Below are 57,671 nucleotides of genomic sequence, written 5' to 3'. Positions count from 1 at the left end.
GACGAGGGCACGCTGTACGTCGCCAAGCTGACCGGCGACTCCCCGGCCGAGGAGTTCGACGGCTCGGGCAAGCTCCCCTCCGACGGTGAGTTCGACGGCAGCGGTGTCTGGATCCCGCTCGCCACGGGCACCACCTCGCACGTGCCCGGCATGACCGCCGACGAGGTGTACGTCTTCACGCGCCTCGCCGGTGACAAGGTCGGCGCCACGAAGATGGACCGCCCCGAGGACGTCGAACCGTCGCCGCGCACCGGCCGGGTCTACGTCGCCCTCACCAACAACACCGACCGTGGCAAGGCGGGCAAGCCCGGCGCCGACGAGGCCAACCCCCGCAACGCCAACAAGCACGGGCAGATCCTGGAGCTCGCGGAGAACTGGGACGACGCGGCGGGCGACGGTTTCGCCTGGCGGCTGTTCCTCGTCGCGGGGGACCCGAACGACCCGGCGACGTACTTCGCCGGATTCCCCAAGGAGAAGGTCAGCCCCATCTCCTGCCCGGACAACGTGGCCTTCGACGACCACGGCAACCTGTGGATCTCCACGGACGGCGCCCAGCTCGGTTCGCACGACGGCCTGTTCGGAGTCGCGACGCAGGGCGAACGGCGGGGCGAGCTCAAGCAGTTCCTGACCGTGCCGTCCGGTGCGGAGACCTGCGGTCCGGTGATCCAGGACCGCAGGGTCCTGGTGGCCGTGCAGCACCCCGGTGAGATCGACGGTGCGTCGGTCGAGAAGCCGGCGAGCACCTGGCCCGACGGACCGGGCAAGATCGTCCGCCCGTCCGTCGTCGCCGTCTGGCGCAAGGACGGCAGCGACATCGGCGTTTGATCCGGAACCCCGGAGCCCTGGAACCCCGGAGCCCTGGAGCCCCGGAGCCCTGATGTCCCGGGCGCCCGGAGATGTCCGACCTCGGGCCCGCACCCTTCGGTGCGGGCCCGAGGCGTGCGGTCCACCGGGTGGGTCCACCGGGGACGGCCCGGGGACGGCCCGGGGACGAGCGTGAAAGTCGTACCCGCCCGGGCGCCTCACCGGACTACAGTCGGGTGCATGGTTTCCGGAGAGGCGCCGCAGGCTGAGGGAAGCGTCCGGGTCGATGTCTGGATCTGGTCGGTCCGGCTGACCAAGACCCGGTCACAGGCGGCTGCCGCCTGCCGGGCAGGACATGTGCGGGTCAACGGCGAGCGGGCCAAGCCCGCCCAGGCCCTGCGCACCGGCGACGAGGTGCGGCTCAGGCACGAGAGCCGGGACCGGATCGTGGTCGTCTCGCAGATCGTGAAGAAGCGCGTCGGGCCGCCGGTCGCGGTGGAGTGCTTCGTCGACAACAGCCCGCCCCCGCCGCCCCGCGAGGCCGCGCTCCAGGTGCCGGTCCGCGACCGCGGCACCGGCCGCCCGACCAAGCGGGACCGCCGCGAGATGGAACGGCTCCAGAGCAAGGGCCCGGACCTCCCCTGAGGCAACCCACTCCGGAAGCGACCCTCCCCTGAGGTGACCCGGCCGGCGCGGGTCCCTCAGCTCTCGTAGCCCTCCACCTCGTCGGCGGGCCGGACCTTCGCCGACGCCGGGTCCTCGCCGAATTCGCTGAGCGCGCGCCGCTGCCGCAACAGGTCCCAGCACTGGTCGAGCTGGACCTCCACCTCCCGGAGCCGGGACCGCTCCTCGGCGGAGAGGCCCAGGTCCGCGGTCGAGCGGGCGCGCAGGGCGCGCTCCTCGGAGACCAGTCCGTCGATGTTCTCGAAGATGTCCTGCTCACCCATGGCGTTCCCTGCTCCCGGTCTCAGATGACGAAGACGGTCTTGCCGCGCGCCCCGCCCGCACGGTTCTGGGCGAGTGCCTGCGGGGCCTTCTCCAGCGGGAGCTCGGTGTCGACGGGTACGCCGAGCTCCCCTCGCGCGGCCCCCGCCGCCAGCGCGTCCAGCAGTTCGCCGGTCGGTGCGAGGCGGAAGTCGACCCAGGCGACACCGGCCGGGGCGGCGACCCCACGGGTGGTGACGGCGACGCCCCCGTCCCGCACCAGGGCGGTGTGCGCGGCGAATTCTGCGGGGTCGGTGGAGACAAGGTCGACGAGCGCGTCCACGCCCTCCGGATACAGCCCCGCCACCGCCGATTCCAGCGCGCCCGGGTCGAAGGCCGTGTCCACGGTGACCGCGGCGCCGAGCGCCCCCATCCGCCGCTTCTCGTCGCCCCGCACCGCCGCGACGACCCCGATGGAACGGGCCGCCGCGAGCTGGGTCAGGAAGCTTCCGACCCCGCCCGCGGCACCGATGACGAGCAGGCTCCGGCCGCCGCGGACCGCCGTGCTGCCCAGGATCTGTGCCGCGGTCGTCCCCGCGGACGGGAGCGCCGCCGCGGTCCTGAGCGGCAGATCGCCGGGAACCAGGGCGATCGGGGAGTCCTGCGCTACGCACACGTATTCGCTGTAGGTGCCGCAGCGTCCCACCGGTGGTGCCGTCACCCGGCCGAACACGGGGTCGCCGACGCGGAAGCGGTTGTCGCCGCTGCCGATCATGTCCACCCGGCCCGCGAAGTCGGTTCCGACGATCAGCGGGAAGGTGTGCGGGGCCGCGCCGTCCAGGGCGCCGTCCGCGGTCTGCCAGTCGAGCGGGTTGAGGGAGGCGAATTCGACCTTCACCCGGACCTCGCCCGCGGCCGGATCGGGTTTCGGCACCTCGACGAGACAGGGCTCCGCACAGAACACGCTGACAGCGATGGCTCGCATACGGCAGGCCTCTCAGTCGCCCCCTGCTCTCACGCATCCCACTGTCGCCCGGCCCACGCGCCCGCGCATGTCGGGCTCACGCTCCGTGCAGGGCCAGCGAGACGAGCAGCGCGCGGTGGTCGGTCCCGCGCAGATCGAGGAAGCGGGCGGACCGTACGGAGAAGTCGTCGCTGACCAGGACGTGGTCGATCTGGGTGCGCAGGGGAGTGGTGCGGTCGGCGGGCCAGGAGTGTGTACGGGACAGCCCGGCGATCCGGGCGCTGTCGTGGAGCGCGCCCGCGTCGAGCACGGCACGGAAGGCGGCGTGGTCCTGGGACGCGTTGAAGTCGCCCGCGAGCAGGACGGGCCGCCCCTTCGCCCCGGCCGCGAAGTCCCGGATCCGGCCGAGTTCCGCCCGCCAGCCGTCGACCCTGCCGGGCACCGGCGGCAGCGGGTGGGCGAGCTGCAGCCGGATGTCCTTCCCGGCGACGGTGGCCACCGCACCCGGCATCGCCATCACCCCGGCGACGGGCTCCGCGGGACGCAGCGGATGCCGGCTGAGCAGGGCCGACCCGAGCGAACCGTCGAGCCGGACGACCTCGCGGTACGGATACGAGGCCCGCGGGATCCGGGCGTCCAGGGCGGCCGCGCAGAGCAGATCGCACTCCTGCACGAAGACGATGTCGGGCCGTTCGCGCCGGACGGTCGCGATCAGCGCGTCGGTGGCGTCGCCGAACTCCACATTGGAGGTGAGGACGCGCAGCTCGGCCAGGACCGGCCCGTGCGCGCCCGTCGTGGCGGGGCCGTACGGCCGGCAGAACCAGCCGGTGGCCGCGAGCACCACGACCGCCCACACCATGCCCGTACGCCACCGGGCCGGACCCGCGAGCAGGAGGGCCGCCGCACCGGGGAGAAGGAGCCAGGGCAGGAAGGCGAGGGCCTGCGGGAAGGGGGTGGGGCCGTCGGCGTCCAGGGCGCGGAAGCCGAGGACCGACGTGACGCCGGCCAGCAGGACCGCGGCGCCCCACCGGGCCGCTCCGCGCGGCCGGACACCGGCTCCCCCGGGCGTCGCCACGCCGCTGATCACCGCCACGGGCCGCTCCCCCTCCTGCAGCCGACAGCCGACAGCCGACAGCCGACCGTCAACCCCTGCTGACTACCGCCTACCGCCCCATGGTCCTCCGTGCCGTCAGGATCCGTCCCGCGATCCCGCCGATCAGCAGGATCGCTCCCACCAGGAGCACGATCCACACCGTCGTCCGCAGCGAGGCGGTCAGCGCGTCGTACACCGCCGCGGCCCCGTCCCGGTCGCTGCCCGACACCTGGTCCAGCACTCGCGAGCGGCCCACCGCGACCAGGGTCCGCAGCACGATCGCGCCGAGCACGAGCCCGCCCCCGGCCGCCGCGGCGGCCCCGAGACCGGCCCTCGCGCCGCCCCGTACGAGCGCGAGGCCCAGCACCAGGACGAGGAGCACCACCGTGCCGACGGCCGGCCAGACACCGCAGTACCGCAGCCACCTGAGCGAACCCCGCAGTTCCTCCGCACGATCGGCGGTGAGCACGGTGATCGAGGTGTCCTGGACCGGGATCAGGTCGGCGAAGGGCACACCGTCGCTGACCAGGTCCTGTTTGGCCTCCTTGATCACCGGGGTCAGTTCGATGGTCACGGCCTGTCCGCCGTCGTCGTGCAGGGCGTCGGTCACGGCCTCGTGCGCCGCCCGGTTCGCGGAGTCCCAGGCCCGCTGGAAGCCCTCGGTGGTGGTGAACGACCGCGCGGCCTCACGCACGAACTGCGCGACGGTCTCCTGGAGCGGGCCGACGTCGATGTTCCTCATCGCCTCGTCGGTGATCACCGAGGCGACGGTGTCCTGCACGTCGGGGTCGGAGGCCAGCGGCGAGACGGCCGCGAGATAGCGGTCGGCGTCGTCGAGCTCGAGGTCGACCCAGGCGGAGAGCGCGCCCACCGGCACCAGCACGGTGAGCAGCACGATCAGTACCGCCTGGAGAGCCGCTGAGAGAGAGGTCCGCACAGCCCCAGACAATCCCGTACTGCGGGGCGGCGCCCCGGACCGTACTCCATTCGAGTTGCCGCGCGGCGCGGCCGGGTGTGCTCTGGAGGAACGGACCGATGCACGGGGGCGAGGGAAGGAGCTGTCCGACATGGCCACACACGCGACGATGCCGGTGCGCCGGCGGAGCGGCCGGACCCGCACACCGGCACGGCAGGGACACGGCACGACGGCGTGGGCGCTGCCTCTCGCACTGGGCGTGATCCTCGGCTTCTGGGCCTTCTTCATCAGCCGGGACGGAGGCGCCACCACCGGCGGGCAGATCTGGCTCGGCGTCGTCTCCGGGGTGGTCTTCGCCGCCCTCTGCTTCCTGCTGGGCCGAACGCAACGCGCCCTGCCGCGTGAACTGCGGGCGGCGGCCTACGGCGCGCTGGCCGGGGGCGCGGTCGGCTACCTGCACAGCCTGAACGGAAACAGCGTGCTGATGTCGAGCGTGATCGGCCTGGCGGTCGGTGCGGGGACACTCGTCTGCGCGTTCTACGTCTTCTACACGCACGAGGACTGAGCGCGGCAACCATGGGCACCGAACGTGCCGTGCGGACCGAGGAGGTGGTGCAGGTCCTCGGTGGCAACCGTGCGACGGCACGCCGTCGACCTCGCCGTGCCGACCGGAACCGTCTACGGGGTCCCCGGCCCCAACGGCGCCGGCAGGACCACCACCGTACGGATGCCGGCACCGGCCATGGACATGCGACGAGAGATCAACGGAGTCTCCGTGTCCGAGCCTTGGGCCGTCACCGGCTGAGGGATGAAGACCAGAGGCCTATGGGCGCCCACGGGATCCGGAAAATGAGGGGGGCTCAGTCGTGGACGACGGTGACCGGGCAGGTGGCGTGCTGGGTGACATGGAGGCTGACCGAGCCGAGCAGGGTCGCCTTGAAGCCGCTGTAGCCACGCGCGCCGACGACCAGCAGGTTCGCGCCCCTGGAGCGCTCCAGCAGGGTCTGGGCGGGATTGCCGATCACGACGATCCTCTCGACCGATGCCGCGCCCTCGGCGCCGAGGGCCTCCTCCAGCGCCTCGTCGAGGGCCACGGTCGCCACCGCCTGCGGGTCGAAGTCCTCCGGCATGCCCGGCATCATGGACGCCCAGCTGGTCGCGGGGTACTCCCAGCTGTTGACCGCCTCGACGGTGTCCCCGGTCAGCTCGGCCTGGCGTACGGCCCAGCGCAGCGCCTTGATCGACGCGTCCGATCCGTCGACGCCCACGACGATCCTGCCCATGTCTGCCTCCAGGTCTACGAACATTCACCGCATACAGGTAGTAACTGTAGTCAAGACGGGCATCGGGGGCCGCATGGGTGGCCCCCGATGGCGCGGTCAGCCGATCCGCAGATCCGCGAGCTGCTGGGCGAACGGCACGACCGCGTCCTCACCGTCGTCGAGCGTGAGCGCCCGGGTCGCCCCGGAGGCGGTCCGCCCCGTGACGGCGGAGGCGAGCTCGCCGCCCGCGCGCCGGATCCGGGACGGGAGCCCTTCGGTGTACTCGTCGCCGGACGAGCCCCAGTCCTCCGACGCCGCGTACACGGAGGTCGGCAGGACGACCGCCCGCAGGTAGGCGAAGAGCGGACGCATGGCGTGCTCCAGGACCAGCGAGTGCCGGGACGTGCCGCCGGTCGCCGCGATGACGACGGGCTTGCCGGTCAGGGCGGTGTTGTCGACCAGGTCGAAGAACGACTTGAACAAGCCGCTGTACGAGGCCGTGAAGACGGGCGACACGGCGATCAGCCCGTCCGCCCCGGTCACGGCGTCGATCGCTTCCTTCAGGGCGGCCGGCGGGAAGCCGGTGACCAGGTGCTTCGCGATGTCGACGGCCAGGTCGCGCAGCTCGACGACCCGCACCTCGACCCGGCGGTCCTGGTCGGCGGTCAGCCGCTCGCGGGTGGCCTCCGCGAGCCGGTCGGCCAGCAGCCGGGTGGACGAGGGGCTGCTGAGACCGGCCGCGACGGCCACGATCTTCAGGGGGGTGGTGGCGAACACGGTCCTCAGACCTCCTTCGGGTCGGCCGCGGCACGGGCGGCGGTGACCGCGGGGTGGACGGGGGCGTCCGGCACACCGGCCGGGCGCAGGGCGGCGAACTCCCTGCGCAGCACGGGGACGACCTCCTCGCCGAGGATGTCCAGCTGCTCCAGGACCGTCTTGAGCGGCAGTCCCGCGTGGTCCATCAGGAAGAGCTGGCGCTGGTAGTCGCCGACGGCGTCCCGGAAGGACAGCGTCCGCTCGATGACCTCCTGCGGGGAGCCGACCGTCAGCGGGGTCTCCCGGGTGAAGTCCTCCAGGGAGGGGCCGTGACCGTAGACCGGGGCGTTGTCGAAGTACGGACGGAACTCCCGTACCGCGTCCTGGGAGTTCTTCCGCATGAACACCTGGCCGCCGAGGCCGACGATGGCCTGCTCGGCCGTGCCGTGGCCGTAGTGGGCGTAGCGGCGACGGTAGAGCGCGACCATCTTCCGGGTGTGCTCCATGGGCCAGAAGATGTTGTTGTGGAAGAAGCCGTCGCCGTAGTACGCGGCCTGCTCGGCGATCTCCGGGGAGCGGATGGAGCCGTGCCAGACGAACGGCGGGACGCCGTCCAGCGGGCGCGGGGTCGCGGTGAAGGACTGCAGCGGCGTGCGGAACTTCCCCTCCCAGTCCACGACGTCCTCGCGCCACAGCTTGTGCAGCAGGGCGTAGTTCTCGACCGCGAGCGGGATGCCCTCACGGATGTCCTTGCCGAACCACGGGTAGACGGGCCCGGTGTTGCCGCGGCCCATCATCAGGTCGACACGGCCGTCCGCGAGGTGCTGCAGCGTGGCGTAGTCCTCGGCGATCTTCACCGGGTCGTTGGTGGTGATCAGGGTGGTGGACGTGGAGAGGATCAGCTTCTCGGTGCGGGCGGCGATGTAGCCGAGCGTGGTCGTCGGCGACGACGGGACGAACGGCGGGTTGTGGTGCTCGCCGGTCGCGAAGACGTCCAGGCCCACCTCCTCGGCCTTGAGCGCGATCGCGAGCGTCGCCTTGATCCGCTCGTTCTCGCTCGGCGTCGTACCCGTCGTGGGGTCGGTGGTGACGTCCCCGACCGTGAAGATCCCGAACTGCATGGCGCCCGCCTCCTGAAGTGAGAATGGTTGAACGTTGAACTATGTGAACACACCCTACAACGGGAGACCTCCGTCCCCTATTCCCGGGGCTGCGGAGCCGTGGCTGCGTACGCTGGAGGCGGAGCCCGGCGCGGGCGGCAGGGGCGAGAGGGCGGGGCGCATGGCCGAGAGTGAACACTGGAAGGAGCGCGGCGTCGCCCTGCGCGTCTTCGTCTACGTCTTCGCGACGCACCTCTTCGCCGGATTCGTCATGCTGCTGTTCTACGTGGGCGGTCACGCGGACAGGTGAGCGAGCGGGCAGGCGGACGGGCGGGAGGGGTCAGGTCGCCGCCGGGGCCCTGTCCCGCCGGACCTCCTCCAGGTACTCCGCCACCGCGTCCCGGTTCCGCTCCAGGCAGCGGATGCGGTCCGTCATGCGGCTCAGCTCCCGCTCCAGGGTCCCGAGCATCTCGGGGGTCGCGTCGGGGAAGTGGATCGCCCGCGGTCTGTCCAGGCAGGGCAGGATCTGCTTGATGATCCGGGTCGGCAGGCCGGCGTCCAGCAGTCCGCGGATCTGCAGCACGCGGTCCACGGAGGACTCGTCGTAATCGCGGTAGCCGTTCGCGGACCGCCGCGACACGATCAGCCGCTGCTCCTCGTAGTACCGCAGCAGTCGGCGGGACGTGGCCGTGCGGTCCGCCCGTGCTGGCGGTCACCCTGGTCTTCGTCCTGGCCCACACGATCCTCTACACGTACATCGCCGCGTTCCTCGAACACGCGGGGATGGGCGGGTCCGTCGACGTCGTGCTGCTGGTCTTCGGCGCGGCCTCGCTCGTCAGCACCTGGGTGGTGGGCCTGTTCATCAACCGCAGGCCGCGCGCCCTCATGATCGCCGGCACCCTGCTGGTCGCGGTGGCCGCGGCGCTCCTCGCCGTGCTGTCCGACAGGCCACTGTTCGTCCACGCGGCCGTGCTGCTGTGGGGCCTGGGCTGGGGCGGCGTACCGACGCTCCTGCAGACCGCGGCCGGGGAGGCGGGCGGTGAGTCGGCCGACGCGGCGCAGGCCGTGCTCGTCACCCTGTGGAACGTCGCCATGGCCGCGGGCGGAGTGGCCGGCGGGATCCTCCTGGACCTGCTGGGCACCGGATCCTTCCCCTGGAGCGTACTGATCCTGCTGCTGCTGCCCGTCCTGGCCGTGGTGGTCTCGGCCCGCACCCACGGCTTCCCCGCGCACCCCGGAAATCCCTGACCCGACAACCCACGCCTTGTATCCTCACCCCATGACCTCCGTACCGTGCCGGAACTGGTGGCGCTCCTCCTAGGAGCGGCCACCCTCATCAGCACGGAGCCAGGGCCGTTCGACATGGACGGCCCTTCTCGCTGCCCCGGCGCCCCCACGGCGCGGGCCGTCCTCCACGCACACACCACCGCGAGGAGACCCCGTGACCACCACCACCGACCTGCCCGTCAGCCTCGCCCGGTCGCGCAGCGCCGAGCTGGAGCGGCAACTGTCCCAGGACCCCGGACGCTTCCGGGTCCTGACCGGGGACCGGCCCACCGGCGCCCTGCACCTCGGCCACTACTTCGGCACCCTCCACAACCGGGTGCGCCTCCAGGACCTCGGCGTCGACGTCTTCGTCCTCATCGCCGACTACCAGGTCCTCACCGACCGGGACGTCGCCGAGCGCCTCACCGAGTACGTGGAGGGGCTGCTGCTGGACTATCTGGCCATCGGGATCGATCCCGCGCGCACGACGGTCTTCAACCACAGCGCCGTACCCGCCCTCAACCAGCTCCTGCTGCCGTTCCTGTCCCTGGTGTCGGTCGCCGAGCTGGGCCGCAACCCCACCGTCAAGGACGAGATCGCCCACTCCCGGCAGTCCGCCGTCAGCGGGCTCATGTACACCTACCCGGTGCACCAGGCCGCCGACATCCTCTTCTGCAAGGGCAACCTCGTGCCCGTCGGACAGGACCAGCTGCCCCACCTGGAGGTCACCCGCACCGTAGCCCGGCGCTTCAACGAGCGGTACGGCACCGTCTTCCCGGAACCCGACGCCCTGCTCTCCGCGACCCCCCTGCTGCTCGGTACCGACGGCACCAAGATGAGCAAGAGCCGGAACAACTCCGTCGCCCTCGGCGCGAGCGAGGACGAGACCGCCCGGCTGATCAAGGGCGCGACCACCGACGCCGACCGGCGCATCACCTACGACCCCGGCACCAGGCCCGGGGTGTCCGGCCTGGTGCTGCTGGCCGCGCTCTGTCTGGGCCGGGACCCGCACGACGTGGCCGCGGGGATCGGCGACGGCGGCGCCGCCGTCCTGAAGCGGACGGTGACGGACGCCGTCAACGCGACGATGGCCCCGATCCGGGCCCGGCGTGCCGCGTACGCGCAGGACATGGGGTACGTACGGGACGTCCTGCGCACGGGGAACGAGCGGGCGAACGCGCTCGCCGAGGAGACGCTGGACGAGGTGCGGCAGGCGATGGGCATGTTCCGCTGAGGGGCCCCGACCCGAACGAGAGGCCCTAGCGGCGGGCCTCCGTGCGCTGCCGGCGCAGCAGCTCCGCGAGGCCGCGCCGGGTCGCGGCGATCACCACCCGGTCCTCCCGCCGCAGCACGTAGCCCGGATGCAGGTCCCAGACCAGGCCGGACGGCCGGTCCGCCGCCCCGGGGCCGAACGGGTCGTACGGCGGGACGGCGGCCAGGTCCGGGTGGCGGTCGGCCGGCGGTGTGGCGTCCAGGGCGAGGACCCGCCAGGAGCCGGGCCGGAAGGCCTGTTCCACGGTATGACCCTCCAGCTGCGGGTGACCGCCCACCTCCAGGGCGGCGAACAGCATCACCTTGCGCTCGACCGGTACCGCGCCGAGGATCTGGCGCCCCATCATGGCCACCGCGAACGACGGGGCGGCCAGATGGGACACCGACCGGGAGCGGGTCAGGGCCTGCGGGTGGGCGGTGCGCAGGGTGCGGTAGACGGCGGTGGCGAACTCGTCGTCGTACAGGCGCAGCGCCACCCGCAGGTCCGGCTTCACCGAGCGGGCGTACAGGGCCGCTTCGAGGTTCGTCGTGTCGACGCTGGTCAGGGCGAGCAGGGCGTGGGCCCGGCGGATCTTCGCGGCCTCCAGGACGCCTTCCTGGGTGACGTCCCCGATGACCGTCGGTACGTGCATGCTGCGAGCCAGCGGGATACCGCGGGCCTCCGGGTCCTCCTCGACGACGACCACGGGGATGTCCATCTCGCGCAGCCGCACCAGCACCCTCGTACCGATCTTGCCGAGGCCCAGGAGCACCACGTGGCCGGACAGGCCCCGGGGCGGGCGGCGCAGCGCGGACGCGGTGCGCAGCGAACCGAAGGCCTCCAGGACGGCGGCCACGAGCAGGGGGAGGAGCAGGAGCCCGGCCGTTCCGGACAGGAGCTGGATGATCCGGCGGGACGCCGGTTCGGTGTCTTCGGCGGGGTCGCCCATCGCGAGCAGGTCGAGCAGCGTGAGGTAGGCGGCGTGCAGCGGGCTGTCGCCGGTCGTCACGACCGAGGCGACCGCCAGGGCCACGACGGCCGCCGCGACGCCCAGCGCCGACCAGCGGAGCCTGCGCGAGAAGATGTGGCCCAGCGGCGCGCCCCTGCCGCCCATCCGGGTCGGGGTGCGGTCGGGTCCCGCCTGGCTGATGGCCTCCAGCACCACCGTGCCCCGGCCGGTCGCCGCGGCCACCGTCGCCCGGTCGGGCAGCAGCTGGGGCCCTTCGTCACCGCTGCTGTCGGAGCCTTCGGTGCCCGCCGGGTCGTGGGTGGTGGAGGAGAGCAGGGCCAGGGTGCACAGGCCGGGGTCGGCGAGCTCGCCCTGCCGGGGCGGGGTGCGTTCGGCGGCGCGCAGGAGCAGGCCCTCGGCCTGGATGACCTTGCTGCTGCCGGTGACGGCGGTGGCGGCGAGGGCCGGGGCGGCGGTGTCGGCGTCGGACAGGACGGTCGTGGAGGTGTCCAGGGCGGCCGGGTCGAGGCCGGGCATGGCGACGGCGGCGGCCTGGTCGAGCAGGGTCTCCAGGTGCTGGCCGAGCTTGCGGTTGTAGAGACGGATGACCAGCCGCAGACGCGGGTTGAGCCGCCGGGCGGTCAGCGCGGCCCGGATGTTGCGCTCGTCGTCGTCGTAGACGAGGGCGAGGGCGGCTGCACGGTCGACACCCGCCTCCTCCAGCGCCTCGTCGGAGGGCTCGTGGGCCTCCATGATGCGTACGGCCTCGACCCCGGCGTTGGTGTCGCCGGGACCTCCTGCCACCGCCCCGTTGCGGTTCATCGCCGCGGACATCCGGCCGAACAGGGCAGCCGCCCGGGCGCGTTGGGTCAGCGGCAGGTCGGGCCGGCTGGTGTCGCGGCCGGGCGGGAGGACGAGGGTGACCCGCTCCCCGTACACGTAGCGCAGTTCCACGGCGAGGCGCCGCGCGAGGGTGTCGTCGCCGCAGACCACCATGTGGCCACCGGCGGTGGGGTGTTGGGGCTGCTGCGGAAGTGGGGGCACGAAACCCAGCATGCCTTGTCCTCTCTGTGTCAGTCCTCGTGGCCCCGGCGGGTGGCAGGGGCGGCCCGCGGGCGGCGGGGGTCGGCGGCCCGCCCGATCGCCGTCTCCACCGCCGCGACGCGGTCCGCGAGCAGCCCCAGCGCGGCGACCGCCCGCGTCATGGGGTCGCCGTCCGGGCCGCCGAGCGCCTGGCCGCGGACGTACGCGGCGGTGACGGCGGCCCAGCGGTCCCGCTGCGCCGGGCTGAGGGTGCCGCGCAGTGCGGCGAGCTTCAGCAGATTCGCCTCGGCGCCCGTGGTGAGGGTCTGTGCCTCGCCCGCGTAGTGGTCGTCGACGACGGCGGCCAGCTCGGCGTCGTTCATCACGGGCACGATCCGCTCGGCGATCCTGTTCAAGTCGCGGTACGAGCCCTGCAGCCGGAACGGCGGCTCGGTGCGCGTCGCGTCGGTCCGCGCCGCCGACGCGATGTACGCCGCGTTCACCGCGAGGACGGTGTCCCGGGCGGTGAGCAGATGGCGCAGGACGGAGACGATCCGCTCCAGCTCGGCAGGTGTGTACGGGTGTTCCAGCCGGTCCGCGCGCACCGACCCGGTGGTGTCGGAGGCCAGCCGGACGAGCTGCGCGAGGTCGTCCCGGGAGCGGGCGGCCAGCGGGGCGAGGACCGGGTTCGCGGTCAGGGCGTTCTCCACGAAGCTCAGCGCGAACACGTCGTCCCGGCCGCTCAGGACCTCGCCGAGATTCCAGACGTCGGCGCGGTTGGCGAGCATGTCAGGAATCCGGAACCGTTCCCCGGACTCGGTGTACGGATTGCCCGCCATGACCACGGCGAAGCGCTTGCCCCGCAGGTCGTAGCTGCGCGGCTCACCGTCGCGCACCCCCTCGATCCGGCGGGTCGCGTCGCAGAGCGGGATGAACTTCTGGAGCAGCTCGGGCGAGGTGTGCTGGATGTCGTCCAGGTGGAGGAGGGTGTTGTTGCCCGACTCCAGCGCGAAGTTGATCTTCTCGACCTCTCGGCGCGCGGTAGCGCCGCGGGCCTGCGCCGGGTCGAGGGACGTCACGTCGTGGCCGAGGTTAGGCCCGCTGACCTTGACGAGGACCATGCCGAGCCGGTCGGCGACGTACTCCATGAGCGTCGTCTTGCCGTAGCCGGGCGGCGACACGAGGAGCAGCAGGCCCTGCGAGTCGGTGCGCCGGTCCGCGTCGGCGGTGCCGAGCTGCTTGGCGAGGCTGTCGCCGATGAGGGGCAGATACACCTCGTCGACCAGCCGGTTGCGGACGAACGCGGACATGACGCGTGGACGGTGGTCGTCCAGGCGCAGCCGGGAGCGTTCCGCCGCGACCAGGGTGGTGCGCAGCCGCTGGTAGGCACGGAAGCCGGGCACGGTGACCGCGCGGAACTCCGCTGTGCGGGCGAGGAGTTCGTCCAGCCGCACCGACAGCTTCCCCCCTTCGACGCGCGGGTGGTCGCCGAGGAGGCCCTCGACCGTCACGGTGAGCGGGGCGTCGCACTCGTACCGCTCCAGTTCCGGGCACAGCTCCACGGCGACGGCCTCCGCGAGGTCCCCTTCGTCCACCGCCGGGCCGCTCGCCCCGGCGTAGGACGTGAGCCAGCCCTCGACCAGCTGGCGCCGGGCCGGCAGGTCGTCGGCCAGGGCCGACAGGTCCTCGTCGTAGGCCGATGTGCCCGTGGCCCGGCGGAACTTGTCCAGGAACGTACGGGTGGCGGCGCTCGTGACGAATCCGGCGGGCCCGCCGGTCAGTTCCTCGAAGAGGTACGCGGCGACCGCGTCCCCGGCCCCCATGGCCGCCGCCCACTCCTCCTGGAGCGCGGCGACGGCCGGGGCGAGCCCGAACGTGTCGCGGGCGCGCGCCAGCGACACCGCCCGCCGCGCCCAGGACGCGCGCCGGGCGTCGTCCGCCCCGTACGTCCAGAAGAGCTGCGCCGCGGCGCGTACGGCGGGCGGGAAGCGCAGCAGGCCCGCGCCGGAGTGCAACCGCAGCAGGGCGGTCAGGACCGCGGTGGCGTCCTCGTCGTGCACGCCGCGCCGGTAGCCCTCGTCGTACGCCGCCGCTGCCGCGTCCCGCACGAGCGCCGAGAGGTCCGGTGCGTCGCGCAGGGCGTCCGGGCCGTGCTCGTCCAGGAGGCGGGCGGCCAGGTGCTCGGCGCGGTAGACGGCCGCCGACTCGGAGGGCAGCAACTGGTCCCAGTACGGCCGGGTGGCGGCGAACTCCGGGTCGGTGACCGGGGCCCGGTAGTCCGTGCCGGTCAGCGCGAAGGCGAGCCGGTCGCCGGACGGGACCAGGGTCAGGTCGAACGGCTGGGTGTTCACCGCGAACCGGTGCCGGCCGAGCCGGATCACCGACCCGCCGTCCGCGTACAGCTCGCCGCGGTCGCGCAGCGCCCGGCCCGCCTCCTGCCGGGCCGCCTTCAGCCGCCCGTCGAGCTCCCCGGCCCGCACCGGGTCGCCGAGCCCGCGCAGTTCCTCGGCGGTGCGGCGGACCTTGGCGACCATGGGGTCGGAGGCGAAGTACGTGTGGACGGCGTCCAGGTCCTCCAGCGAGGCCAGGCGCCGGGCGACCGTCTCCAGGACCCGGTTCGCCGAGTCCGCCAGCCGCTCGGCCCGCCGGGCGCGGGCGTCCATCAGCGTCTGCCTACGGGCCGCGAACGCCTCGTACACCTCCGTACGGCGCTCGGCCAGCCTGCCCAGGAAGTCGTCGGACTCCGCGAACCTGGACTCCTGGTTCTCCAGCTGGAGCAGCACCCGGGCGAGCTGGTCGTCACAGGCCTCGGGGGAGTCCGAGGCGGCCAGCGCCCCCGTGACGGTCTGCCCGAGCAGTGCGAACTCGGCGGCGAACTCGGCCCGCCCCTCCTGCGACAGCAGCTCCCTGCGGCGGGCGTCCAGCGTGGCGCGGACCCGGTTGGCACCGCCCAGCACCTCGGCGATCCGCTCCAGGATCGACGTGCGGACGGTGGCGTCACCGATGTCGAGCCCGGCGACGACGTCCGTCACCGTCCCGAGGCCCTCGGTGATCCCCGTCAGCCGGTCCGCGACGGCCGAGGTGTCGGCGACACCGGCCGCCGCGTCCGCGGCCTCGGTGAGCTGCGCGAGGTCCTCGTGGTAGCCGGTGAACGCGTCCTGCCGGGCGAGGAAGGCCACAGCCCGCCGGGCGGCCGAGTCGAGGTCGTGCTCGGTCTCGGCGGAGAGCTCCGCGATCCGGTCGGTGTCGGCGTACCGCATTTCGGCGAGGGTCGCCAGATGGCCGTGGGCGCGGCGTAGTTCGGTGAGCTGGGCCACCCAGGCGGCGGCCGGGCGCGGCGCCTCGTCGCGGATGCGGCGGACGAGGGCGGTGAGCCGGGTGGCTGTGCCGGTGAGGGCGTCGGCCGCCTGCCGGGTCAGCTCCTGTACCGTCTCGAACTCGGCCAGGACCTGGTGGGCGGTGGCCCGCAGCTCCTCCAGCGGTTCGGCGAGCGCGCCCAGCTCGGGGTCGGTGAGCCAGTGGTAGCGGTCGCCGGCCCGGGCGCAGTCGGCGACGAGCTGCCGGTACACGGCGGTGGTCGGGGTCATGTCCCGCACGCCGTGCGCCAGGGCGAGGCAGTCGGAGATCCCGCGCACCAGGTCGGCGTTCCCGGTCCGGGCGAGGGGGCCCGTGCCGACGGGGGCCGCGGCGGCGTAGGTGTCGGAGACGTACGGGGTCCGCCAGCGCTGCAACGGGTGGACGCGGCCGGTCCCGTCGCCGCCCTCACCGCCCTTGCCGTCCTTGAGGAGGATCAGGGTGCCGTCGTCGAGGAGGGCGTGGGCGCGGCCGAGCAGCGGGGTGGCGACCTCCTGGCGGATCAGGTTGTAGGGGAGGAGCAGGGTGCGGCTCTCGTCCCTGGACCGGAAGACGTACAGCACGTCCTCGCCGTTGGGGGAGCGGACCGCGCCCTCGAAGACCGGGTCGGTGAGCTCCTCGGCGGTGTCGAAGGTCTTGGCGGTGCCGGTGGTGAGGTAGTAGCCGCCGGGGAAGATGATCCCCTGGTCCTCGGGGAGCCGGTGGCAGGACGGTCCGATCGCGTCGAGCCTGCGGACGGTGGAGAGCAGGGTGTTGAAGACCAGGTGACGCCAGTTCTCCTCCTTGTACGGGCGCACCCGCAGCAGGATCAGCGGCCCGGCCTCGGCGTACTCGACGTCGGCGTCCGCGAGCGACTGGAGCGGCTCGTCGACGGGCTCCTCGTAGATCCCGGCGGGGGACTCGGTGTCGTCGGCGGTCCTGACGGTGAGGCTGCCGTTCAGGGTGTCGACGAAGACCGTGTCCCGGATCGCGATGTGCGGATGCCGCCCCGGGACGTGCGCGTCCCGTCCTGCCGGGGTCCAGTCGAAGTCGTGCGACGGCGGGAACACGTGGTCCCGGTCCCCCCGGGCGTCCAGGAACGCCCCGGGCGCACCGTCCGGGCCGAGTGCCCAGCGCAGGACGCGGATGTCCTCGGCGGTCTCGCCGGTACGGAAGACGGCGAGCAGCCGGCCGTTGACGCGCCGCAGCCGGAGCAGCCGGGCGTCGCGGTAGTAACGGTGCAGCCCGGCGAACTCCCGTACGAACGTCTCGTCGCCGAGCGGTCCGGGATCCGCCTCCTCCAGCCCGGCCCCCCGCAGGACGAGTACGTCACCGACCGCCACCTCCCCGCCGGCCCCGGGCCCGCGCTCGAAGCCGAACAGCAACTGCCCGCCCACGGCGACGAGGTCCCGTGCGGTGGACGCCCGCCCGGTGGTCACCTGCTCGGTGGCGAGCAGCCGCAGCCCGGTCGAGCCGAACTCCTCGGTCCGCCGCGCGTTGAGAGCCCCGGCCCGCCGGACAAGCTCCTCGGCCTGCCCACCGAGCCGCCGCCGGAGCACCTCGTAGGCACCGGCATCGGCATCGGTGGGTGTGGTGTCGCGGTCCATGCGTACGGCTCCCTACGAGACGACTACGTCGAACGACCTGCCCCGGACCGGGTCCGGGTCCGACCCCAGCCGACCGGGGGCTGAAGCCGCTTTCCGGGCCGACCCACGCCGGCCCGGGTCCGGGTCCGCTTTCCGGGCCGACTCCAGCCGGTCCGGGTCCGGTTTCCTGGCCGACCCCAGTGCTCTCCGGGTTCGGCACGGAATTCCTGGCCGACCCTCCAGCCCGTCCGGCGCTTGAGGACACACCACCTCGGCCTACCCCACGGCCGCCCCGTTCCGCCCCGCCGCAGACGCCACAGCCCCGGCCCCCGTGGACGCCCCCGCGGCCGCCCCCGTCAGCGAGGACACCGTCATCCCCGCCAGCCCCAGCTCCTCCGCCGCGGCCAGCAACTGCCGTACCTGCCCCGAGGCGGCCCCCGACGACCCCCGCATCAGTTGCGTCAGCAGCGCCGACACCGTCAGGTTCCGTACGTCCCCCGTGGACACGGAACCCAGCACCCGGGTCAGGTCGTCCGTGAACGACCCGCTGCCGTCCAGCCACGGACCCGCCAGCGCCTGCGCGGTCTTGGAGTTCTCCACGAACCCGTCCACGCTCCGGCCGAGCGAGATCGACGAGACGATCCGGTCGAAGAAGACCGGGTCGCCGCCGATGATGTCGATGTCCGCGTTCTCCAGCCCCGTCGCGAGCACGGTCGCCTGCGCCTCCGCGACCTGCCGCCGCACATCGAACTCCGCCAGCCGGATCTCCTTCTCCGCGGCCAGCCGCAGCCGGTACTCCTCGTGTCCGCGCGACGCGTCGTCCAGCGCGGCCATCGCCGCGGCCTTCTGCGTGAGCCCCTCCGCCTCGGCCCGCAGCTTCTCGCCGATCATCGCCGCGTCCGCCGTCGCCTGGGCCCGCGTACCCTCCGCGACCGCCAGCGCCTTGAGCCGCGAGCCCTCCGCCTCGGCCCTGAGCCGTGCCTCCGTCGCCCGGCCCTCCGCGAGCCCGGTCTTCTCCGTGACGTCGGCCTCCGCCTCACGGACCTGGACGTCCGCCAGCCCCACCGCGGCGGTCTCGGCCTGGATGCCCTCCGCGAGCCGCAGCTTCGCCTGCGCGTCGAGGTCGGCGGTCTTCAGCCGGGCCTCCGCGAGCGTCAGCTGCTCGGCCGCCAGGTGCGTCGCCGACACCTCCGCGGCCTCGGCCGCCTTGATGTCCTTGACCAGCTTCTCCTGCGCCTCCGCCTCGGCCGCGATGATGACCGACCTGCGGGTGCGCTCCGACTCCTCGACGGCCCGCAGCGTCAGGATCGACTCCTCCTGCTCGGCGACCGTGCGGTCCACCGCGATCCGCTCCCGGATCACGTCCGCGACCTCGCGGCGCTCGGCCTCGACCTCCTTCGTCGCGGCTATCCGGTTCAGCTCGGTCTCGCGCTCGCGCCCGATGACCTCCAGCATCCGGTCCTTCTCGATGCGCTCGTTCTCCACGGCGATGACCCGCTCACGGTTCTTCTGCGCGACCGCGACCTCACGGGCCTGGTTCTCCCGCTGGATGCCGAGCTGCTCCTCGGTACGGATGAACGCGCTCTGCGAACCGAGCCGCTCCTCCTCCTGCACCCGGGCGGTGGCCGACTCCTCGCGGGCCCGCAGCGTCTCGACCTCGCGGCGCTGCTTGATCTCGGCCTCGGCCTGCCGGCGCTCCAGCTCCAGGATGGTCTCGCGGGCGTCGACGTCCTGCCGGGTGATCTCCTTCTGCTCGGTGCGCTGGAACTCGTTGGTCCGCACGTGCTCGATCGACGTCAGTTCGGTGATCTTCCGGATGCCCTGCGCGTCCAGGATGTTGGCGCCGTCGAGCTGTGCCATCGGCGTCTGTTCGAGGAAGTCGATCGCGGCGTCGTCGAGGTGGTAGCCGTTCAGGTCGGTTCCGATGACCCGGATGATCCGGTCCCGGAACTCCTCACGCTTGGTGTACAGGTCGACGAAGTCGAGCTGCTTGCCGACGGTCTTGAGCGCCTCCGAGAACTTCGCGGCGAAGAAGTCCTGGATCGCGACCTTGTCGCTCGCCCGCTCCGTACCGATGGCCTGCGCCACCTTGATGACGTCCTCGACGGTCTTGTTGACCCGGACGAAGAAGGTGATGTGGATGTCGGCGCGGATGTTGTCCTGGCAGATCAGCCCCTCGCGGCCGGTACGGCGGATCTCGATGGTCTTCACCGAGATGTCCATGGTCTCGGCCTTGTGCAGCACCGGCAGGACGACCGCACCGGTGAAGGTGACGTCGACCTTCTTGGTCTTGGAGATGATCAGCGCCTTGCCCTGTTCGACCTTGCGGAACAGTCGGGTGACGACGAGGAGCAGGGCGACGGTGACGAGCAGGACAACGGCGACGAGCACGCCGATGCCCAAGGAGATGGAATCCATGTCAGTCCTTGGCGGCCGGTGGGAAGGGGAAGAAGAAGGGGCGCACCGCGCGGTGACGGCATGCGGAACCAGGGCCAGGGGCCCGGAGTGGCGGACGGGGGAGGTCAGCCGGCTGTGCGCGGCAGCGGTCGCGGTCCCGGGTCGAGCGCCGCGTCGTACGGCGACACCCAGAAGAACTCGCCCTCCGCGTCGTACGCGTAGAGAAGCCCCGCACTGCCCGCCACGAACACGTCCTCCACGTCACCGGAGCCGGAAGCGGTCGGCCGCTCCAGCCGGCGTACCTGCACGACCGCGGTCGAACCGTCGGCCGCCGCGACCTCCGCCTGCCCGAAGTCGGCGGTGACGGAACCCGTACGGATCGTGCAGAGCTGCCCCAGGAAGTCCTGGCGCGATGGAGGAGGTTGTGCCGGGAAGTACCGGCGGAAGCGACGTACGAGCATGCGCACCGCCCCCCAGGCGATCAGCAGGGCCCCGGCCAGTACGACGACGTGGAGCAGGGACCGCGCGGTGCCGGTGACACCGCTGCGCACCACCAGGATCGACCCCGTCAGGCTGATGAACCAGGAGATGGCGACGGCCAGTGACACCGACACGGAGACCGGAACTCCGGCGACGCCCGCGGCGTCGGCGTCGAGGTCGGTGTCGAAGGAGTCGTGCCCGGCGGCCCCGGCCAGTACCAGCAGCCAGAAGCAGACGACGACGATCAGGGCGGCCCCGAAGGGGACGGCAGGGAAGGCGATTGCCGCGGAAAGGAATTCGTTCATCCGGCCCACCCCCTCGCGCCGTGCGCGCCTCCGTCACGTCCACGAGGCGGCAGCCGGGGCACCGGCGCCGCGACACCGTGAACGGCCCCGCAGCAACCGGTTTCCTGTCCCCCGTGCTTTCCCGTAACCCCCGTGCTTCCCCCGTGTGTTGCTGACCAGATGGTGTCAGCCGGGGGCGTACCCGCGCACTGCCGGAATCCGGCAGACTTGCTGAGGTCACCCTGCCGGGCACCGGCATTCCGCCTCGCGCGTTGACTGAACGAGACGCTGACACACGTACGGAGGAGTGCACCGTGGCGGAGCCGGAGATCCCCGAGGAGTTCCTGGGGGACTATGCCCGCATACTGGCCGAGGTCGCGGACACCGGCCGTCGGCTCACGCGCGACGAGCTGGAGGGCAGGCGCGTCCTCGGCAGGGAGGCCGCCGAGGCGGGCCATCAGCTGCGTGCCCTGGTCAGCCTCCATCTGACGGCGACCCGTTCGGCCTGGCCGCTCACCGCGTCCGGCGCGAGTGCCACCGACTTCGTGCTGGCGGCCGTGGAGCAGGCCGTCGACGCCTTCGCGGAGGGCTTCGAGCGGGCGCAGCGGCTCACGGTGCGGCGCGAGGAGGCGGCGCGGCGGGAGTTCATCGACGACCTGCTCTACGGGCGCAGCGACCTCGGCAGGCTCGCGGAGCGCGCCACCCGGTTCGGGCTGCGGCTCTCCCGGGCGCACGCCGTCGCGGTGGCCGCGGGCCCCGAGGCGTACACCGAGACGGACGCCGTGCCCCGCAGCGTGGAGGCGGCCCTGCTCGCACGCTTCGGCGGCCGTAAGATCCTGCTCACCACGAAGGACGGCCGTCTCGTCTGCATAGCCCCCGGCAGTCAGCCCGACGTCCTGCGGTACTTCGCCAAGCAGGCGCACGCGGCGACGGACGGCGGCCAGGTGGCCGTGGGCCGCCCGCACCGGGGTCCCGGCGGGGTCGTCCACTCGTACGACGAGGCGCTCGAAGCGATCGACCTGGCCCGGCGGATGGGGCTCGACGAACCGGTGCTGTACTCAGCCGACCTGCTCGTCTATCCGGTGCTGACCCGCGACCGGCAGGCGATGGCCGACCTGGTGCGCAGTGAGCTCGGCCCGCTCCAGGAAGCCAGAGGCGGTGCGGAACCGTTGCTGCGGACGCTGTCGGTGTACTTCGACGCGGGCTGTGTCGCCGCGGAGACCGCCCGCCGGCTGGCGCTGAGCGTACGCGCCCTGACGTACCGGCTGGAACGCATCCACCAGCTCACGGGCTCCGACCCGTCCGACCCGATGCACCGCTACGCCCTGCAGACCGCGGTGATCGGAGCCCGGCTGCTGGACTGGCCGGCGAAGGAACTCTGACCGGGCGGGGGCCTGATGGGGCCGGGTGTCCGACGGGGTGGCCGGGGGCGCACAGGGGGGTGCAGCGCCCCCGGCCTGCCGGATGCGGACCGGGGTGGGTGGTCCGCGTCTCCGGCGGTAGGAGCGTACGGCCGTTCGCTGTGAGGGCCGTACGGGAAAGCGGTCCTACAGGTCGAACTCGTGCGGAGGCAGGTCGAGCGCGTAGCACGCCTCGCGCACCACGGCCTGCTCCGCGGCGTCGAAGTCACCGTCGGCACCGCCGATGACGATGCCGATCTGGATGACGGCCCTGGCCTCGGCCGGGTCGACCGGCTGATCGCCGCCGGCCTCGCGGAGCGCCGGGTCAACCCGGACAACCGCCGCGAGACCGAGCTGCGGGTGACACCGGAGGGCTGCCGCCTGGTCGCGGACGTCATGGCGGACCGTCGTGGGGAGATCGCCGCGATCGCGGAACGCCTCGCCCCCCGGCAGCGCGCGGCGCTGGTCGAAGCACTGACGGCGTTCACGGAAGCGGGCGGGGAGCAGGCCGCACCGGACGTCGATCCGTTCGGCTGGACGCAGCTCCCCGCCCGCTTCCTCCCGCCGGCCCGTCAGTCGGCGTCGCGCCCGGCGTGCTCCGGCGTGAGGTCGTCGTGCACGGGCATCGGCTCGTCACGCGACACGGCGGCTGCGGGCTTCGGCCCCTTGCTGGCGAGCTTGGCCTGGATCCTGGAGGCCACCGGCTCGGTCCAGCGGGCGGTGAGCGGGCCGACGATCACGAGGATCAGCACGTACGCGGTGGCGATGGGCCCGATCCGCGGCTCCGTCGCCACGGCCAGACCGGCGATGACGATCGAGAACTCGCCCCGCGCGACCAGGGTGCCGCCCGCACGCCAACGGCCCCGCGGACCGATTCCGGCCCGCCGCGACGCGTACCAGCCGGTGCCGATCTTGGTGAAGACGGTGACGAGCGCCAGCAGCGCCGCGGGAAGCAGCACGGGCGGGATCTCGGCCGGGTCCGTGGACAGGCCGAAGAACACGAAGAAGACGGCGGCGAAGAGGTCCCGCAGCGGCGTCAGCAGCTTGCGGGCACCCTCGGCGACCTCACCGGACAGGGCGATGCCCACCAGGAACGCGCCGACGGCCGCGGACACCTGCAACTGCTGAGCCACCCCGGCCACCAGGACGGTGAGGCCGAGGACGACGAGCAGCAGCATCTCCGGATTGTCGGAGGACACCGCGCGGCTGATGAGCCGCCCGTGCCGCAGCGCCAGGTACAGCACGAACCCGACGGTCCCGAGCGCGATCAGCAGGGCGACGCTGCCACCGGCCAGGCCGACGCCGGCCAGCATCGCGGTGAGCAGCGGGAGGTAGACGGCCATCGCGAGGTCCTCGATGACGAGGACACCGAGGATGACGGGCGTCTCACGATTGCCGAGCCGCCCCATGTCGGTCATCACCTTGGCGATCACGCCGGACGACGAGATCCAGGTGACCCCGGCCAGCGCGACGGCCCCCACGGGCCCCCAGCCGAGCATCAGGCCGGCAGCCGCACCGGGCGTGGCGTTGAGCACGAAGTCGACGGCCCCGGACGGATACTGCGTCTTGAGGCTCGTGACGAGCTCGGACGCGCTGTACTCGAGCCCGAGCAGCAGGAGCAGGAGGATGACACCTATCTCGGCCCCGATGGCGGTGAACTCCTCACTCGCACCGAGTGGGAGCAGCCCGCCCACCCCGAAGGCCAGACCGGCCAGCAGGTAGAGCGGGATCGGTGAGAGCCCGACCCGTCCGGCGAGGCGCCCGATGATGCCCAGCCCCAGAATGACGGAGCCCAGCTCCACCAGCAGTGCAGTCGTGTCGTGCACGGTCAGCCCTCCGCAATGATCTCGGAGAGCGTGTCGACGCCCTCCCGCGTTCCTACAACGACGAGCGTGTCCCCGATGGCCAGCCGGAAGTCCGGCCCGGGAGACGGATGCGCACTGTGCGTGCGCAGGACAGCCACGATCGACGCACCCGTCCGGGTCCGCGCCTTCGTCTCTCCGAGCAGCCGCCCGCCGTACGGGGAGCGCGTCCCGAGCGGGATGTGCTCGGTGACCAGATCGATGCCCTCGGTGCGCACGGCGTCGATCGGCGCGGCGTCGATGAGGTGCGCGAGCCCGGTGGCCTCAGAGGTGGTCAGGGGTACGGAGAGCAGACATGAATCAGGGTCGTCCTTCTCGTAGAACCCGAGAAAACGCCGTCCGTCGTGGTGCACGACCACGGAGATGTGCTGTCCCGTCTCGGTGGTGTAGTCGTACTGGACGCCGACTCCGGGCAGCGGTGTGCGGTGGGTTCCCATGGCTTCCTCCCGAGGAGCGCGGCGGTACGACGCGGCTTTTTGATGATCTCTTTAACTGCCCATTACCCTAACCGGCGGCGAGTTTCGGCCGCGTGACGGCGGTCCACGGCCACCGGACGGGGGCCCGAGGCAGCCGACCTGGCCGGTTCCGGACGCGGGTCGCCGGTCGCCGTCGCCCGTTGTCCGGCGCCCGTCGCCCGTCGCCCGTCGCCGAGGAGAATCGCCGGATGAGGATTCTGATCGTCACGGCCGGTTCACGGGGAGACGTGGCGCCCTACACGGGCCTGGGACGGCGCCTGCTGGACGCGGGCCACGAGGTCGCCGTGGCCGCTCACCCGTCCTTCGCCGCACTCGTCGGCGGGTGCGGTCTCGAACACCGGCCGGTGCCGGGAGACCCGCGGGAGCTGATCCGCGGCTGGTCGCGGGCGGCGTCGCGGGAGGAGACCCGGGCGTTGTCGAGGGCGTACGTGGACGGGCTCGCCGACGGAGTGGCGGACGCCGCGGGGGGCGGAGCCGACCTGCTGCTCACGGCCTTCGGCCCGGCACCGCTCAGCCGGGCGGCCGGCGAGGCGCTCGGCGTCCCCGTCGTCGACACCTACCTCGTACCGGCGTTCGCCACCGGGCAGTTCCCGCTGCCCGGCGCGCGGGACGCCGACGACACGGGGCCGGAGGGCAACCTCGCCGCGGGCCGGGCGGTGCTGGAGCGCGCGGAAGGACTCTTCGCGGGTGCCGCGACCCGGCTGCGCACGCGCTTCGGGCTCCCCGCCGACGTACCACCGGCCGGCCTCCCGCCGGTCTTCCACGGCTACAGCCCGGTGGTGGTGCCACGCCCCGGGGACTGGCCGGCCCGGGCCCGGGTGGTGGGCTACTGGTGGCCCGCGCGGCCGGACGGCTGGCAGCCCCCGGCCGGACTCGTCGACTTCCTCCAGGCCGGTCCGCCCCCGGTGTTCATCGGGTTCGGCAGCATGGCACCGGGGCACGGGGAACGGCTCGGTGAGCTGGTGGCCGCGGCGGTGCGGCGGGCGGGCGTACGCGCGGTGGTGCAGGCGGGGTGGGCCGGACCGGGCGGGTCCGGCCCCGACGTCCTGGCCGTCGGCGACCTCCCGCACGACTGGCTGTTCCCCCGCACGGCCGCCGTCGTCCACCACGCCGGGGCGGGTACCACCGGAGCCGGGCTGCGGGCCGGGGTGCCGGCCGTACCCGTACCCGTCATGACCGACCAGCCGTTCTGGGCGTCCCGGCTGCACCGGCTGGGAGTCGCCCCCAGGCCCGTGCCGTTCCAGGACCTCACCGCCGAAGCCCTCGCCTCCGCGATCACGGACTGCCTGACCGAGCCGGCCTACCGCCGCCGAGCGGTCGAACTCGCCCGGACCGTCGCGGCGGAGGACGGCGCCGCCGCGGTGCTCGCCCACATCGGACCGGGGCCCGGCCCCGTCCGTGCGTCGTGATATCCGTCCGGGCACGGCCGGCTTCGAGGACTTGGACCTCGGGCCGCTGGTCGTCGAGCAGCCCATGTACGACGACGAGACCCCCGCCCCGGCGTTCGGCGTCGACGTGCGGATGAAGGCCAGGGGCATCGAGGACGCGCGGTCCCACGTGTTCGACAACGGCCTGGCCCACACGGTGCTCGACGAGTCCCGGGCCTTCTTCGAGGCGCTCGCGTTCGGCGACGAACCGCCGGCGGGTGTGGGGAGTCCCGCCGTCGACGGCGGACACCAGGTGTACCGCGAGTGCTCCCCGTCCGGGACGGCGAGATCACCGTCGTCGACCGGTGGGGGCACCCCTCGGATCCGTACGCCCTGTTCCTGGGCGGCGGCCGGCCGGCCACGCGGACGGGCCCGGCGGAGAAGGTTCGCCGCCGGGCCCGGTGGTGCGGTGGTGCGTCAGTCCGTGACCTCGATCTTGTTGTTCGCGTTCGCGGGCTGCGGCACGGAGACGGCCGCCGGCTCGGACGCAGCGCCGCCCCCGGTCCTGCCCTTCAGGTTCTGGAGCAGCGCGCCCAGGTCGACGCCCGTGGTCGAGCTCAGCAGCTCGATGCCCTGGGCCACGTTGTCCGTGACCGTACGGGACAGCTGGCTGGCACCGTCCGTCGAGATGACGGTCAGCTTGTCGATGGCGCTCAGCGGTTCGGCCGCCTTGGCGACCACCTGCGGGAGTACCTCGACCAGCATCTGGAGCACGGCCGCGTCGCCGTACCGGGCGAAGGCGTCGGCCTTCTTCTGCATGGCCTCGGCCTCGGCCGCACCCCTCGCGGCGATGGCGGCGGCCTCGGCCTCACCCTCGATGCGTACGGCGTCGGCGAGGGCCGAGCGGTGGAGCTTCTCGCCCTGACCGGTCAGACGGGAGCGCTCCGCGTCGGCCTCGGCCTCCTTGACCTGGGCGATGCGGCGGGCCTCGGCCTCCTGCTCCGCCTGGTAGCGGGCGGCGTCGGCGGGCTTACGGACCTTGGTGTCGAGCTCACGGTCGGTCAGGGCGGCCTGCCGCTGGGCGACCTTCTCCTGCTCGGAGAGGACCTCCTGCTGACGGGCGGCCTCGGCGAGGGGCCCCGCGGCGTCGGCCTTGGCCGTGGCAGCGGCCGTCTCGGCCTTGATCTCGGCCTGCTTGAGGTAGAACGTCCGCTCGGCGATGGCGATCTCCTCGGCCGCCTTCAGCCGGGCCTGCTCCGAGGCACGCCGGGCGATGGCCTCGGCGATGTCGGCCTCCTGCTTGGCGCGGGCGGCCTCCGGGCGGCCGAGGTCCTCCAGGTAGGAGCCCTCCGTCGTGATGTCCTGGATCTGGAAGGCGTCCAGGATGAGGCCCTGGCCGGAGAGGCTGGCCTCGGCCTCCTCGGCGACCTGGCCGGCGAACGCGGCGCGGTCGCGGATGATGTCCTCGACGGACATCCGGCCGACGATCGCGCGCAGGGCGCCGGAGAGCACCTCCTGGGTGAAGCCGACGATGCCGTTCTGCTGCTGCAGGAACCGCTGGGCAGCGGCGCGGATCGCGTCCTCGCTGCCGCCGACCTTGACGATCGCGACGCCTTCGAGGTTGGACTTCACGCCGCGCAGGGTGACGGCGCCGCGTACGGCGACGGGAATGTGCCGGCTGGAGAGGTCCAGGGTGAACTTCTGCTGGACGAACGGCACGACGAAGACGCCACCGCCGACCACGACCTTCTGGCCGCTGTTGTCGATGCTGGTGCGGCCGGTCACCGGGTCGGTGGACCTCTTGCCGCGCCGGCCGGTGATGATGAAGGCCTGGCTGGGACCCGCGACCTTGTACCGGGTGATGACCGCGAGGGCCAGGAGTACGACGAGAACGACGATGCCGATGACGGCGATCACTACTGGACTCATGAGTGGTGTCCCCCCTGCCTCCCGTGGGGGCGGCAGTTTCGTTCGGACTGTGTTCGGGCTGTGCGGGAGTCGGACAGGCTGCGGACCGGTGCGGTTCAGCGCTCGACGGGGCGGACCGTGACCGAGGTCGTCGAGAGCGTGGCCTCGACCCAGATCTCGGCGCCGCGCTCGACCGGGACCGCGCTCTTCGCGGAGAACTTCACGGTCTGGCCCGCGAGTCGCAGCAGGACCTCGCCGTAACCGTCCGCCGGGATGGGTGTGACGACGGACCCGGAGGTGCCGACGAGGTCCTCACCGCGCGGCGTGGCGGTGGTCTGGTCCCGCATCAGGGCCCTGCTGAGTCTCCAGGTCAGCCAGGCGGCGACGATCCCCGCCGCGGCTCCGGCCGCGACCGCGACGGGGGTGCCCACGTCGGTGGTGCCGAGGACGATCGCGCCGCCGAAGCCGAGCATGGAGACGAAACCGGCGATGACGGGCAGTGAGAGGAGGCCGTCGAAGAAGCCGTTCAGCAGACCGCCCAGGGCGTCGCCGAAGAGTCCCTCGAGGATTCCGTCGAAGATCAGGGAGATCGTGAGAAGAGCGATTCCCGCAATGCCGAGACCAAGGAAAATGGTCACGTGATCACTCCCCCGACTTTCGAATTCCCCCGAAATGTTTCCGTCGAACTGGGTGAATGATCCCATGAACCGCCGGTGAGGGGTACTGCCGGACCTCGGCAGTCTTTACGCAGTTGCGATGCCGGAAAGCTGCTCGGCAAGGGTGTCCAGCGACTGGAACGTGGCACCGAGCAGGGCGACGTGCTTCCAGCGCAGCACACCGTCGGGACCGATCAGGAAGACCGAACGCCGGACCCCGATCCCGGGTGCCGTGACACCGTACGCCCGGGCGGTCTCCCGCCCCTCGTCGGCCAGCAGCGGCATGCGCAGGCCGAAGGAGCGGGCGAACGACTCATGACTGTCCACACCCTGTGGACTGATTCCCCAGACCTCGGCGTCGAGGCCTTCGAAGGTCTCGAACCCGGAGGAGTACGAGCACAGTTGCCTGGTGCAGACGGTCGTGTTGTCGCCGGGGTAGAAGGCGAGGACGACGGACCGGCCGCGGGCGGCGGACAGCGTGTGGTCCCGGCGCTCGAAGACGTCGTCGGCCAGTATGCCGCCGGGCAGGGTGAAGTCCGGTGCGGTCTCGCCGATTCGGGGTCCTGATGCCATGTCGGAAGCTCCTTGGTCTCGGTGCGCGCGTGGCTCGGTGCCTCGTACAGTGAACGGCACTTTCCACGCATCGACACGTTCGACCCATCCGTATACCGTCCGGCACCGAACATGAAGGGAGGGCGGGCGCCGGATCCGCACCCCGATCTGGAGGTACGCGTGGCCGAACTACCGCCGTCGGCAGCGGTTCTCATCCTCCACGGCGGCTACGAGACGGGCCTCACGACGCCCGCGCCCGGCCTCCTGAACCTGCCCGGCATGCGGATGCTGCCGATCGCCCGCGCGGTGGCCCGCGCCGTGCGCGGCGAGGCCCGCGTGCACACCGTCCGCTACACGCGCCGCGGCTGGAACGGCACCCGCGCGGATCCGCTGCACGACACCGTGGAGGCCCTGGACGCCCTGCGACGTGAGGCCGGGGACATCCCCGTGGTGCTCGTCGGCCATTCCATGGGCGCTCGCGCCGCCCTGCACGCCGCCGGCCACCCGCTGGTCACGTCCGTGGTCGGCCTCGCCCCGTGGTGCCCGCCCGGGGACCCGGTGACGCAGCTCGCCGGGCGCGACGTGGTGCTCCTGCACAGCAACCGCGACCGGGTGACGAGCCCGCAGGCCTCCCAGTCACTGACCGCCAGGGCGCGCCGCGCCGGCGCCCGTACCTGTCTGGTCACCATCCCCGGCAGCGACCACGCGATGCTCCGCCGCGCCCCGGCCTGGCACCACCTGACGAGCACGCTCGTGACCGGGCTGCTGGGGCTGACCCCGCTCCCGGACCGGATCGGTACGGCCCTCGGCCTGCCACCCGGAGCCCCGGTGTCCGAAGGCACGCTGTCCCTGGACGCCCTGCACCACAACGGGCGGGACGGGCGGGGACCGCGGAGGTGCGGAGCGGGGTGGGGCGCCCGACGATGAAGGGCAGGGTGCGCGGGCGGGTCGCTCCGCCCGCCCCCCGCCCGCCGTGTCCGCACCACTGGAGGCTCCGTTGCCCGCCCACGCGCCCGCCGACCTTCCGCCGCCCTTCGACGCGGAGGCCGTGGCCGCCCTCGTCGGCGGCAGCCCGGCCGGGGTGGCGGTGCTCGACGAAGGACTGCGCTATCTGTACGTGAACGCGGCACTCGAACAGCTCAACGGGGTGCCCGCCGCCGCGCACCTGGGGAGGACCGTCGCCGAGGTGCTGCCCGAGGTCGACGTACACACGGACCTGATGCGACAGGTACTCGCCGACGGCAGGGCCCGCGAGGTCACCACGAGCGGCCGGACCTGGGCGGACTCGGCCGTCGAACGGCGCTTCTGGAGTGTGGCCTGCCACCGGCTGGACGGGGACGGGCGGGCGCCGGTGCTCGTCGCGATCGCGCTGGAGACCAGCGCCACCCAGAACCAGAAGGAGGAGCTCGAACGCGCCAGGACCTATCTGACGCTCCTGGACACCGCGGCCGTCAGCATCGGCACGACGCTCGACGTCGACACCACCTGCCAGGAACTCGCGGACTTCGTCGTCCCCGCGCTGGCCGATATCGCCGCGGTCGATCTCTTCCCCGTGGACAGGCACCACGCGGGGCGGCGGCGGGCCTCGGGATCCGTGCTTCTCCACCGCGCCGGCCTGGCCGCGACCCCGGAACTACGCGACACCGTCGACCAGTTCGGCGGCCCGGGCGTGGACATCGAGTACCAGGAGGGATCGGCCGTGGCACGCAGCCTGGCAGCCGGACGGCCGGTGGTCGAGAACCTCTACGGCGACGACCGGCTCAGCCGCGCCGCAACCTCCCCGGAGCGCGTCGCCGCCTACCGCGCCATCGGCCTGCACTCGGCGGTCGCCGTGCCGCTCACCGCGCGCGGGCGGCCGCTGGGGGTCCTCAGCCTCCTGCGGGCCGGGGGCTCGCCCCCCTTCGCCGAGGACCAGGACGTCGTCATCGCCCGCGAACTCGCCGGCGGGGCCGCCATGGACGTGGACCACGCCCGCCGGTACGCCCGCGAGCACGGTGTCGCCCGGGAGCTCCAGCGCTCGCTGCTCTCCGAACCCCGGCTGCCCGACCGGGGCATCGAGATGGCGACCCGCTACCTCCCCGCCGGACAGGACGCCTTGGTGGGAGGCGACTGGTTCGACGCCATTCCACTGGGGGACGGGCGCCATCTCAAGGTGATCGGCGACGTGATGGGCCACGGTGTGGAGGCCGCGGTCGCCATGAACCACTACCGGGCGATGCTGCGCCTCCTGGCCGAGGGTGACCTGCCCCCGCACCGCGTTCTGGAACGGCTCGACGAGTGGGTCGAGCGGTCCGGCATCGACCGGGCGGCGACCTGCCTGGTGGCGGTCGTCGACCGGCGGGCCACGGTCTGCCAGGTGGCCAGCGCCGGCCATCCGCCGCCCGTCTTCATCGACCCGGGGCCGGCCGGCGCACGGGTGGCGGACATCCATGTGGGGCCGCCGCTCGGCACCGGATTCGGCGGGTACCGGACGACGGAGGTGCCCTGTCTGGCCGGGACGGTGCTCTTCATGTACACCGACGGCCTGGTGGAGCGCCGGGGCGAGGACATCGACGTGTCCGTCGGGCGTCTCACGCAACTCACCCTTCCGGCGGACGGGCGGCTCGACGACCTCCTGGACCAGGCCGTCGACCGGTTCGGGGACATGGCGGAGGACGACATCGCGATCCTCGCCTCGCGGGCCTGGAAGCACTGAACACCTCGGCCGGACGGTGGCGTCGTCGGTGGCGGGTGCGAGGATTCACGGCATGGAACCTCTGCTCCTCGCCGACATCGAGGCCGCCGTCCGCAGCAGTTGGGACGCGGACACGACCACGCCCGCCTGGCGCCCCCGGTGGGACCCGGACAATCCGGCCCGGGACCAGTGCGGAGTCACCGCGCTGGTGGTCAACGACCTGCTGGGCGGCGAGCTGATCCGGGGAGAGGTGCGGGTCGACGGCGTGCGCGTCGACTACCACTGGTGGAACCGCCTGGGCATGGGCATCGAGATCGACCTGACGCGGGAGCAGTTCGCACCGCACGAGACCGTCGTCGGCGGCGTGGTGATCGAGCGTCCGGCGGAGATCGTCCGCCTCCGTGAGGAGTACGAGCTGCTGCGGAGCCGGGTGCTGGAGCGGCTGCGCGGGCGGATACGGGTGGGCACGCCGGCCCGCACGGTCTGAGACCGCTCCTCGGCCGCGGTCCTGTCAGCCCAGTTCGAGACTGGTGATCCCGAACATGCCGCTCCGGTCCATCTCCGGTACGGGTCCCGCGTACATCCGGGCCGTGTCGAACGACGGGGCCAGACCGAGCTGTTCCACGAGGCGGACGGCCCGCGGGTTGACGTCGGGTACGTCGATCGCCACGGCCGTGTCCGGCGCCGTGGCCGCCAGCGCGCTCAGCAGAGCGGCGGCCACCTCCGGGGAATCGGCGTGCAGCGGGCCGATCCGGGACGCCTCCCGGCAGGCGCGCAGCACGGCGAAGCCCACGAGCTCGCCGTCGCGGACCGCGCAGAGCGCCGTGCGCCCGGGCCCGGTGATCCAGGGGGCGAGGAAGCTGTCACGCGGTCCGGGGAAGTAGCGCCGGTCGTACGCGGCGAGCCGGGCGAAGGGCAGGGTGCGGGCGTCGGCGAGGGTGACGCCGGCCGGCGGGGCGAGGCCGGCGGGCACGACGCCCTCGTAGCGCGCGTTTCCCCAGGCGGCGCGGAAGCCGGACCTGCGGTAGTTGTCCTGCTGGGCGGGTACGCCGTCGAGGCCGACCGTGCGTCCGGAGAGCCGGGCCATGCCCGCGCGCCAGACCCGCATCCCGTATCCCCGCCCGCGCAGGGACGGACGGGTGAGGTAGAAGCCCAGGAAGCCGAAGCGGGTGCCGTAGCGCACGACGGACACCGAGGTGACCGGCTCGCCGTCGAGTCGGCCGATCAGGAAGCCACCGGAATCGGCGGCGAAGAAGGCCTGCCCGTCAGTGAGGCCCGGGTTCCACCCCTCGGAGTGGGCCCAGTCACCCAGCATCCCCAGGTCGTCGGCGCTCGCGGTGGTGATCTCGAATGTCGGCACGGCTCAGTCGTACCCGGCAAGGGACCGGTTCAACGGCCGGACCGGGGTGACCGGCGGCGCAGCTGCCGCAGGACGATCAGGGCGGAGGTGCCCAGGGGGAGCAGCCCCGCCACGGCGTCGGCGGTGGTCAGCTTGCCCTGCGTACCCCGGGCCCCGCGCATCTGCCGGACGGTGCGGACTACGGCGAGTGCGCTGCCCCCCAGGCTGAGGATCAGGCCCGCCTTGGAACTCTTCCGTGTCCTGGCCATCTGGGTACCTCCTGCGTACGTGCCCGCGCGGCCCCCGGGTCCACGTAACCGGCTCAGGGACGGGCCCGCAATCGGGGACGCCACGCCCCTCGGGTCAGCCGAACAGGAATCCGACCGCCGTCGCCGCGCCCAGGGACGCCCCCGCGACCGTCTGCGCCACCGAGTGGTACCGCAGTGCCACCCGGGACCAGCACACGGCGAGGGTCAGCACGCCGGCGGCCAGCCACCACGGGGAGTGCGCCACGCAGAGCAGGGCGACCACGGCGGAGGCCACCGCGGCGTCCACCGAGATCTTCCAGACCGTGTTCACGGCCAGGAGCACGATCGTCATGGCCCACAGGGAGATCATCGCGGTCAGGATGCCCGCCGGCGCGTTTCCCAGGACCATGATCAGCGCACCGGTGCCGAGCGAGCCGAGGATCACCAGGAAGATGGGCGCCCGCTGGGTGCGGTCCACGACATGGCGGTCGCCCCAGGTGCCGCGCCTGCGCTCCCATTCGATGTACCCGGCGGGCACGAGCCCCGCGCACAGCGCGCCGAGGAGGCCCCAGGGGAGACCGGTCCAGTCACCGGCCGAGGCCACCCCGACGGCGAGCATGCCGACGAGCAGGGTGTTGCGGGGCTGGAGGATGTCGGTGACCGTGCGCGCCGCCGCCGTGGTCCGGCCCGTCCGGTCCGCCGTCGTGGTCCTGTCCGTCCGGTCCGTGCCGCTCATGCTGGGGATTCTCCGGGGTCCGCCGGGATCCGGTCGCCCGGGCGTGAATGTAGCCCTTCACGACGGGGGATGCGTGAAGGGCTACCCGTGCAGTATGACCCTTCGCCGGTCGGTCGACAACTGACCGGTCGGTCAGCCCCGTTGGGGTGTCCCGACGGGGCGCGTACGCCGACACGCCGGGAGCCCCGCGCGGGCCGCCGCACACGAGGGACACCGCGGGCCGGGGAAACCTGTGCCGGCCACAATAGACATGACCTATCCGTACGCCTAGGGTTTCTTATGCAGTCAGGCCACATCGATGGCGCGGTAAGCAGCAGAGAGGTGCAGATGCCCCAGGAGACCCCTCCGCACGCCACGGATCGTCTCGACGACGACGACTACCCCGCCTACACGATGGGGCGAGCCGCGGAGATGATCGGGGCGACGCCGGGTTTCCTCAGGGCCATCGGTGAGGCCCGCCTGATCACGCCGCTGCGGTCCGAGGGCGGCCACCGCCGCTACTCCCGCTACCAGCTACGCATCGCCGCCCGGGCCCGCGAGCTGGTCGACAGCGGCACGCCGGTCGACGCCGCGTGCCGCATCGTGATCCTGGAGGACCAGCTCGAGGAGGCCCTGCGCCTCAACGAGGCACTCCGGCTGCCCGCGGACGGCCGGAGCGGCACCGATTCCTGACCGGCGGACGGGCGCATATCTGATTCCGTGGGAACAGAAATACGCGCAATGAGCGGTGAGGGTTTATGCAGTGTGTGACGGAGTGAAGGTGGAGTGATATGGCATACAGCTCGCCTCAGCCCGAATCGTGCTACTGTTGATCTCAGTTGCAGTTGTGGTTCCCAAAACTTCAAGTGCTCTCGCCGGTTCACTCGGGTGGGTGCACTTTTGTATTTCCGGACTCTTCCGGTCGGGGCAATCATTTGCGGCGACGTAGGACTCACACGGTGTGAGTCCACGGGCAACGCCCCGAAGGAGATATGACATGGCTACTGGCACCGTGAAGTGGTTCAACGCGGAAAAGGGTTTCGGCTTCATCGAGCAGGAGGGTGGCGGCGCTGACGTCTTCGCCCACTACTCGAACATCGCCGCCCAGGGCTTCCGCGAGCTGCAGGAAGGCCAGAAGGTGAACTTCGACGTCACGCAGGGCCAGAAGGGCCCGCAGGCGGAGAACATCACCCCCGCCTGATCACCTCAGGCGTACGGCGTAGCTGGGGCCCGCACCTTGGGGTGCGGGCCCCAGCTCGTTGTTTTTCCCCGACCGTGACCGCAGACGTCGCACCGGTGAGTAATTCCGGGTGTGTACAGGTCAGGTCGGCGCACGTCATTGCAGTCATTCTGAAGTGCCGTAAGCGCCTGGTTCATCCGGCGGACGGGCTTCGTTTTTCGATATTTCACCGGCTCGTTCTTGCGATTCTTGGCGCCGTACATGGCTGCAGCCGCCCGGAAAGAATCCCTCGATACGTGCCATTCGAGGGAAGGTTCTCCATTGAACCGCGATCGCACAGCTCGCACGAACGACCGATTCTCCCGGACCCGCTCCGGCGGAGCCTCCGGCGGCAGTCGTACCGCCAACGGATTCCGCTCGCAGGGATCCAGCCGACAGGGCGCCCCGTCGCAGGGCCGCTCCGGCGGACCGAAGCGCTTCGGCGGGGGCGGCGGACGCCGCTCCTCCGTCTCGGGTGAATTCGCCCTGCCGGTGACCATCACCCCGGCCCTCCCCGCCGCCGAGACGTTCGGCGACCTGGACATGCCCGCGCCCCTGCTGGCGGCGCTGGGCTCCGAGGGTATGACCGTGCCGTTCCCCATCCAGGCGGCCACCCTGCCCAACTCGCTCGCCGGGCGTGACGTCCTGGGCCGCGGCCGCACCGGATCGGGCAAGACGCTCGCCTTCGGCCTGGCCCTGCTGGCCCGTACCGCGGGCAACCGCGCCGACGCCCGCCGTCCGCTGGCCCTGGTCCTCGTCCCCACCCGGGAGCTGGCCCAGCAGGTCACCGACGCGCTCACCCCGTACGCCCGGTCGCTCAAGCTGCGGCTGGCCACGGTCGTCGGCGGCATGTCGATCGGCCGCCAGGCGAGCGCCCTGCGCGGTGGCGCCGAAGTCGTCGTCGCCACCCCGGGCCGGCTGAAGGACCTCATCGAGCGCGGCGACTGCAAGCTCGACCGCGTCGCCATCACGGTGCTCGACGAGGCAGACCAGATGGCCGACATGGGCTTCATGCCCCAGGTCACCGAGCTGCTCGACCAGGTCAACCCGGACGGTCAGCGGATGCTGTTCTCGGCCACCCTGGACCGCAACGTCGACCTGCTGGTCCGCCGCTACCTGCACGACCCGGTCGTCCACTCGGTCGACCCCGCGGCCGGTGCGGTGACGACGATGGAGCACCACGTGCTCTACGTCCAGGGCTCCGACAAGTACGCCACGACCACCGAGATCGCGGCCCGCGAGGGTCGGGTGATCATGTTCCTGGACACCAAGCACGCGGTGGACAAGCTCACCGACCACCTGCTGAACAGCGGTGTCCGGGCCGCGGCGCTGCACGGCGGCAAGTCGCAGCCGCAGCGCACCCGCACCCTGGACCGGTTCAAGACCGGCCACGTCACGGTGCTGGTCGCCACGAACGTCGCCGCCCGTGGCATCCACGTCGACAACCTCGACCTCGTCGTCAACGTCGACCCGCCGAGCGACCACAAGGACTACCTGCACCGCGGCGGCCGTACCGCCCGTGCCGGGGAGTCCGGCAGTGTCGTCACACTGGTGCTGCCCAACCAGCGCCGCGAGATGACCCGCCTGATGGCGGACGCCGGGATCACCCCGCAGGTGGCCCAGGTCCGCTCCGGCGAGGCCGAGCTCAGCCGCATCACCGGGGCGCAGGCGCCCTCGGGCGTTCCCGTGATCATCTCCGCGCCGTTGACGGAGCGCAAGGGCAGCGGTTCCCCCTCGCGCCGGCGTGGCAGCAGGCCCCCGCAGGGCCGGCGTTCCAACGCCGGCACGGCGACTCCCGAGGCGCGTGCCGCTGCCGCGCTGCGTCGGTCCAACAGGGCCGCGTAGTCACCGGACAGCAGTCCGGCAGACCCTTTCCGGCTTTCTCACCGACCTTGTTGAGGCACCATGCGCTGTGTCATCGCCCGCTTCCCCTTCGATCTGTTCAAGAACGAAGTGGAGGATTCGATGAAGGGCATCAAGCCCGAACCCGTCACCGGTGACGCGGTGGTCATCAGCCGCCGCGTCTACCCCGTCAAGCAGGTCGGGGAGATCATCACCCGGCAGGACCGCCGCGACTTCAGTGCGGCGGAGGTGACCAGGGCGCTGACGCGTCTCGGCTTCACCTGCCGTCCGGCGGAGGTGCCCGCCCCGGCGGTGCCCCTCACCCCGCTGGAGAACGCGTCCGCCATGCTCGGCACGCCCGGAGACATCCGGCCGACCGTCTGACGCCACCGCACCCCACCGCACCCCCCGCGCCCCTACGGGCCGGGGGGTGCGGTGCGTCCGGACACCTCGGCGCCCCGCCGGAGGACGTCCTGCGGCACGCCACGGTCGTGGGCACGGCCCTCGGCAGGAGCCCCAGCCAGGAGCCCTCAGGACGCGGGGCCCGGTTTCCTCGCCCAGTCGAGCCGGGGCTCGACGACGAAGCGGAACACGCTGCGTACGGGCGGGCTGCACAGCAGCGTGACCACGGCCGCCGCGACGACCGTCACCACGATCCGGCCGAGCGGCGTGGCGACCAGGTCCGCCTCGAAGAGGTCCAGCCGCACGGCGCCCTTCACGAAGAAGCCGTGCAGCAGGTAGCCGTACAGGGTGCCCGCGCCGAGAGCCGTCATCCACGTCCTGCGGCTCGGCACCCACGCGAGGAAGCAGGCGCTGAGCACCACCGCGCAGCCGAACAGCAGCAGGGTCACCACCGCACCCGTCCAGGGGGGCGAGCCGAGCTGCTCCGCGCCGTACCGGCGGAAGAACCACGACGTCGTCGTGCGCGGGACCGCCCAGTACGCCGCGGCCAGGGCCACCAGGCAGACCGGGACGGACGCGAGGCGCACCGCCCGGCGGCGTACGAAGTCGAAGTGGGCGGGCCGCAGCTGGAGACCCAGCACGTAGAACGGCAGGAACTGCAGGACCCGCTGGAGCTGGAGGTCGCCGCCGATGTTGCTGGTCACCGCTCCCATGGCCGCGACGACCAGGGACACCGCCACCGGCCACCGGACCGTCTGCCAGAACGGTGTCGTCAGACGCCAGAGGAAGAGCGCGGGCAGGAACCACAGCAGCCAGTACGGGGTGAGCGGGCTCAGCGGGAAGCCGGGGGCGCCGGTGAGGCGCTCGAAGAGCGTGTAGGCCACCTCGAAGACGGCGTACGGCACGACCAGGCTGGTGACGAGCTTCCACACCCGCTCGCGCCGCAGGTCGAAGCCGCGGGAGAAGTAACCGGCGATCATGATGAAGACCGGCATGTGGAAGGCGTACACGAAGGTGTAGACCGTCTCGATCACGCGTCCGCTGCCGGGCAGCGGCTCCCAGGAGTGGCCCATCGCGACGAGGACGATGGCCAGGTACTTCGCGTTGTCGAAGTACGGGTCCCGGCCGGGCCGGGACGGGGCCGGGGCCGCGGCGCCGGTTCCGGCGGGGGCCGGTCCCGGGGTGCGTGAGGTCAGGGAGGGCATCCGGCCACCTTAATGACCTCCGCAAGCCCCGGGCCTCGTGCGGGCACCGGGGTGCCGCCCCCCGCAGCCGCGCACCGGTGCCCCTCCGGGACCTCGCTCAGGGGATCAGGACCACCTTGCCGACGGTCCGGCGGGCCAGCAGGTCCTCGTGGGCGCGGTGGGCCTCGGCGAGCGGGTAGCTGCCGCCCGCCACCGGCTTCAGCCGTCCCGTGGCGGTCAGGCCGAAGAGTTCCTTCATGGGGCCGTCGACCGCACCCGGGACCGCCAGCGTGGGGCGCAGCCAGAATCCGACGACGGCGGCGTTGAGCCGTCCCAGCCGTGCCGGGTCGACCGGCGTGAAGCCGGTCCGGGCCGCGCTGCCGTAGGTCACGAGCCGGCCGAAGGACGCCAGGGAGTCCAGCGCCCGGTCGAAGAGCTCGCCGCCGACGGCGTCCAGGATCACGTCCGCCTTCTCCTGGAGCGGGTAGCCGACCACCGCGTCGGCACCGAGGTCCAGGACGAGCCGCTCCTTGGCCGGGGAGGAGACCTGGGCGAGCACCCGGCCCGCTCCGAACTCCCTGGCCAGCTGGACGGCGAGGCTGCCCACGCCGCCCGCCGCGGAGTGCACCACGACGGTCTCGCCGGCCCGCAGCCGGGCGGAGGTGCGCAGCAGGTGCCAGGCCGTCAGCCCCTGCATCATCAGGGCGAGGGCCTCGGCGGCGCCGAGCTCCTCGGGGATCTCCAGGAGGGCGGACTCCTTGGCGGTCACCTGCTCCGCGTACCCGTGCGACACCCGGGCCAGTACCCGCCTGCCGTCCGGGGCGCGGCCCACGACCTCGCTGCCGGGGACGTACGGCAGGGCGTCGGCGCCCAGGTAGGAGCCGTCGGTCTGATGGGTGTCCGCGAAGTTCACCCCGGCGGCCTCGACGGTGAGCAGCACCTCACCGGGTCCGGGTACGGGGGCGGCCAGTTCCACGGGCCGGAGGACTTCGGGACCACCGAAGTGGTCGAACTGGATAGCGATCATGTCGCACGGTATCGCGGGGTTCCGGCGATGTACGGGCGTCCTGGTATCCGTCGGAGCCGAGTTGACGGAAGAAGGGGAAAACAATACATCCGGTTTGTTAGAGTGGTCACTCTGTGTCGTCGACCGCGCGTAGCGAACGGACAGCGGCACCCGTAACCCCCGGATCCCCGTACTCATCGGAGTGGCAGGATGGCCAAGCAGGACCGCGCGGTACGTACGCGCCAGGAGCTGATCCGGTCGGCCGCCGAGGCCTTCGACCAGGGCGGATTCGCGCTCTCCTCGCTCACCGGGATCGCCGCGGGGGCCGGGGTCAGCAGCGGGGCGCTGCACTTCCACTTCCGCAGCAAGCGCGACCTGGGCGCCGCCGTCGAGAGGGCGGCGGCGCGCGCCCTCCAGGACGTCATCGCCCCGCGTCCCGGTGAACAGCCCGCCCCGCTGCGGAGTCTGGTGGACACCTCGCACGTGCTGGCCGGACGGCTCACCGAGGACGTCGTGCTGCGCGCCGGATTCGGCATGGCGGCGGACGCCACCTGGCAGCAGGACGTCACGCTGTGGCGGGTGTGGCGCGGCTGGGTCCGCGCGACGCTGACCCAGGCGCGCCGCGAGGGCGCGCTGGCGCCGGACGTGCCGCTGGAGGACGTGGTCTCCACCGTCACGGCGGCCGTCGTGGGGGCGCACACCCTCGGGCGGCTGGACGAGGAATGGTCACCGCGGTACGCGGTCACCCAGTTCTGGAACCTGATGCTGCCGCGCATCTCCACAGCCATGGTCCCGTTCGAATAGGCCTGCCAGACTGCGCCCATGAGTGATCTTCTGAACGGCAGAGTCGTCCTCGTCACCGGGGCCAGCAGCGGTATCGGCGCGGCCGCGGCACGCGTGTTCTCCCAGGAGGGTGCGACGGTGGTCCTCGCCGCGCGCAGGGAGGACCGACTGGTCGCGCTGGCCGCCGAACTGAGGGACAAGGGCGGGGAGGCGTCCCACGTCGTCTGTGACGTCACGGTCGCGAAGGACGCGGCCCGCGCGGTGGACTTCGTGGTGAACACCTACGGGCGCCTGGACTCCGCGTTCAACAACGCGGGGCTCGGCGGCGACCGGACTCCCCTGCACCTGATGGGCGATGACGTCTACGACGCCGTCATGGACACAAATGTGCGAGGTGTCTGGAATTGTCTCCGCTACGAGATAGCGGCCATGCTGCCGAACGGCGGGGGCAGTTCCATCGTGAACAACAGCAGTGTGGGCGGCCTGGTGGCCATACCCGCGGCGGCGCCCTACATAGCGGCCAAGCACGCGGTCGTAGGCCTGACCCGCGCCGCCGCCGACGAGTACGCCCGACAGGGCATCAGGGTCAACGCCGTGGCCCCCGGCACCACACGCAGCGAGATCACCGCCGACTGGTTCGCGCGTAATCCGGGCCTGGAGGAGATGGTCAACAGCATGACGCCGCAGGGCCGTACGGCTGAGCCGGAAGAGGTGGCGAACGCGGCTGCATGGCTGCTCAGCGACCGCTGCCCGTTCCTCACGGGCACGGTCCTGCCGGTGGACGGCGGATTCGTCAACCAGTGATCCTCCCGCGGCCGGCGGATCCGTGGGGCGCTCAGCCGCACGGACCGCTGAGCCGGCCCCGGAAGACCGTTCCGCCGTCCTGGGTCCCCGTGACCAGCACGGTGGCGAGCCCGGGGCCGGGGGAGGGCGCCACCTCCGCCTCGATCCAGCAGGGGCTGTCGAATTCGACGTACCGCTCGAAGGACGTGTCGACGGTGGTCGCCTCGAAGAGTGCGGGGTGCAGGACGGCGTTGGCCGCCTGGTGCGCGGCCTCGATCAGGACGAGCCCCGGGACGTGGTCGACGGGGTGGTCGAACAGCAGCACGTTGTCCACGTCGTTGCGCAACAGCCAGTGATGGGGCCTGTCGCCGGGCGCCAGCACGACATCGGTGCCGGTGGCCCGCCGGACGGTGCGGGGGTCGGCCGGGGCGGGGACCGCCCAGGTGTTCCACCCGGTCGTGAGGTGCTCGCCGCGGAGCCTGCGATAGGCGCCCGGGGATATCCAGCCGAAGTCGCAGTCGGCCCGCGCCACCAGGGATTCCTCCTGGTAGAGGCGGATGTCCATGCCGAGGGAACTCACGGCACGGCCGCGCTTCTTCGGCTCCGCGAGGGAGATCCCGACGGTGAGCGGGGACGGCCCGGTCGACGCGACACGGAACCCGGGGGCTACGGTGAAGTCGAATGAGTGCAACAGGGTGTGGTGGGAAAGCGGTACACCGTACGCTGCATGCGCGATGAGCAGACCGCTCTGCCGGATCGCCTGGGTGAGCATCCGGGGGTCGTAGGGCAGTCCGCCGTCGGGGGCAGGCCAGTCGGCGGTGAGCGAGAACTCGCCATCTTCGCGGCGGTGCCATCCGGTGACGAGGACGGCTTCGGCACGGCTGAGGTGGACGTATTCCTTACGGACCCCGTCACTGCCCCCGATGTCGGTACACGGATGATGAGGGAAAACAGGTACGTCGGGCACGGTCCCCCCGGACATGGCGCAGAGTGGGCAGCCTGGCGCTGATATAATACCGGTTCACCGGTCTTTTTTGAAGAAGCGTCAAGCCGAGGTCAAGGGGAGCGCGAGTTGGCAAGACAGCAACGGGCGATCCGGACGCGCAGAATCTTCCTCGAGGCCGCCGCGGAGGTCTTCGACGAGCACGGTTACGACGCCGCCACGATCGCCGCGATCCTCGACCGGGCCGGTCTCACCAGGGGCGCGCTCTACTTCCACTTCACCTCGAAGGAAGAGCTGGCGCGCGGCGTCCTCGAAGAGGCCGTGACCTCGGACGGAGTCACCCCGCAGACCTTCAAGCTGCAGGAATGGGTGGACACCGCGCTCCTGCTGGCCTACCGGCTCCCCCGGGAGCCCATGCTCAGCGCCTCGATACGGCTGTCCGTCGACCCCCGGGCCCGCAGTCTGTTCGGCACCCGCTGGCCGGACTGGATCACGCTCCAGACCGAGCTCCTCACCGAGGCCAAGGAGCGGGGCGAGCTGCTGCCGCACGTCGACCCGGTCTCCACCTCCCGGCTCCTCGTCGGGGCCTGGACCGGTGTGCAGCTGGTGACGGAGGCGATGGCCGATCCGCCTGACCTGGTCGCCGAGATCTCGGCCCTCTTCGAACTGATCCTCCCCAACAACGCCGTCCCCGGTGTGCTGGCCCGGCTGGACACCTCCCCGCACCGCGCCCGGCGCATCATCGAGGAGAACAGGGCCGCCGCCGCCGCGTCCTGACCCGCGGGTCCCTGCCCCGTTGCCGGTCTCACCCGACCGGATGCGCCACGACTGCGACGTGGCTGGTCAGCGGACAGGCTGGCCCCATGTGGCTTCGCCGAACAGCCCTGGGCGCCGTCGTCGTGCCGCTGGCCGTCCTGGTGTTCCGGGACGCGCCGGTACACCTCGCCGCGCCCGAGCCGGCCACGGCCGAGCCCGCGGCCCCGCCCGGAGCCCCGCAGCCCGTGATCGTCAGCCGGGCCCAGTGGCGCGCGGACGAGAGCCTGGTCAAGGAGCACGCGACGTACACGGGGGCGGTGAACGCGGTCTTCGTCCACCACACCAACCACAGCAACGACTACGACTGTGCCGACGCCCCGAGGATGCTCCGGGCGATGGAGGAGGACCACGTCTCGGGTGAGGGGTGGGACGACATCGGCTACAACTTCGTCGTCGACCGCTGCGGGACCATCTACGAGGGCCGGGCCGGCGGCGTGGGCCGCTCCGTGCGCGGGGCGCACGCCAAGGGCTTCAACGCGCACAGCGTGGGCATCGCGGCGCTCGGCAGCTTCGGCCCGGGGGTGCCGGTGCCCGAGGCGCTCATCGAGGGGATCGCGAAGGTGGGCGCGTGGAAGCTGCGTCGGGGCACCGACCCGCGGAGCACCGTGCGGATGGTCTCGACGAACGACGAGAGCCTGTACCAGCGGGGTGAGGTGGTCCACCTCCACGCGGTGTCGGGTCACCGCGACACGTTCCAGACCAGCTGTCCCGGGGACGCGCTGTACGACCAACTGCCGCTTGTCCGGGCCGAGATGGCCCGCCTCCGCGTCACCCGGCGCTGACCTCCGCCCGACCTTCGCGCCAGCCCTCCGCGCCATTCCTCCGCACCGGTCCCTCGCGCCGGGCCGTGGGCCTCCACTCGGGTGATTGTGCGGACGCGGAACGCGTCGGTACCCCCTCAAAAGCATATCGGCGGCTTATCTGTTCGTGCCCTTGTACAGTCCCGGAGCACAGCGGAGGAATACCGTCATGCCGGCATCACCCCTCGCCAAGCGACCCGTCGAATCGGTGCTCGCCCTTCTGCTGGTCCTCCTGGGCGTGCTGGGCCTCTCCGGCCGCAGCGCCGCGGCCGTCCCGGCCCAGGCCGCCACCGCTCAGGCCGTCACCGCCCAGCCCGTCTCCACCGTCCGGGCGTTCCCCGTGCGGGCCGCCGCGGCGCCGACCGTCACCGCGGGCACCGACTGGGACCGCATCGCCGAGTGCGAGAGCAACGGCCGGTGGAACATCAACACCGGCAACGGCTACCACGGTGGGCTGCAGTTCGCGCCCTCCACCTGGCGGGCCTACGGCGGCGGGCAGTACGCACCGCGCGCCGACCTCGCCACCCGCTCCCAGCAGATCGCCGTCGGTGAACGCGTGGCCCGCTCACAGGGAATGGGCGCCTGGCCCACCTGCGGCCGGCTCGGCGTGAACGGCACATCGAACCCGCAGGCTGGCAGCACCCCCCAGCGCAGCGAGACGCCGAAGGCCACCCCCCAGCGTCAGTCGGACAGCGGTTCGAGCAGCTCGTCCGGCTACTCCCACGAGGCGTCCGACGCGGCGGAAGCGACCGACTCCCATGAGCTCGCCGGCAGCGAGACCTACGTCGTCGAGCCGGGCGACTGCCTCTCCGTGATCGCCGAGCGGGCCGACGTACCCGGTGGCACCGACGCGCTGTTCGAGCTGAACCGTGAGCTGCTGGACGAGGGCCCGGACCTCATCTACCCGGGGCAGCGCCTCCGACTGGCCGCCTGAACCCGGTCGGCGTGCCGGTAGGGCCGAAGTCCACGGGCCCGGTGCGTGGTCATGGAATCGAGCTCCGCCGCGACGTACGGGCGTTGCCGAAGGTGGCATCGCGCGGAAGGGCGTCCACACAGCCGTGGAGACCCCGAGCGTGTCGTCCACGTAGGCGTAGCCGAATTCCGAGGTATGCGGGGCCATGACATGTGGTTCTCGAACTCCACCGAGCGGGAGAATCATGAGGCGGGACCAGGGTGGGAATCCAGGAGCGCGGCATCTCCCGGGTGTGTACGGCGGTTATCACGCCCACGTCGCCACGAGGTTCCCCCATCAGCTTGAGCAGTGTCTCCACGTCTTCCCTGTCGAGGCCGGAGGCCGCTCCCCCGGGAGCGGGGTGCACAACCCTTCTGTGAACAGCACACCACCCGAGACGCGTTCGAAGACTTCCCCCGCGAGCGGCGCGATGTGGCCGACGTACCGGTCCACAAGGTCCGCGCGTGCCACCTCGACCAGCCGGCGGGTCGATCTCGGCGGGCTCGGTCATGCTGCCGAACCGGACCGGGCCTGGCTTCGGAATCCGCCGCCACGGAACGCACAGCCCCGCCCACGGCCGGGTGCGATCCGAAATGACGGACACCAGGAAATTCCCGGCGTACGGAAAATGAACTTCCAGGGCGGGCATCGCCAATGGAGGAAGGCGGATCAGGGAACTCTCCGGAATTCACTGCTGCCCCGACCGCCCCTCTGTCTACTTTTGGTTGAAGCGGACTCCCGGGTCGTCGAGTTCACCAGGAGGTGCGGTCCATGGCGGGCACGCAGCAGTCGGAGGCACGCGGCACACGGAACGGTGTGACCGCGCCGGAGCAGGCGTTCACCGGTATCCGGCGCAGTCGGCAGGACGTCGGGAACATGAAGTCCGACCTCGCCTCCGGCCTCATCCACCGCACGGGCAGGCCCCGGTGACCGAGAACCTGGTGACGCCCGCCGAGGACGAGGCGGAATCCGGGACGAAGGCATCCGGGACCGCGTACGAGGGAGGCGCGCCCGCCGTGATCAGCCGATGAACCCGGGAGAGCCGCCCGAGCCCATGGAGCAGCGCCTGGCCAAGGCGAGGGCCGAACTGGCGGCGGTCGAGGCCGCCGTCGCGCGGGCCGAGGGCGCTCTGCGCGACACCTCGCTCACCGAGCGCTCGCGCGACCGCACGGTCGAGGTCACCATCGGTCCACAGGGCGAGCTGATGGGCCTGCGGTTCCTCGACACCCGGTTCCGGAGCATGCCGGGCGCGCAGCTCGCCGCCTCGGTCCTGGAAGCCGTGGAGCAGGGGCGCGCCCAGATGGCGCACCGGGTCCGGGAGATCTTCGAGCCGCTGACCCGTCCCACCGGCATCGCACCGGAGTTCGGCGGCTTCGACGTCGACTGGGACCGCATCCTGGGCCCCGCGTACGACAGCGAGGGTGGCGGAGACGGCTGGTCGTCGAGCGACCGGCTGCGGGACGAGATCCATGACGACTCGGACGACGGGCGCCCGGGGGTACGGGGAGGCCGGAGATGAGCGGTGCGTACGAGGCGAACACAACCAACCTGCGGCGGAGCATCGAGGAGATGAAACTCCTGCCTTCCCTGGCCAAGCGCATGAGCGAGGAATTCAGGCACGAGGAGAACGACTACAGCGGATGGGCCGGCTGGACGGACGACTTCGCCCGCGGGGTGCGCCCGAAGTACGAGGCGAACAACCGGTACTGCACGGACATCGCGCAGTCGCTGTACGAGGCGCTCGACGCGCTGGTCTCGGCGACGCTCACCAACCTGGAGAACATGGAGAGCACCCGTACGGACGCCGCCGACAAGATCCGGGCGCACCAGGCGAGGAACGAAGAGGCGGCCGTCGGCGACGGGCAGGGGAAGCGCTGAGTGCAGGAGATCAATTTCCCTGAGGACGTCAGGAAGATGCTCTGGATCCTGCTCGGCGAGATGCCGTTGCAGGCCCGGGAGAACCTGGCGTGGGTCAGTCGTTCCCTCTACCTCAACCACGGGAAACGGATCCTCGCACTGGGGGACGCCCTGCAGGAGTCCGTGTGGAACGCCGGCCGTTCGCTGCCGGACGACGTGGCGCGCGGGTACGTCCAGGGCCTGTCCCTGCTGCTCGACGACGGAGGGGTCAACCGGCTCCGGGAGATCGTCAAGCAGCTGGACGACATGGCGGATGGGCAGGTCAACTACTCGATGAAGATCCAGGAGTCGAAGTGGGAGATCATCTCCGAGATCATCCTGCTCCTCATAGAGCTGGCCTTCCTGGCGGCCATGGCGTTCTTCACCGGCGGTACGTCGATCTCGCAGATGGCGCTGGCCAGGGCGCGGACCCGGCTGGCGGTGCTGATGATCATCGACCGGCTGGTGCGGATGACCCACATCGCCCCCACGCTCAGCGAGGCCTTCGCGGAGGCGATCCAGACCCTGGCGGTGAGGCTGGCCCAGATCGCGTTCAACCCGCCCGGGCGCAAACCCTCCGGTGTCGACTGGGGAGATGTGGGGAAGGCGGCGGCGTTCGGTGCGCTCGGCGGTTTCTTCGAGAGCGCCTTCGGACGGTTCCCGCCGAAGTTCAAGGACTGGATGAACAACGGGGGCAAGCACCTCGACAACCTGGACATCGACTTCCCGCCGCGGAATCCCTTTGTGTCGAAGGTGCTGAACGACGTCTACGACGTCCCCGCGGTCTTCGTCGTCTCGGGCATCAGCGAGACCCTCGCGGAGGTGCTGGTCACCGGCCTCTTCGACGGGCAGTGGGAGTTCAAGTGGGAGACCTTCGTGGGCTCCGGGACCAGCGCGGTGTTCGGGATGTACGCGGAGTCCGCCGTCGGGGGCGGGGCGCTGTGGCTCAACGACAAGTTCTTCGCGCCCCCGGTGGCGTCGGCCGACCTCAACGGTCCGCCGCGCACGGTCGACAGGGTGGGCACGGTCGGGGGCGACGGGCCGCGGAACGCGTCGGTGCCGCCGCCCGTGTCGTCCGTGTCGTCCGTGTCGTCCGTACCGACCGTGTCGTCCGTACCGACCGTGTCGACCGTGCTGCCCGGCCCGTCCGCGCTGAACACCGTCGGCGCACCGCCTCCTGTCGTCCCGCCTTCGGTTTCCTCACCGCTCGGCCAGCCGCTCACCACTTCCTCGCCGACCGACCCGGCACCGGTCGTCGGGCCCCGGAACGGGGCGAGCCCGGTGGACGGGCCGGACGGGGCCGGTGGTCTCGGTGGTCTCAACGGTCTCGGCGGGCTCGACGGTCTCGGCGGGGTGATGTCCGTGCCGCCGCCGTTGTCGTCCGTGCCCCTGCCCCCGTTGTCTGCTCCGCCGCTCGCGACGGGGAACCTTCCGGGGCCCACGGGGGCGCTCCACGACGCCGGCCAGGACGGGTCGCAGTCCCTCCCGGTCACGGACGGGGACATCGATCCGCAGCAGTCGCTTCTCGATACCCCGTCGACGTCACCGAACCTCGGCGCGCCTCAGCCGCAGTCCTCCTCGCAGCAGACCCCGCCGCAGTCGGGCGGGCGTACGGACGATGAGTACGCGGGGCAGGAGACGGATCCGGCGCGGGGCGACCAGGTGCCGTCCGCGTCGCAGGGCCCCGGGTCGTCGGCCCCACCGGCAACGCAGTCCTCGACGGGCGGGCGCGGCGCGGCGGGCGGTACGGATCAGCAGCCGTCGGTCCAGGAAGCGGATCCCGCGCGGCGGGACGAGCCGGAGGCGGATCCCGCGCGGCGGGACGAGCCGGAGGCATCCCCGGGTGTACAGCCGCCACCGCTCGCCGCACCGCAGTCCTCGCAGCCCAACACGTCCTCGTCGGCCACGCCGCAGTCGTCGCAGCAGCCCCAGTCCGCGCAGCAGCCCCAGGCATCGCAGCAGCCGCAGTCGTCGCGGTCGCAGCAGCCCCAGTCGTCCGTCACCGAGGAGACGGCCCCCGTCTCCGTGACGGACAGCGGGGCGGGAGGGGAGGGGACGGCGGAGCACCCGGCGGCCCCGGCCGCATCGCGCGGCACCGGAACGGGCACCGGCCCCGGGTCGCCCGCCTGGGAGTCCATACGGGCCGACGCGGAGCCCGAGACCCGGTCCCATACGTGGGTCGATCCCGTGTCCACGCCCGCGGACCCGCAACGTCCGGGCCGGACCACGCAGTTCGCCGTGCACTCGAAGTTCGAGGTGCGCCGCTTCGAGTTCGAGGGCGAGAGCATCACCGATCTGACCGTGCAGGTCGGCGTCGGCAGCCCCGACCGGCTGCCGGAAGGCGTCTGGGGGAAGGTGGTCGACGGTGTGGAGGCCCTGCTCAACGCCCCCGGCCACCGGCTGCCGAACGGCGATCTCCTGCATGTGACCGTGGAGCAGGTCGTGAGCGACCCGCACCCCAACGGCCTCAACGTCCAACTCGTGAGCCGGGACGAGCAGATGACCCGTTCCGCCTGGTGGGCGGACGCCGATCCGATCGACTACGCGCACGAGATCACCCACATGCTCGGTCTGCGGGACGAGTCCCGCCACGCGGTCGCGCCCCACCGCCCCGACATCGCGGGAAGCCTGCTGGGCGACTACCGCAGCCCCGCGCCGGCCGGGCTCGCGCAGGGCGGTCTGCGCGGGCGCCATCTGCAGCTGATCGCCGCTCACATCGGCGAGCCCGGCCCCGTCAACAGCGCCCCGCCGCCGCCCACCCGTCGGGCCACGGTCGGCGGGCACCCCGGGGCGGAGCCGTACGCGCCCGTACCCCCCAACAGCGACGGAACGGCACCCGGGACCGGCGGGACGGCCCCGGGGACGACCGGGACGCCGGACGTGACGGGGACGGCCGAGGTGACGGAGGTGACCGATCCGCCCGGGTCCGACACCACGATGGTGACGACGTCCGGGACCGTCCCGAAACCGCTCCCGGAACCCCTCCCCAAGCCGCTCCCGAAGCAGAAGGAGTGGATCCGCACCACCCTCGACCGCACCCGGCCCGCCGTCCTGGACCCGAGCCTGAACCGCCCGCTGGGCGGGCGCCGGGCTCCGGCCCGCTTCGGGAACGGCAGCCGGATGCCCGACTACATCGACGACGTCCAGTCGCTCCTGCACGACGTCCCCCCGGACATCCTCGTCGAGATGCTGTCCGGCTCCATGACGTTCGGGCACAGCGATGTCGTCCTGCGCGGGACGGGTCAGGCCCTGGCGGAGATCGACCGGCTGCTCTCCGGCGCCGGTGACGTGGTGCGCCCGGCGCCGCCGGCGAGCGACGGACCCACCGGGGCCGGGCTGATGGCCGACGTGACGTACGCCTTCCGGCACGAGCCCAAGACCCTGGCCGGGGACGGCCGGGTGTTCCCGTACACCGCACAGGACGGCAGTGTCAGGAAGCTGGCGGTGACCGTGCGCCACTACGGCGACTGGGAGCAGTTCGACGACGCGTACGGCAGCCCCGTGAAGGTGGACGGGATGCACCGGTCCACCGCCGCCGCCGGGCAGAGCAAGACCATGCAGTCCACCGCGCAGATCGCGCTGGGCGGCCCGATCGGGCCCATGGGCACGGCCGCGTTCAACGGGTTCGGGCGGATCGGGCTGCGGTTCGGGTTCACCGACAGGGTCGCCTACGGGCAGACCGACCAGGGCACGAGCCAGACGGAGACCCGCGCGCTCGACGGCTCCCGGGTGTATCTGGACCACGCGTACTACGAGTTGGCCCTGACCGACGCCGACGGCCGGCCGGTCACGGTGCCGGGCCCCGACGCGGCGGTCTTCGGATTCTCCGTCCGGGACGGGCTGTCGGTGCGGCTGCCGGACAGCGTGACGAGCACGACCGTGCGCCCGGGCCGCATCCCCCGCTCCCTGGAGCTCGGCCGCAACTCCGCGTACCGGCTGGTGCGCACCGAGGGGTTCGGGCCCGTCGCGCGGATGCGGGACTGGGCGGCCGGGGAGATCGGGGTGGCACCCGGCAGCACCGCCTACGGCGAACTGGACGCGTTCTTCTCCTCGATCAGCTTCCAGCGGCAGGCGCCCGCGCTGTCGAGGGGCCGGGTGACGACCGTGCCGCTGTTCGCCGACGACAAGACGCGCACCCCGCTCGGTGTCTTCGTGGTGGACGTGGTGCCGGGCCGGGCGACGCTGATCACGGAGACGCCCGAAGCCGAGATGCGTGACATCAGCACCTCGACGGTCCGCAACGACCGGAGCCTCCAGAAGACCGCCGCGTTCGGCATCGACGGCGTCGCGGGCCCGGCGTTCAACTTCTTCGACCTGGGAGGGAACGGGAGCCTCAACCTCAGGCTGCAGTTCGGTCCCGCGTTCCGCTACCTCTTCTCCGTGTCGCGTACCGCTGCCCTCGGCGGTTCCGGGGCGATCAAGTCCGCGGGCCAGGTCAAGGGCGACCTCACGGGCCTCTACCTGGTGCGCAAGACGGTCTACGTCAACCGCAGCGGCAGCGGCGCCCCGCCGACGCGCTTCCACACGTGGAGCGTGGACCGGATGACGCGCACCGAGGCGCGCCGGCTGGCCGGCTGGGACGACGGGATACGGAAGGCGCTGCGGGCGGGCGCCCCGCAGCCGTTCGCCCCCGCCTATCTGACCCTGGACCGGCCGCCCACCCTGGGCATGCACCGGGTGGAGGAGTTCGCCTTCGACGACGGCACGAGGAGCGGCGCGACGGACGCCGGGGGACGGGACCGCACGCTCCTGGACACCTTCGCGGACGAGGTGCTGACCGCGCTGGCGGCCACGTACCCGCGGCTGGTCGCCCGTCTCGACCAGCTCGCACCGCCGGAGCGCAGGACCTGGCGCGAGCGCACGACGGCGCTGCTGGAGTCGCCCGGCCCGCTGGCCGGGATCCGCCCCGCGTCCTCGCCGTGGCGCGACGACGAGGAGTACCGCACGGCGCTGTCCAACACGCTGGAGGTCCTCGCCACCCTGTCGTACCGGAGCATGGCGGGGAATCTGGAGGCGTTGACGACGACCGGGATCAGGATCAGGTTCAACGAGCCGGGCCGGATCGGTCAGGGGCACCGCTACGTGTGGCTGCACGGCGAGCTGACCAACCGCCGGTTCGAGGGCGTCCAGGACGACTTCAAGCTGCGCTACAGCTCGATCGGTGTGGAGCGGGTCGACGGGCAGAAGAGTTCGAAGCGCGTCGCGGAGGTCGGTTTCGAGGGGCAGTTGGCGTTCCGCGATCCGAGCGCGGACGACATCGGTGCCCCGAACAACGCGGGCGTGCTGACGCTCGGCGCACGCAAGGGGTGGCAGACCGACCAGGAGACGGGCTTCGGCGCGACGGCCACGTACGAGCCGATGAGCGTGAGTGCCGGGCCCTCCCACCTCTACCGCTACGACCTCTCGCTCACCGTGAACCGCGGCGGCTACTGGCGCTTCCGGGGACTGCTGCGCGGGACGGCGACCCTCGGGCTGCTGGGAACCCAGCCGTTCGTCTTCCGCCAGCCGCAGGACCTGCTGATGGGTACGGCCGCCGGGGGCCGGGCGGTAGGGGGCGGTCCTCGGACCGGCCAGGTGCTGATCAGCATCCCGGGCACCCACGCCCCCGCGGTGGACCCGCATGCCCGGGGGGCGGCGAACCCCTACCTGGGGCTCGCGCCGCACCCGGTGCGCACCCTGCGGCCCGCGCGGGCACGGGCGCTGGCCCTCGGTGACCTGACCCGGCCGGGGAGCCTGGTGCGTGCCACCGACCTGGAGGGTGACCCCGGGCCGGTGACGCCGGACGGCCGGGGTTCGCGGATGTTCCAGGCGCTGCAGAACCATCCGTTCCTGACCATCGGCGTCGTACCTGCGCCCGCCCTCGTGGACGCCCTGGGGGCCGTACTGACCAGCGGTTCGGGTGGTGCGTGGCAGCTCTCCGAGGAGGGAACTCCCACCCGGGAGGCGGTACTCCGCGCCTTCCAGGCCCAGTACCTGACGTCCAACTTCGACCAGAGTTCCGGCCCGCTCGGCTGGACCGCCGCCGGGCTGATGGGCAAGGGCCCGTACTCCACCCTGTGGGCGACCTTCCGCCACCTGACGGCGGTGAACGACATCCGGGCCCTGACCCCGTCCGTCCCGATGGACACCGAGATGGTGCTCGGCGGCACCGGGCAGACCTCCGGGAAGACCACCAGGAGCACGACCTTCTTCACCGGCGGGCAGCTCGTCTACGCCCGCTCCCACGCGACCGGCCCCGGTCTGCTGGGCACCTACGGTCTCGTCGCGAGCCCCTGGTCGACGGCCGACCAGTCGAGCAGGATCGTCACCCGCGCCGTCGTCCACGACATGAACCGCAAGGGCTTCGGCCACCAGGTCCTGGTGTCGGGGACCGCCGAGCACTGGCTGGCGCTGGCCTCCAGCATGCTCGGGTCCCGTGCCGTGGGGAAGCCCTTCGTCCCCGACCGGCTCGCCTCCGCCGCCGGGCGGATGACGACGGTGCCCGGCGGCTGGCTGGCCCACGTCCCGGAGAAGAGCGCCCACCTGGTCGGGCTGATCGACGACGGCATGGGGGAGGTGCCGCGCTACACCCGCCACCGCTGGTCGCCGCAAGCCTGGCTGGAGGGCAACAGCTTCGGCACGTACCCCGTCAACGCACTGGATCCGACGGCCGTGCTCGCCGCGTTCGACCGGCAGGTGGGTGCGCTCGGGCTGGACGACGCGGGCCGGGAGAGGGTCCGCACCCTGGTGTCGGCGCGGGTCATGCGCTCCCTCGACAAGGAGATGACGGGCACCGGCTCGTCGGTGCCCGCCCGCACCGGGGCGTGGGGCTGGCACAGCGTCCGCATCGGGAAGCGGCAGGTCCGGATCAGGGTCCAGCTCATCCCGGGGACGCCCGTCTTCGAGATGCTGGACCACAGCGTGGAGATGGAGGAGAACCGCCGGGCGATCGAGACCGTCCAGGACGGGTCCGAGTCCACCAAGGGCGCCGACCTCGGCTATCTCGTCGGCGAAAGCGTGCACACGGGCGACCGCACGGCCGCCGCCGCGGGCCCCACCTTCACGGAGACCGGCTCCGGCCGGCAGTCCAGCGGCGGGAGCCGTACGGCATCGACCCTGACGGTGTTCCGGGCCGCGTCCACCGAACCGTACGCGGAGGTCGCCACCCCGTACCGGCTCCGGATCACGCTGGAGGCGGACGACGCCCCGGCGGACGGCGGGGGGAGGACGCTCGGCAGGTTCCGCGGCCGGCAGGTCCTCTCCGAGGAGGGCGCGGCCGGGACGCTGCGCGAGCACGTTCCGCTCAGCCTCATGGCCCCGGACGCCGATCCGGGCGCGGACCTGCTGGGTCCACCGCGGCTGACCGGGCTCGCCGCACCGCACCAGGGGATCTCGCCCTATGTGCTGGGCCCGGACACCCGGTACGGCGACGGCACCATGAAGCCGTTCCGCTTCCCCGACACCGGATTCGACGTACGCCGGATCGTCGGGCTCTCCGACGTCCAGGTGGCGAACACCTACGCGGTCGCCCTCTCGTACGACGCCGGGTTCTCCCTCGACGGGACCGACGCCCCGCGCCGCTCCCGCGACACCGGGCTCACCCGCCTGGGCACCGGCTCGGCCCAGGCGCTGGAGGACGGGGCGTCCAACGCGGCCCTGTCCGCCTACTACCACCAGGCGGTGACCGCCGGCGGCTACCGCATCCCCGGGCTGACCGAGCGGAACGTGGTCAGCAGCGACAGCGCCCAGCTCGACCTCTACGCCAAACCCGACTTCAGCCGGGCGGTACTGCTGACCGTCGCGGACGGCAAGAAGATGGAGATGCTCCGCAGGACCGGTGAGAGCGCGGCGACGTCCGTCGGCCGGGAGAACGTCCAGGACTCGGCACTCGGGGCCGGAGTGCTGATCAGCTCCGACAAGACGGGGATGAACCAGCTGGGCGCCTCGGGCACCGGCCCGTACGCCGCCGAGGGGGACTCACTCGCCACCTCCGCGGACCAGATGACCTCGGTCAACACCAAGCCCAAGACCGGCCGGGTGTTCCTGTTCGCCGTGCCCACCGCCTGGCTCAGCGTCGCCGACGTACAGCGGGGCATCAAGGACAGCCGTATCGGGCGGCTGGTCGGCGGCACGTTCGGCCACGTCCGGCCGGGGCTGAAGGCGGTGGGGTCCGAGGCGTTCGCCCTCGTGTGGGTGCGGGACGACATCGCCAGGGAACTCGGCCTGATCAACGGGACGAACTTCCCCGCCCGGGTGGGCGAGGCCTGGGACGCGGTCGGCAGCGCGAGCAAGGCGTGGGTGGACGCGGACAAGGCGTACTGGAAGAAGCGCCGCTCGGCCCTCGCCCTGCGGGAGGCGCGCGACGCCGCGGAGACCGCCCTCGACGCGGCACGCACGACCGCCGACGCCGACGGGCGGCGCCTGGGCCTGGCGTACGACGCCGCCGAGATCGACCGGACCGCCCTGGAAGCGGCGATCGACCGGCTCGACGGGGTACGGGACACGGCGCGGCAGCAGGTCCGGGAGGCGCGCGAAGCCCTGGAGTCGCTGGAGGAGACGGACACCGGGGAAGCCGCCCACGACGGCTGGGCCGAGTTGGTGCGGGACCAGATCACCGAGGCCCGCACCGCCCTGGCGACGGCCGAACGGACCACGGGCGAGCTCGTGTCGGCCGCCGAGGTCCATGTGGGCGCCGCACGGAGGCGGGCGGCGGGGACCGCCCGTAAGGTGGCCGCGGCCGAGAAGGACGTGACGACCTCGGCCCGCCGCGTCGAAGCGGTCACCCGGCGGCGGGACGCGGCACTCGACGCCTTCACCAACCGGCGGGCCCTGCTCGACGGACTCAGGGCGGTGGCGGAGGACGCGGCGGCCGAGTACCACCGGGTCAGGGCCGGGGCCGACCAGCTCACCCGGTGGCACCAGGAGGCGGCCACGGCCGAGGGCCGGACCCGGCTCGGCGACCGTGCCGAGCCCGAGGCCGTCGCCCACCGCAAGCCCACGCCGCCACCGAAGCCCGAGCCCCGGCCCGCCCCACCGGCGTACACCAGGACCGTCACGGACGGCGGGACACGGCTCACCTCGCCCGACGGGGCCACCTACACCCTGCGGGACGTACCCAGGGACGGCGAGGCGTTCTTCCACGCCCTGGTGGAAGGGCTGAGCGGCACCGCGCCCGAACTGCTCACCGACCGGGGCATCGACCTCGGCGACCGGCGGGCGGCGATACGCGAACTGCGCCGCCTGCTCGCGAGCAGGCTCTCCGATCCGGCGGACGCCGACCTCCTCGACCTGGTCGCGCCGGACCACACGGACACGTTCAGCGACGCCGAGGCCACCGCGGCGGGCCTGCGGGGGACCGGTCCGCTGGGGCCGGACACCCCGGGCGGCCGGGAGTTCGACGGGCTGGACGGGCTGATCCCGCACTCCGTGACCCCGGACCCGGCGGCCCGGGCCGCGCTCGCGGTCGCCCAGCTGACGCGGCCGGGCGACGCGGACGCGGAGACGGGCTGGAACCACGCGGCGGCCGACCTGCTCCCGCTGCTCGCGGCGCGGACCTTCGGCGTGGACGTCACCGTGGTGGACGACGCGGGACGCTACCAGGACTTCGGCCCCGCGCCGTCCGACCGTACGGGGCACCTCAAGGGCCTCCTGGACGGGCCCGAACCGACCCGCCCCCGCGTGGTGCTGAGCCTCGCGGACCGGCACTTCCAGCTTGCGGTGCCGGGGGGCGTGGATGCGGAAGCGGATCCGGATGCGGATCTGGACGTGGACGGGGACGGGGTGCGTACGCCGCCGGGGAAGGGGACGGAGCCCGCGGAGGAGTCCGCGCCGAAGGGCCCCGCGCCCAAGGATCCCGCGCCCAAGGATCCCGCGCCCGAGGATCCCGCGCCCGAGGATCCGGTGAAGGACCCGTCGAGGGAGCCCGTCGGCGGGTCCCGGAACAGGCCGGCCAGAGGGCTGCCGGTTCCCGTTCCGGCGACCGGGGAATGCCTGCTGTTCTCGTTCATGGCGAGCGACCCCGCGCACATGCGCGGCCGGCTGCCCGGACTGGCGACGTCCGACCCCGCCGCTTACGCCTGGCTCGACGACCCCGCCGCCGTGCGCACCGGGCTCGCCGGGCGTGCCACGGTCCGGTCCGGGCAGGGCCACTACCCGGGCGGCCCGGAGACCGCGGTCGCCACCGCGATGCGCCTGGCCGTCGAGGACCACCTGGTCGCGAGTGGGGGGCGGCTGCACCCGCTCGTCATAGGGCAGTTGCGGATGTCGACGGCGGCGGAGTTCGAGGCCCGGATCGCCGGCCGCCACCGGGCCGGGCTCGTCTCGCTGCTCGACCACCACGGTGTGGACGCCGACATGCTCGTGGACCGCTCGGAGGCGGGCCTGCGGCGGGAGTTGACCAGCCTCTACGCGACGAGCACCGCACCGCTGGACGACGTGGAACTGCACGCGGTCCTGGACGCCGTGACCCACTGGGAGGACCGTTACATCACCTCGGTGGGCGAGATCTTCCTGCCCCTGCTCGCCCATGTCTTCGAGGTCCGTGTCGAGGTGGTGCGGGACGGACGTCAGGTCGACGACGCGCGCGCCGGGCTCAGCGACGCGTCCCGGGTGATCGAGGTGCACTACAACGGCTCGGACCACTACAACGGCAGCGACGCCGACCCGCGTGACCTGCTGGTCTTCGGTGATCCGGTGGCTCCGAAGCGGGTCAAGCCGGAGGAGCGGGACGCCGACGGCGACGTACGGATGAACCCGCTGTGGGTGCCCCTGGACGAGGTCGATCCCGACCTGCTGATCACCGCCGACACCGACGCCGTCTGGCTCTACACCGTCACCGGGGACGGGCGGGTGCTGCTGGGCAGCGAGGAACCGAGCGCGATCGTCACACCGGAGCAGTTCGACGCTCTGCTCGCGGGCATGCGGCGGGTCACACCCGACCTGACGGCAGAAGCGCTGCGGGCGAACCTGGACGGCCTCGGGCATACGGGCATCGCGGCCGGTTTCGGGGAGACGGGGCGGCTGGAGCCGGGCAGGAGCCGGGTCTCCGGCGAGTTCCGGTGGAGTCCGGAGCGGGGCCGGTGGTCGGTGAACGACAAGTCCGGCCGGTACATGAGCGAGTCCGTCCGTCCCGGTCTCGACCCGGAGGCCGCAGCGGGCTGGCTGGAGCAGGTCGCGGGGCTGTTCACGGAGGCGCTGGGGGTGTCGGTCGTCCCCGTACAGGTCAAGACGGCCGCGCCGCCCGCACCTCCCGTACCGCCCACGACGGAACCTGCGACGGAAACCGGGGCCGGGAAGGACCCTGCCGTGGTCGGGGAGGCGGTGAAGGACCCCGCCGTCGAGGACACCGCACCGCCCGCACCGCCCGCACCGCCCGCGCCGCCCGCTCCTCCCGTACCGCCCACGACGGAACCTGCGACGGAAACCGGGGCCGGGAAGGACCCTGCCGTGGTCGGGGAGGCGGTGAAGGACCCCGCCGTCGA

General features: G+C 72.4%; 45 protein-coding genes and 6 pseudogenes (1 of these 51 running past the window's edge). 27 read left to right on the top strand and 24 right to left on the bottom strand.

The genetic code is table 11. From position 1 onward, the window contains the following. Together ACFWVP_RS08060 and ACFWVP_RS08055 are read left to right on the top strand one after the other, a co-directional pair. Positions 1-825, top strand: partial view of a PhoX family protein gene (locus ACFWVP_RS08060; RefSeq protein ID WP_384494559.1) — the end only. 1,236 nt of this gene lie to the left of the window's left edge; only the last 825 of its 2,061 coding nucleotides appear in the window; the start codon falls outside the window, past its left edge; its stop codon occupies positions 823-825. Between the two features lie 219 nt (positions 826-1,044). Further along, entirely contained in the window at positions 1,045-1,449 is a 405-nt protein-coding gene (locus ACFWVP_RS08055) for an RNA-binding S4 domain-containing protein (RefSeq protein ID WP_384494557.1), read from the top strand. A 56-nt stretch (positions 1,450-1,505) separates the two neighbouring features. Here ACFWVP_RS08055 and ACFWVP_RS08050 read toward each other — a convergent pair whose 3' ends face one another. From ACFWVP_RS08050 to ACFWVP_RS08035, 4 genes are all read right to left on the bottom strand, one after another. Further along, positions 1,506-1,751, bottom strand: coding sequence for a DUF2630 family protein (locus ACFWVP_RS08050; RefSeq protein WP_384494555.1), 246 nt, complete (start codon positions 1,749-1,751; stop codon positions 1,506-1,508). Positions 1,752-1,771: 20 nt separating this feature from the next. Beyond that, positions 1,772-2,713: an NADP-dependent oxidoreductase gene (locus ACFWVP_RS08045; RefSeq protein ID WP_384494553.1), complete on the bottom strand. Its 942-nt coding sequence runs from the start codon at positions 2,711-2,713 to the stop codon at positions 1,772-1,774. 76 nt (positions 2,714-2,789) lie between these two features. Then, a complete protein-coding gene (locus tag ACFWVP_RS08040; RefSeq protein WP_384494551.1) occupies positions 2,790-3,785 on the bottom strand; it encodes an endonuclease/exonuclease/phosphatase family protein in 996 nt (331 codons plus the stop codon). Positions 3,786-3,855: 70 nt separating this feature from the next. Then, positions 3,856-4,722 carry a hypothetical protein gene (locus tag ACFWVP_RS08035; protein WP_384494549.1) on the bottom strand — a complete coding sequence of 289 codons (867 nt, stop codon included), beginning with the start codon at positions 4,720-4,722 and terminating at the stop codon, positions 3,856-3,858. Positions 4,723-4,852: 130 nt separating this feature from the next. Here ACFWVP_RS08035 and ACFWVP_RS08030 point away from each other — a divergent pair, with 130 nt between their 5' ends. Then, positions 4,853-5,266, top strand: coding sequence for a hypothetical protein (locus tag ACFWVP_RS08030; protein WP_384494548.1), 414 nt, complete (start codon positions 4,853-4,855; stop codon positions 5,264-5,266). 11 nt (positions 5,267-5,277) lie between these two features. Then, positions 5,278-5,437: pseudogene (locus ACFWVP_RS08025) on the top strand (daunorubicin/doxorubicin resistance ABC transporter ATP-binding protein DrrA); the annotation flags it as partial. 124 nt (positions 5,438-5,561) lie between these two features. Here the strand turns inward: ACFWVP_RS08025 and ACFWVP_RS08020 are convergent. From ACFWVP_RS08020 to ACFWVP_RS08010, 3 genes are all read right to left on the bottom strand, one after another. Continuing rightward, a complete protein-coding gene (locus ACFWVP_RS08020) occupies positions 5,562-5,984 on the bottom strand; it encodes a universal stress protein (protein ID WP_384494546.1) in 423 nt (140 codons plus the stop codon). A 96-nt stretch (positions 5,985-6,080) separates the two neighbouring features. Next, positions 6,081-6,740, bottom strand: coding sequence for an FMN reductase (locus ACFWVP_RS08015; RefSeq protein WP_384494544.1), 660 nt, complete (start codon positions 6,738-6,740; stop codon positions 6,081-6,083). A 5-nt stretch (positions 6,741-6,745) separates the two neighbouring features. Further along, on the bottom strand, positions 6,746-7,840 hold the full coding sequence (locus ACFWVP_RS08010; protein WP_384494542.1) for an LLM class flavin-dependent oxidoreductase: 1,095 nt from the start codon (positions 7,838-7,840) through the stop codon (positions 6,746-6,748). Positions 7,841-8,000: 160 nt separating this feature from the next. Here ACFWVP_RS08010 and ACFWVP_RS08005 point away from each other — a divergent pair, with 160 nt between their 5' ends. Then, positions 8,001-8,129, top strand: coding sequence for a DUF6126 family protein (locus ACFWVP_RS08005; protein WP_384494541.1), 129 nt, complete (start codon positions 8,001-8,003; stop codon positions 8,127-8,129). Between the two features lie 30 nt (positions 8,130-8,159). Here the strand turns inward: ACFWVP_RS08005 and ACFWVP_RS08000 are convergent, their stop codons facing one another. Then, positions 8,160-8,492: a MerR family transcriptional regulator gene (locus ACFWVP_RS08000; protein ID WP_384494734.1), complete on the bottom strand. Its 333-nt coding sequence runs from the start codon at positions 8,490-8,492 to the stop codon at positions 8,160-8,162. A 26-nt stretch (positions 8,493-8,518) separates the two neighbouring features. On the opposite strand from ACFWVP_RS08000, the pseudogene ACFWVP_RS07995 reads away from it, so the two are divergent. Together ACFWVP_RS07995 and trpS are read left to right on the top strand one after the other, a co-directional pair. Further along, a pseudogene (locus ACFWVP_RS07995) lies at positions 8,519-9,067 on the top strand (MFS transporter); the annotation flags it as partial. Between the two features lie 193 nt (positions 9,068-9,260). After that, positions 9,261-10,319, top strand: coding sequence for a tryptophan--tRNA ligase (gene trpS / locus ACFWVP_RS07990; RefSeq protein WP_384494539.1), 1,059 nt, complete (start codon positions 9,261-9,263; stop codon positions 10,317-10,319). Positions 10,320-10,344: 25 nt separating this feature from the next. Here the strand turns inward: trpS and ACFWVP_RS07985 are convergent, their stop codons facing one another. The 4 genes from ACFWVP_RS07985 to ACFWVP_RS07970 form a co-directional block, all read right to left on the bottom strand. Continuing rightward, positions 10,345-12,342 carry an NAD-binding protein gene (locus tag ACFWVP_RS07985; RefSeq protein ID WP_384494537.1) on the bottom strand — a complete coding sequence of 666 codons (1,998 nt, stop codon included), beginning with the start codon at positions 12,340-12,342 and terminating at the stop codon, positions 10,345-10,347. A gap of 17 nt (positions 12,343-12,359) precedes the next feature. Then, the gene (locus ACFWVP_RS07980; RefSeq protein WP_384494535.1) at positions 12,360-17,249 is read right to left on the bottom strand and encodes a DNA repair ATPase; all 4,890 of its coding nucleotides are present in this window, start codon (positions 17,247-17,249) and stop codon (positions 12,360-12,362) included. Between the two features lie 255 nt (positions 17,250-17,504). Further along, entirely contained in the window at positions 17,505-19,646 is a 2,142-nt protein-coding gene (locus ACFWVP_RS07975) for a flotillin family protein (protein ID WP_384494534.1), read from the bottom strand. A gap of 104 nt (positions 19,647-19,750) precedes the next feature. Further along, on the bottom strand, positions 19,751-20,410 hold the full coding sequence (locus ACFWVP_RS07970; protein ID WP_384494532.1) for a hypothetical protein: 660 nt from the start codon (positions 20,408-20,410) through the stop codon (positions 19,751-19,753). A gap of 293 nt (positions 20,411-20,703) precedes the next feature. On the opposite strand from ACFWVP_RS07970, the gene ACFWVP_RS07965 reads away from it, so the two are divergent. Further along, on the top strand, positions 20,704-21,771 hold the full coding sequence (locus ACFWVP_RS07965) for a PucR family transcriptional regulator (RefSeq protein ID WP_384494530.1): 1,068 nt from the start codon (positions 20,704-20,706) through the stop codon (positions 21,769-21,771). Between the two features lie 165 nt (positions 21,772-21,936). On the opposite strand, the pseudogene ACFWVP_RS07960 reads toward ACFWVP_RS07965, so the two are convergent. Further along, positions 21,937-22,074: pseudogene (locus ACFWVP_RS07960) on the bottom strand (TerB family tellurite resistance protein); the annotation flags it as partial. Here ACFWVP_RS07960 and ACFWVP_RS07955 point away from each other — a divergent pair. Continuing rightward, positions 22,075-22,329, top strand: a pseudogene (locus tag ACFWVP_RS07955) (MarR family winged helix-turn-helix transcriptional regulator); the annotation flags it as partial. A 32-nt stretch (positions 22,330-22,361) separates the two neighbouring features. Here the strand turns inward: ACFWVP_RS07955 and ACFWVP_RS07950 are convergent. Further along, complete coding sequence (locus ACFWVP_RS07950; RefSeq protein ID WP_384494528.1) at positions 22,362-23,615, bottom strand: cation:proton antiporter; 1,254 nt, start codon at positions 23,613-23,615, stop codon at positions 22,362-22,364. Positions 23,616-23,617: 2 nt separating this feature from the next. Further along, entirely contained in the window at positions 23,618-24,088 is a 471-nt protein-coding gene (locus ACFWVP_RS07945) for a cation:proton antiporter regulatory subunit (protein WP_384494526.1), read from the bottom strand. Between the two features lie 227 nt (positions 24,089-24,315). On the opposite strand from ACFWVP_RS07945, the gene ACFWVP_RS07940 reads away from it, so the two are divergent. Together ACFWVP_RS07940 and ACFWVP_RS07935 are read left to right on the top strand one after the other, a co-directional pair. Further along, positions 24,316-25,536 (top strand): glycosyltransferase, encoded by a 1,221-nt coding sequence (locus tag ACFWVP_RS07940; RefSeq protein WP_384494524.1) that lies wholly within the window; start codon positions 24,316-24,318, stop codon positions 25,534-25,536. After that, positions 25,526-25,819: pseudogene (locus ACFWVP_RS07935) on the top strand (DUF6892 domain-containing protein); the annotation flags it as partial. The gene ACFWVP_RS07940 and the pseudogene ACFWVP_RS07935, both read left to right, overlap by 11 nt. A 152-nt stretch (positions 25,820-25,971) precedes the next feature. Here the strand turns inward: ACFWVP_RS07935 and ACFWVP_RS07930 are convergent. From ACFWVP_RS07930 to ACFWVP_RS07920, 3 genes are all read right to left on the bottom strand, one after another. After that, positions 25,972-27,423 carry a flotillin family protein gene (locus ACFWVP_RS07930; protein ID WP_384494523.1) on the bottom strand — a complete coding sequence of 484 codons (1,452 nt, stop codon included), beginning with the start codon at positions 27,421-27,423 and terminating at the stop codon, positions 25,972-25,974. Positions 27,424-27,518: 95 nt separating this feature from the next. Beyond that, entirely contained in the window at positions 27,519-28,040 is a 522-nt protein-coding gene (locus ACFWVP_RS07925; protein ID WP_384494522.1) for a hypothetical protein, read from the bottom strand. 105 nt (positions 28,041-28,145) lie between these two features. Continuing rightward, positions 28,146-28,631, bottom strand: coding sequence for a peroxiredoxin (locus tag ACFWVP_RS07920; RefSeq protein ID WP_384494520.1), 486 nt, complete (start codon positions 28,629-28,631; stop codon positions 28,146-28,148). A 159-nt stretch (positions 28,632-28,790) separates the two neighbouring features. On the opposite strand from ACFWVP_RS07920, the gene ACFWVP_RS07915 reads away from it, so the two are divergent. The 3 genes from ACFWVP_RS07915 (at position 28,791) to ACFWVP_RS07905 (ending at position 31,771) form a co-directional block, all read left to right on the top strand. Further along, positions 28,791-29,537 (top strand): alpha/beta hydrolase, encoded by a 747-nt coding sequence (locus ACFWVP_RS07915; RefSeq protein WP_384494518.1) that lies wholly within the window; start codon positions 28,791-28,793, stop codon positions 29,535-29,537. 70 nt (positions 29,538-29,607) lie between these two features. After that, complete coding sequence (locus tag ACFWVP_RS07910) at positions 29,608-31,305, top strand: SpoIIE family protein phosphatase (RefSeq protein WP_384494516.1); 1,698 nt, start codon at positions 29,608-29,610, stop codon at positions 31,303-31,305. A gap of 52 nt (positions 31,306-31,357) precedes the next feature. After that, positions 31,358-31,771: a hypothetical protein gene (locus ACFWVP_RS07905; RefSeq protein ID WP_384494515.1), complete on the top strand. Its 414-nt coding sequence runs from the start codon at positions 31,358-31,360 to the stop codon at positions 31,769-31,771. A 24-nt stretch (positions 31,772-31,795) separates the two neighbouring features. On the opposite strand, the gene ACFWVP_RS07900 is transcribed toward ACFWVP_RS07905, so the two are convergent. From ACFWVP_RS07900 to ACFWVP_RS07890, 3 genes are all read right to left on the bottom strand, one after another. Beyond that, positions 31,796-32,644: a GNAT family N-acetyltransferase gene (locus ACFWVP_RS07900; RefSeq protein WP_384494513.1), complete on the bottom strand. Its 849-nt coding sequence runs from the start codon at positions 32,642-32,644 to the stop codon at positions 31,796-31,798. Between the two features lie 29 nt (positions 32,645-32,673). Then, positions 32,674-32,892, bottom strand: coding sequence for a hypothetical protein (locus ACFWVP_RS07895; protein WP_384494511.1), 219 nt, complete (start codon positions 32,890-32,892; stop codon positions 32,674-32,676). Positions 32,893-32,986: 94 nt separating this feature from the next. Then, the gene (locus ACFWVP_RS07890) at positions 32,987-33,607 is read right to left on the bottom strand and encodes a hypothetical protein (protein ID WP_384494509.1); all 621 of its coding nucleotides are present in this window, start codon (positions 33,605-33,607) and stop codon (positions 32,987-32,989) included. A 327-nt stretch (positions 33,608-33,934) separates the two neighbouring features. Between ACFWVP_RS07890 and ACFWVP_RS07885 the strand changes: the two genes are divergently transcribed. The 4 genes from ACFWVP_RS07885 (at position 33,935) to ACFWVP_RS07870 (ending at position 37,031) form a co-directional block, all read left to right on the top strand. Then, on the top strand, positions 33,935-34,279 hold the full coding sequence (locus ACFWVP_RS07885; protein WP_384494507.1) for a MerR family transcriptional regulator: 345 nt from the start codon (positions 33,935-33,937) through the stop codon (positions 34,277-34,279). Between the two features lie 304 nt (positions 34,280-34,583). Then, complete coding sequence (locus tag ACFWVP_RS07880; protein WP_031090619.1) at positions 34,584-34,787, top strand: cold-shock protein; 204 nt, start codon at positions 34,584-34,586, stop codon at positions 34,785-34,787. Positions 34,788-35,087: 300 nt separating this feature from the next. Next, on the top strand, positions 35,088-36,650 hold the full coding sequence (locus ACFWVP_RS07875; protein ID WP_384494505.1) for a DEAD/DEAH box helicase: 1,563 nt from the start codon (positions 35,088-35,090) through the stop codon (positions 36,648-36,650). Between the two features lie 60 nt (positions 36,651-36,710). Further along, positions 36,711-37,031, top strand: coding sequence for an SCO5918 family protein (locus ACFWVP_RS07870; protein WP_384494503.1), 321 nt, complete (start codon positions 36,711-36,713; stop codon positions 37,029-37,031). 146 nt (positions 37,032-37,177) lie between these two features. Here ACFWVP_RS07870 and ACFWVP_RS07865 read toward each other — a convergent pair whose 3' ends face one another. Next, positions 37,178-38,254 carry an acyltransferase family protein gene (locus tag ACFWVP_RS07865; RefSeq protein WP_384494501.1) on the bottom strand — a complete coding sequence of 359 codons (1,077 nt, stop codon included), beginning with the start codon at positions 38,252-38,254 and terminating at the stop codon, positions 37,178-37,180. A 97-nt stretch (positions 38,255-38,351) separates the two neighbouring features. After that, positions 38,352-39,260 carry a zinc-binding alcohol dehydrogenase family protein gene (locus ACFWVP_RS07860; RefSeq protein WP_384494499.1) on the bottom strand — a complete coding sequence of 303 codons (909 nt, stop codon included), beginning with the start codon at positions 39,258-39,260 and terminating at the stop codon, positions 38,352-38,354. Positions 39,261-39,449: 189 nt separating this feature from the next. Between ACFWVP_RS07860 and ACFWVP_RS07855 the strand changes: the two genes are divergently transcribed. Together ACFWVP_RS07855 and ACFWVP_RS07850 are read left to right on the top strand one after the other, a co-directional pair. Beyond that, positions 39,450-40,043 carry a ScbR family autoregulator-binding transcription factor gene (locus ACFWVP_RS07855; RefSeq protein ID WP_384494497.1) on the top strand — a complete coding sequence of 198 codons (594 nt, stop codon included), beginning with the start codon at positions 39,450-39,452 and terminating at the stop codon, positions 40,041-40,043. Between the two features lie 18 nt (positions 40,044-40,061). After that, the gene (locus tag ACFWVP_RS07850) at positions 40,062-40,826 is read left to right on the top strand and encodes an SDR family oxidoreductase (protein ID WP_384494495.1); all 765 of its coding nucleotides are present in this window, start codon (positions 40,062-40,064) and stop codon (positions 40,824-40,826) included. Between the two features lie 31 nt (positions 40,827-40,857). Here the strand turns inward: ACFWVP_RS07850 and ACFWVP_RS07845 are convergent, their stop codons facing one another. Further along, a complete protein-coding gene (locus ACFWVP_RS07845; RefSeq protein WP_384494494.1) occupies positions 40,858-41,787 on the bottom strand; it encodes a ScbA/BarX family gamma-butyrolactone biosynthesis protein in 930 nt (309 codons plus the stop codon). 90 nt (positions 41,788-41,877) lie between these two features. Here ACFWVP_RS07845 and ACFWVP_RS07840 point away from each other — a divergent pair, with 90 nt between their 5' ends. The 7 genes and pseudogenes from ACFWVP_RS07840 to ACFWVP_RS07810 all read left to right on the top strand — a co-directional run. Further along, a complete protein-coding gene (locus ACFWVP_RS07840; protein ID WP_384494492.1) occupies positions 41,878-42,525 on the top strand; it encodes a ScbR family autoregulator-binding transcription factor in 648 nt (215 codons plus the stop codon). An 86-nt stretch (positions 42,526-42,611) separates the two neighbouring features. Continuing rightward, positions 42,612-43,346 (top strand): peptidoglycan recognition protein, encoded by a 735-nt coding sequence (locus ACFWVP_RS07835; protein WP_384494491.1) that lies wholly within the window; start codon positions 42,612-42,614, stop codon positions 43,344-43,346. Positions 43,347-43,533: 187 nt separating this feature from the next. Further along, a complete protein-coding gene (locus ACFWVP_RS07830; protein WP_384494489.1) occupies positions 43,534-44,298 on the top strand; it encodes a transglycosylase family protein in 765 nt (254 codons plus the stop codon). A gap of 789 nt (positions 44,299-45,087) precedes the next feature. Beyond that, a complete protein-coding gene (locus ACFWVP_RS07825) occupies positions 45,088-45,246 on the top strand; it encodes a hypothetical protein (RefSeq protein WP_384494487.1) in 159 nt (52 codons plus the stop codon). Positions 45,247-45,343: 97 nt separating this feature from the next. Continuing rightward, the gene (locus ACFWVP_RS07820) at positions 45,344-45,835 is read left to right on the top strand and encodes a YbaB/EbfC family nucleoid-associated protein (RefSeq protein ID WP_384494485.1); all 492 of its coding nucleotides are present in this window, start codon (positions 45,344-45,346) and stop codon (positions 45,833-45,835) included. Next, positions 45,832-46,194, top strand: coding sequence for a hypothetical protein (locus ACFWVP_RS07815; protein WP_384494483.1), 363 nt, complete (start codon positions 45,832-45,834; stop codon positions 46,192-46,194). Before ACFWVP_RS07820 ends, ACFWVP_RS07815 begins: the two co-directional genes overlap by 4 nt. Further along, positions 46,195-57,671 (top strand): annotated as a pseudogene (locus tag ACFWVP_RS07810) (hypothetical protein); the annotation flags it as partial.

The sequence above is a fragment of the Streptomyces sp. NPDC058637 genome, assembly GCF_042717325.1.
Classification (GTDB): domain Bacteria; phylum Actinomycetota; class Actinomycetes; order Streptomycetales; family Streptomycetaceae; genus Streptomyces.
Note: the sequence above shows the minus strand (reverse complement) of the source record. Positions and strands in the feature narration are given on the sequence as shown.

Bases quoted from the DNA above. Each gene is read 5' to 3' on its own strand.
- ACFWVP_RS07980 (WP_384494535.1), bottom strand. From the start codon at position 17,249: ATGGACCGCGACACCACACCCACCGATGCCGATGCCGGTGCCTACGAG.
- ACFWVP_RS07870 (WP_384494503.1), top strand. From the start codon at position 36,711: ATGCGCTGTGTCATCGCCCGCTTCCCCTTCGATCTGTTCAAGAACGAA.
- ACFWVP_RS07860 (WP_384494499.1), bottom strand. From the start codon at position 39,260: ATGATCGCTATCCAGTTCGACCACTTCGGTGGTCCCGAAGTCCTCCGG.
- ACFWVP_RS07865 (WP_384494501.1), bottom strand. From the start codon at position 38,254: ATGCCCTCCCTGACCTCACGCACCCCGGGACCGGCCCCCGCCGGAACC.
- ACFWVP_RS08055 (WP_384494557.1), top strand. From the start codon at position 1,045: ATGGTTTCCGGAGAGGCGCCGCAGGCTGAGGGAAGCGTCCGGGTCGAT.
- ACFWVP_RS07820 (WP_384494485.1), top strand. From the start codon at position 45,344: ATGAACCCGGGAGAGCCGCCCGAGCCCATGGAGCAGCGCCTGGCCAAG.
- ACFWVP_RS07895 (WP_384494511.1), bottom strand. From the start codon at position 32,892: ATGGCCAGGACACGGAAGAGTTCCAAGGCGGGCCTGATCCTCAGCCTG.
- ACFWVP_RS08005 (WP_384494541.1), top strand. From the start codon at position 8,001: ATGGCCGAGAGTGAACACTGGAAGGAGCGCGGCGTCGCCCTGCGCGTC.
- ACFWVP_RS07945 (WP_384494526.1), bottom strand. From the start codon at position 24,088: ATGGGAACCCACCGCACACCGCTGCCCGGAGTCGGCGTCCAGTACGAC.
- ACFWVP_RS08010 (WP_384494542.1), bottom strand. From the start codon at position 7,840: ATGCAGTTCGGGATCTTCACGGTCGGGGACGTCACCACCGACCCCACG.
- ACFWVP_RS08020 (WP_384494546.1), bottom strand. From the start codon at position 5,984: ATGGGCAGGATCGTCGTGGGCGTCGACGGATCGGACGCGTCGATCAAG.
- ACFWVP_RS07940 (WP_384494524.1), top strand. From the start codon at position 24,316: ATGAGGATTCTGATCGTCACGGCCGGTTCACGGGGAGACGTGGCGCCC.
- ACFWVP_RS07880 (WP_031090619.1), top strand. From the start codon at position 34,584: ATGGCTACTGGCACCGTGAAGTGGTTCAACGCGGAAAAGGGTTTCGGC.
- ACFWVP_RS07985 (WP_384494537.1), bottom strand. From the start codon at position 12,342: ATGCTGGGTTTCGTGCCCCCACTTCCGCAGCAGCCCCAACACCCCACC.
- ACFWVP_RS07815 (WP_384494483.1), top strand. From the start codon at position 45,832: ATGAGCGGTGCGTACGAGGCGAACACAACCAACCTGCGGCGGAGCATC.
- ACFWVP_RS07890 (WP_384494509.1), bottom strand. From the start codon at position 33,607: ATGAGCGGCACGGACCGGACGGACAGGACCACGACGGCGGACCGGACG.
- ACFWVP_RS08045 (WP_384494553.1), bottom strand. From the start codon at position 2,713: ATGCGAGCCATCGCTGTCAGCGTGTTCTGTGCGGAGCCCTGTCTCGTC.
- ACFWVP_RS07975 (WP_384494534.1), bottom strand. From the start codon at position 19,646: ATGGATTCCATCTCCTTGGGCATCGGCGTGCTCGTCGCCGTTGTCCTG.
- ACFWVP_RS07825 (WP_384494487.1), top strand. From the start codon at position 45,088: ATGGCGGGCACGCAGCAGTCGGAGGCACGCGGCACACGGAACGGTGTG.
- ACFWVP_RS07930 (WP_384494523.1), bottom strand. From the start codon at position 27,423: ATGAGTCCAGTAGTGATCGCCGTCATCGGCATCGTCGTTCTCGTCGTA.
- ACFWVP_RS08050 (WP_384494555.1), bottom strand. From the start codon at position 1,751: ATGGGTGAGCAGGACATCTTCGAGAACATCGACGGACTGGTCTCCGAG.
- ACFWVP_RS07855 (WP_384494497.1), top strand. From the start codon at position 39,450: ATGGCCAAGCAGGACCGCGCGGTACGTACGCGCCAGGAGCTGATCCGG.
- ACFWVP_RS07905 (WP_384494515.1), top strand. From the start codon at position 31,358: ATGGAACCTCTGCTCCTCGCCGACATCGAGGCCGCCGTCCGCAGCAGT.
- ACFWVP_RS07970 (WP_384494532.1), bottom strand. From the start codon at position 20,410: ATGAACGAATTCCTTTCCGCGGCAATCGCCTTCCCTGCCGTCCCCTTC.
- ACFWVP_RS07830 (WP_384494489.1), top strand. From the start codon at position 43,534: ATGCCGGCATCACCCCTCGCCAAGCGACCCGTCGAATCGGTGCTCGCC.
- ACFWVP_RS07920 (WP_384494520.1), bottom strand. From the start codon at position 28,631: ATGGCATCAGGACCCCGAATCGGCGAGACCGCACCGGACTTCACCCTG.
- ACFWVP_RS07845 (WP_384494494.1), bottom strand. From the start codon at position 41,787: ATGTCCGGGGGGACCGTGCCCGACGTACCTGTTTTCCCTCATCATCCG.
- ACFWVP_RS07850 (WP_384494495.1), top strand. From the start codon at position 40,062: ATGAGTGATCTTCTGAACGGCAGAGTCGTCCTCGTCACCGGGGCCAGC.
- ACFWVP_RS07885 (WP_384494507.1), top strand. From the start codon at position 33,935: ATGCCCCAGGAGACCCCTCCGCACGCCACGGATCGTCTCGACGACGAC.
- ACFWVP_RS07835 (WP_384494491.1), top strand. From the start codon at position 42,612: ATGTGGCTTCGCCGAACAGCCCTGGGCGCCGTCGTCGTGCCGCTGGCC.
- ACFWVP_RS08030 (WP_384494548.1), top strand. From the start codon at position 4,853: ATGGCCACACACGCGACGATGCCGGTGCGCCGGCGGAGCGGCCGGACC.